At 60.6% G+C, this 40,873-nt stretch carries 37 protein-coding genes; 15 read left to right on the forward strand and 22 right to left on the reverse strand.

The genetic code is table 11. The features are described 5' to 3' along the window. The 8 genes from VJR29_00375 to VJR29_00410 form a co-directional block, all read right to left on the reverse strand. A partial coding sequence (locus VJR29_00375; protein HKY61848.1) for a sigma 54-interacting transcriptional regulator occupies window positions 1-1,091 on the reverse strand: 1,091 nt, incomplete at its 3' end. Window positions 1,092-1,100: 9 nt separating this feature from the next. Next, window positions 1,101-3,878, reverse strand: a complete 2,778-nt coding sequence (locus VJR29_00380; GenBank protein HKY61849.1) for a PEGA domain-containing protein — start codon at window positions 3,876-3,878, stop codon at window positions 1,101-1,103. 6 nt (window positions 3,879-3,884) lie between these two features. Then, window positions 3,885-4,463 carry a hypothetical protein gene (locus VJR29_00385; GenBank protein ID HKY61850.1) on the reverse strand — a complete coding sequence of 193 codons (579 nt, stop codon included), beginning with the start codon at window positions 4,461-4,463 and terminating at the stop codon, window positions 3,885-3,887. A gap of 60 nt (window positions 4,464-4,523) precedes the next feature. After that, on the reverse strand, window positions 4,524-4,790 hold the full coding sequence (locus VJR29_00390) for a zinc ribbon domain-containing protein (protein ID HKY61851.1): 267 nt from the start codon (window positions 4,788-4,790) through the stop codon (window positions 4,524-4,526). Window positions 4,791-4,862: 72 nt separating this feature from the next. Then, window positions 4,863-5,174 (reverse strand): DUF167 domain-containing protein, encoded by a 312-nt coding sequence (locus tag VJR29_00395; protein HKY61852.1) that lies wholly within the window; start codon window positions 5,172-5,174, stop codon window positions 4,863-4,865. Then, window positions 5,171-5,485, reverse strand: coding sequence for a YggT family protein (locus tag VJR29_00400; GenBank protein ID HKY61853.1), 315 nt, complete (start codon window positions 5,483-5,485; stop codon window positions 5,171-5,173). The genes VJR29_00395 and VJR29_00400 overlap by 4 nt, the downstream gene beginning before the upstream one ends. Beyond that, a complete protein-coding gene (gene proC, locus VJR29_00405; protein HKY61854.1) occupies window positions 5,473-6,315 on the reverse strand; it encodes a pyrroline-5-carboxylate reductase in 843 nt (280 codons plus the stop codon). The genes VJR29_00400 and proC overlap by 13 nt, the downstream gene beginning before the upstream one ends. Next, complete coding sequence (locus VJR29_00410) at window positions 6,312-7,010, reverse strand: YggS family pyridoxal phosphate-dependent enzyme (protein ID HKY61855.1); 699 nt, start codon at window positions 7,008-7,010, stop codon at window positions 6,312-6,314. Before VJR29_00410 ends, proC begins: the two co-directional genes overlap by 4 nt. 236 nt (window positions 7,011-7,246) lie before the next feature. On the opposite strand from VJR29_00410, the gene VJR29_00415 reads away from it, so the two are divergent. The 7 genes from VJR29_00415 to VJR29_00445 all read left to right on the forward strand — a co-directional run bounded on the left by VJR29_00415 (window position 7,247) and on the right by VJR29_00445 (window position 15,205). Beyond that, window positions 7,247-7,792 (forward strand): hypothetical protein, encoded by a 546-nt coding sequence (locus VJR29_00415; protein ID HKY61856.1) that lies wholly within the window; start codon window positions 7,247-7,249, stop codon window positions 7,790-7,792. A 1-nt stretch (window position 7,793) separates the two neighbouring features. Continuing rightward, the gene (locus VJR29_00420) at window positions 7,794-8,591 is read left to right on the forward strand and encodes an ABC transporter permease (GenBank protein HKY61857.1); all 798 of its coding nucleotides are present in this window, start codon (window positions 7,794-7,796) and stop codon (window positions 8,589-8,591) included. Between the two features lies 1 nt (window position 8,592). After that, on the forward strand, window positions 8,593-9,339 hold the full coding sequence (locus tag VJR29_00425) for an ABC transporter ATP-binding protein (GenBank protein ID HKY61858.1): 747 nt from the start codon (window positions 8,593-8,595) through the stop codon (window positions 9,337-9,339). Window positions 9,340-9,341: 2 nt separating this feature from the next. Next, a complete protein-coding gene (locus VJR29_00430; GenBank protein HKY61859.1) occupies window positions 9,342-10,247 on the forward strand; it encodes an MlaD family protein in 906 nt (301 codons plus the stop codon). 256 nt (window positions 10,248-10,503) lie between these two features. Then, window positions 10,504-12,576: a serine protein kinase gene (locus VJR29_00435; protein ID HKY61860.1), complete on the forward strand. Its 2,073-nt coding sequence runs from the start codon at window positions 10,504-10,506 to the stop codon at window positions 12,574-12,576. Between the two features lie 12 nt (window positions 12,577-12,588). Then, entirely contained in the window at window positions 12,589-13,698 is a 1,110-nt protein-coding gene (locus VJR29_00440; GenBank protein ID HKY61861.1) for a DUF444 family protein, read from the forward strand. Window positions 13,699-13,702: 4 nt separating this feature from the next. Then, entirely contained in the window at window positions 13,703-15,205 is a 1,503-nt protein-coding gene (locus tag VJR29_00445) for a SpoVR family protein (GenBank protein HKY61862.1), read from the forward strand. A gap of 86 nt (window positions 15,206-15,291) precedes the next feature. On the opposite strand, the gene VJR29_00450 is transcribed toward VJR29_00445, so the two are convergent. The 9 genes from VJR29_00450 to VJR29_00490 form a co-directional block, all read right to left on the reverse strand. Next, window positions 15,292-16,170 carry a phosphoribosylaminoimidazolesuccinocarboxamide synthase gene (locus tag VJR29_00450; GenBank protein HKY61863.1) on the reverse strand — a complete coding sequence of 293 codons (879 nt, stop codon included), beginning with the start codon at window positions 16,168-16,170 and terminating at the stop codon, window positions 15,292-15,294. A gap of 1 nt (window position 16,171) precedes the next feature. Next, window positions 16,172-16,381 carry a DNA-directed RNA polymerase subunit omega gene (gene rpoZ, locus VJR29_00455; GenBank protein HKY61864.1) on the reverse strand — a complete coding sequence of 70 codons (210 nt, stop codon included), beginning with the start codon at window positions 16,379-16,381 and terminating at the stop codon, window positions 16,172-16,174. 96 nt (window positions 16,382-16,477) lie between these two features. Beyond that, window positions 16,478-16,873 carry a hypothetical protein gene (locus VJR29_00460; GenBank protein HKY61865.1) on the reverse strand — a complete coding sequence of 132 codons (396 nt, stop codon included), beginning with the start codon at window positions 16,871-16,873 and terminating at the stop codon, window positions 16,478-16,480. Between the two features lie 52 nt (window positions 16,874-16,925). Beyond that, the gene (locus VJR29_00465) at window positions 16,926-17,753 is read right to left on the reverse strand and encodes a hypothetical protein (GenBank protein ID HKY61866.1); all 828 of its coding nucleotides are present in this window, start codon (window positions 17,751-17,753) and stop codon (window positions 16,926-16,928) included. 86 nt (window positions 17,754-17,839) lie between these two features. Next, window positions 17,840-18,001, reverse strand: coding sequence for a hypothetical protein (locus VJR29_00470; GenBank protein HKY61867.1), 162 nt, complete (start codon window positions 17,999-18,001; stop codon window positions 17,840-17,842). A gap of 232 nt (window positions 18,002-18,233) precedes the next feature. Beyond that, the gene (locus tag VJR29_00475) at window positions 18,234-20,879 is read right to left on the reverse strand and encodes a choice-of-anchor Q domain-containing protein (GenBank protein ID HKY61868.1); all 2,646 of its coding nucleotides are present in this window, start codon (window positions 20,877-20,879) and stop codon (window positions 18,234-18,236) included. A gap of 31 nt (window positions 20,880-20,910) precedes the next feature. Beyond that, window positions 20,911-22,998, reverse strand: a complete 2,088-nt coding sequence (locus VJR29_00480) for a choice-of-anchor Q domain-containing protein (protein HKY61869.1) — start codon at window positions 22,996-22,998, stop codon at window positions 20,911-20,913. Window positions 22,999-23,019: 21 nt separating this feature from the next. Further along, on the reverse strand, window positions 23,020-27,297 hold the full coding sequence (locus VJR29_00485; GenBank protein HKY61870.1) for a choice-of-anchor Q domain-containing protein: 4,278 nt from the start codon (window positions 27,295-27,297) through the stop codon (window positions 23,020-23,022). Window positions 27,298-27,546: 249 nt separating this feature from the next. After that, entirely contained in the window at window positions 27,547-28,395 is an 849-nt protein-coding gene (locus VJR29_00490; protein ID HKY61871.1) for a DMT family transporter, read from the reverse strand. A gap of 161 nt (window positions 28,396-28,556) precedes the next feature. Here VJR29_00490 and VJR29_00495 point away from each other — a divergent pair, with 161 nt between their 5' ends. Continuing rightward, window positions 28,557-28,985 carry a DUF2203 family protein gene (locus VJR29_00495; GenBank protein ID HKY61872.1) on the forward strand — a complete coding sequence of 143 codons (429 nt, stop codon included), beginning with the start codon at window positions 28,557-28,559 and terminating at the stop codon, window positions 28,983-28,985. Between the two features lie 180 nt (window positions 28,986-29,165). On the opposite strand, the gene coaE is transcribed toward VJR29_00495, so the two are convergent. Genes coaE through VJR29_00515 form a run of 4 tightly spaced genes read right to left on the reverse strand, consistent with a single transcriptional unit; the run spans window position 29,166 to window position 32,647 of the window. Further along, on the reverse strand, window positions 29,166-29,768 hold the full coding sequence (gene coaE / locus VJR29_00500; protein HKY61873.1) for a dephospho-CoA kinase: 603 nt from the start codon (window positions 29,766-29,768) through the stop codon (window positions 29,166-29,168). Continuing rightward, entirely contained in the window at window positions 29,765-30,256 is a 492-nt protein-coding gene (locus VJR29_00505) for a hypothetical protein (protein ID HKY61874.1), read from the reverse strand. The genes coaE and VJR29_00505 overlap by 4 nt, the downstream gene beginning before the upstream one ends. Further along, complete coding sequence (locus VJR29_00510) at window positions 30,210-31,607, reverse strand: HD domain-containing protein (protein HKY61875.1); 1,398 nt, start codon at window positions 31,605-31,607, stop codon at window positions 30,210-30,212. Before VJR29_00510 ends, VJR29_00505 begins: the two co-directional genes overlap by 47 nt. A gap of 20 nt (window positions 31,608-31,627) precedes the next feature. After that, window positions 31,628-32,647 (reverse strand): SurA N-terminal domain-containing protein, encoded by a 1,020-nt coding sequence (locus VJR29_00515; GenBank protein HKY61876.1) that lies wholly within the window; start codon window positions 32,645-32,647, stop codon window positions 31,628-31,630. Window positions 32,648-32,804: 157 nt separating this feature from the next. Between VJR29_00515 and VJR29_00520 the strand changes: the two genes are divergently transcribed. The 5 genes from VJR29_00520 to rodA all read left to right on the forward strand — a co-directional run bounded on the left by VJR29_00520 (window position 32,805) and on the right by rodA (window position 38,596). Then, window positions 32,805-33,845 (forward strand): rod shape-determining protein, encoded by a 1,041-nt coding sequence (locus VJR29_00520; GenBank protein HKY61877.1) that lies wholly within the window; start codon window positions 32,805-32,807, stop codon window positions 33,843-33,845. Window positions 33,846-33,991: 146 nt separating this feature from the next. Next, window positions 33,992-34,867 carry a rod shape-determining protein MreC gene (gene mreC / locus VJR29_00525; GenBank protein ID HKY61878.1) on the forward strand — a complete coding sequence of 292 codons (876 nt, stop codon included), beginning with the start codon at window positions 33,992-33,994 and terminating at the stop codon, window positions 34,865-34,867. A gap of 94 nt (window positions 34,868-34,961) precedes the next feature. Next, entirely contained in the window at window positions 34,962-35,537 is a 576-nt protein-coding gene (locus tag VJR29_00530; GenBank protein HKY61879.1) for a hypothetical protein, read from the forward strand. Between the two features lies 1 nt (window position 35,538). Then, window positions 35,539-37,383, forward strand: coding sequence for a penicillin-binding protein 2 (gene mrdA / locus VJR29_00535; protein ID HKY61880.1), 1,845 nt, complete (start codon window positions 35,539-35,541; stop codon window positions 37,381-37,383). A 109-nt stretch (window positions 37,384-37,492) separates the two neighbouring features. Beyond that, window positions 37,493-38,596 (forward strand): rod shape-determining protein RodA, encoded by a 1,104-nt coding sequence (rodA, locus tag VJR29_00540; GenBank protein ID HKY61881.1) that lies wholly within the window; start codon window positions 37,493-37,495, stop codon window positions 38,594-38,596. A 125-nt stretch (window positions 38,597-38,721) separates the two neighbouring features. On the opposite strand, the gene trxA is transcribed toward rodA, so the two are convergent. Next, window positions 38,722-39,051, reverse strand: coding sequence for a thioredoxin (trxA, locus tag VJR29_00545; protein HKY61882.1), 330 nt, complete (start codon window positions 39,049-39,051; stop codon window positions 38,722-38,724). 236 nt (window positions 39,052-39,287) lie between these two features. Between trxA and VJR29_00550 the strand changes: the two genes are divergently transcribed. Next, entirely contained in the window at window positions 39,288-40,085 is a 798-nt protein-coding gene (locus VJR29_00550; GenBank protein ID HKY61883.1) for an ABC transporter permease, read from the forward strand. A gap of 80 nt (window positions 40,086-40,165) precedes the next feature. Continuing rightward, a partial coding sequence (locus VJR29_00555; GenBank protein ID HKY61884.1) for a glycoside hydrolase family 3 N-terminal domain-containing protein occupies window positions 40,166-40,873 on the forward strand: 708 nt, incomplete at its 3' end.

Genomic DNA, 40,873 nt, shown 5'->3' on the forward strand with positions numbered 1-40,873 from the left:
ACGTTGGCCAGCTCGCGGACGTTGCCCGGCCATTGATAGCGCTGGAGCAGCTTCAAGGCGTCGTCCTCGACCCGGATGACCTTGAGCTTGCCGTCGGGCAAACGGTTGAAACGGCCGAGCTCCAGGAATTTCTTGATGATGAGCGGGATATCCTCGGCCCGCTCGCGGAGCGCCGGCAAGTGAACCTTGACGACCGAGAGGCGGTAATAGAGGTCCTCGCGGAAGCGGCCCTCGTCGACCTCTTTGCGCAGGTCGCGGTTGGTGGCGCAAACCACCCGGACGTCGAGATCGACCTTCTCGTTGCTGCCGACCCGCTTGACCTCACGCTGCTCCAGGGCCCGCAACAGCTTGGGTTGGAGGTCGAGGGTCAGCTCGCCGATTTCGTCGAGGAAGACGGTCCCGCCGTAGGCCGCCTCGAAGGCGCCCTTGCGCTGCTTGATCGCGCCGGTGAAGGCGCCTTTCTCGTGGCCGAAGAGCTCGGACTCGATCAGGGTCGGCGCCACCGCCGAGCAGTCGAAGACGATGAAAGGCTTGTCCTTGCGCTGGCTGGCGCTGTGGATGGCCTTGGCGACCAGCTCCTTGCCGGTGCCGGTTTCGCCCTCGATGATGACGGTGGCCAGACTGGGCGCGACCTTCTCCAATAGGGCGAAGATCTGGCGCATCTTCTTGCTCTTGCCGACCAGCTCGCCGAAGACCTGGAGGGGCGAGGGCTCGATCCGGACCTTTTCGTCGAAAGCGACGAACTCGATCTCGCTGTTGCCGATCTTGATCACGTCGCCGGGGCTCAAATAGGCTTCCTTGACCTTGAGGCCGTTGATGAAGGTGCCGTTGGTGCTGTTGGTGTCCTTCAGCAGGTAGGAGTCGGCGGTCATCTCGATCTCGATGTGATGGCGGCTCACGGTGTTGTCGAGCAGGGCGATGTCGTTGTCTTCCTTTTTGCCGATCCGGGTGACTTTGCGGTTGAGATCGAATTTTTTCTTCTCATCGGGCCCCGAGATGACCTTCAGCTGACATTTCCGCAGGGAAACGACGTCGCGGGTTTCTTCCATCTCCAACAATTGAGTTTGCGGCTCTGATTCCGAATTCGACATGAGAAAACCTTATAGCTTTTTGAGATTGGCCATGAAGGACTTGGTTCCTTCGGTGACGGTGAAGCTCGTCGACCAAGTCTGGTAGCCATCCTTCTTGACGGTGATCGTATGGGTCGTTGCCGGCCTTAAGCCCTTGATGCGGAGCGGGGTCGACTTTTGGGGTTGGCCGTTGAGTAAAACCATGGCTCCGGGCGGGTTGGAGTCGACCATGACGATGCCGGCGCCTTCGCCGGGCTTGCCCTCGGTGGTTCCACCGCCGAGGCTGATCGTTCCGAGATTGCGGGTCTCGCCCGGCCGAAGGGTGACGACCCGGGTGACGGTGGAAAGGCCGCTCTTGCTGATGGTGATTTCCAGCGGAGTGCCGGCCGCGACTTTCCAGCGTCCCGGTGAGCTGCCCTTGCGGACGCCGTTGATGAAGACGTCGGCCCCCTTGGGGTTGCTCGAAAGGGCGACGAAAGTTTCGCCGGCGGCCTCGGGCGGAGTCGTCTCCTTCTGCTGCTCTTTCTCCCTTTGCTCCTTCTCGCGCTGCTCTTTTTCGCGCTGAGCCTGGAGCTGCTTTTGGCGTTCGGCCTCCTGTTGCTTCAGCCGCTCGATCTCCTTCGGGTCCTTGGCCTGGTTCAGCTTCTCCTGGGCAAGCTGCTGCTCCTTGAGGCGCTGGGCTTCGAGCTGCTTTTGGCGCTCGGCTTCTTGGCGGGCCTTTTCCTGGGCGATCTGCTCGGGCGTCTTCTCGTCGACTTTGACCAGGCGCTCCTGGACCGAGGCGCCTTGCTTGTCGCTCAAATCGACCGATCGAACCAGGTCTTGGTAACCCTGGCGGGCCAAGCGCACGGTATAGCGCTTGCCGATCTCCTGCTCCGGCAGGGTGGCCGGGGTGACCAGGCCGGTATCGTTGCTGTCGAGGAAGATCTTGGCGCCCGGAGGAGTCGAGGCGACCCGGATCGGCGCCATGATGATCTCCTCGAGCTTCTTGTTAATTTCCATCGGCTCGATGGAATAGACCGTCACCCGCTCCTCGACCGGCCGGTGCTTGTCCAGCTCGAGCCGCAAGGAGACGGTCTGGGAAAGCGGCAGCTCCTCGAAGCTGGCCGGGCTCACCTTTCCGCTGTCCTTGCCGTCGATGAAAATCTTGGCGCCGGGCGGGGTGGTCACGACCTTGATCATGCCGACCGGAATGACCTCCAGGGTTGGGTTCAGCGTGACCGGATTGGGGTCGGCCAGGCTCAAGGTCTGGGTCCAATCCTTGAACTTGGCTTTCTTCAGGGTGACCTTTTGAGGCTCGCCGACCTTGAGGTCCTTGAGGGTCGCCGGCGTGACTTGACCGCTGTCCTTGTCATTGAGGAAAACCTGGGCGCCGGCCGGCGTGGAGCTGACCTGGAGGACGCCGGTGACCACCACCGGCGGCGGCTTGGGCTTGAACCAATCGGTGCCGAAGTAGGTGCCGAGGGCCGTGGCCAGGAGGAGGACGGCCGCGGCGGGGTAGGCCAGCCATTTCTTGCTGCCCTTGGTCTTGGGGGCGGCGGGAACGGCTGGGCTGGGGGCTGGCTTGGCCGCCGCCGGCTTGGGCGGGGCCACCGGAGCCGGCTTCGGCTCGGGCTTGGGCGTCGGAGTTTGGGGCTCCAAGCCCTGGTTGGTCCGAGTGATCTCGGGCACCCCGATCGCCGTTCCGGTGCCTTCGTCCTGGCCGGAGATGAAGGACTCGATGAAGGTCTGAGTCGGCTGCTTCTCGGGGAAGCCGCCGGTGACCTCGTCGTTGTCCCGGTGGACGAGGTTTTGCTGGGCCACCGCGTCGATCATCACCGAGCGGGTTTTGGAGTCGATGGCGACGTCGTCGCCCTTGATTTCGCCCGACTTGGTCTGGATCTCCTGGGCGAAGAGCTTGCGCATCAAGGTCGACAGCTTGCGGGGCGTGAAATCGATATAGGTCGAATAGAGGTACCGGGTCAGGTCGATCTGCATGTCGCCGGCGTTGTCGTAGCGGTCTTTGACCGAGTAGGCCAAGGCCTTGGCCAGGATTTTGCGAAGCCCGATCGGAATCGACTCCGGGAAGGAGTTTTCGTTCAAGCGGGTGGTGCGGATCTTCTTGAGGACCTCGAATTGGGTTTCGCCGGTGAAGAGCTTTTCGCCGGTCAGCAGCTCGTAAAGGATCAGGCCGGTGGAGAAGATGTCGGTCTTGCGGTCGATCGGCTTGCCCAGGGCCTGCTCCGGCGACATGTAGCTGATCTTGCCCTTGAGGATGCCGGCCATGGTGTGGCTGATGTTCATCGCGGCCTTGGCGATGCCGAAGTCGACGATCTTCACCTCGCCCTCGAAGCTCAGCAGGATGTTCTGGGGGCTGATGTCGCGGTGGACGATGTTGAGCGGCTTGCTCTCGTTGTCCTTCTTGGAATGGGCGTAATCCAAGCCCTTGCAGGTCTCGCTGAGGATGTAGACGACGATCTCTTCGGTGAACTTCTCGCTGATCTCCTTGGCCCGGTTCAGCACCTCCCGGAGGTTGATGCCGTTGATGAACTCCATCGAGATGAAGTAGTCGTCGCCGACCTTGCCCAGATCGTAGACCTGAACGATGTTGGTGTGGCTGAGCAAGACCGAGAGCTTGGCCTCGTCGACCAGCATGCTGATGAACTCTTTGTCGACGGCGCAGTGGGGCAGGATTCGCTTGATCGCGAGGATCTTCTCGAAGCCGTCGACGCCGAAGGTCTTGGCCTTATAGATCTCGGCCATGCCGCCGGTGGCGAGCTTCTCGATCAGGAAGTACTTGCCGAAGGGTTTTGGGTGGAACTCCGCCATTTTTGCCTACAAGGTGAATAAATATATCAACAGCAAAACCGCAAACGCCATCGCGCCCATGCCCAGATAATAGGCCCAGCTCAATCCGGCTGGAGCCACCTCGGGCAATTCCGGCGCGGACGATGCTTCGGTGGCCGGCGCCGGGGCCTCGTGGGCCGGGGCCTCATGCTTGGGCCGGGCGATGGTGAGGAAGGTGCCCTTCACCAGCTGGTCGGCCACGATTTCCTCGCCCGGCCGGCGGCTCAAGTAGCGCATGCCTTCCTGCCGGGTCAGCGCGATCTGGGCACCCTGGATCAAGGTGCCGTTGGAGAGGGCGATATCCACCTCCAACAAGGCCTTTTCGCGGTGAGTGCTGACGCCGCGAAAGGTGAATCCCTTGATCTGGGTCGAAGCGATTTGCTCGCTCTGAAACTTCTTCGGATCTTTAGAGAGGAGCTGGATGAAATCGGAAGTCTCTCCGAAACTATCCTTGGCCTCCTGTCCCGCCGCTCCGCCGTCGTCGCGCTTCTTGTCCTCCTTCGTTTCCTTGGTCGCCGCGATCTGCCAAGGATCTACATTCCGCGTCTTTTCGATACGGTCGACCACCGATGAGCCACCTTCATTCTTTCAGCGAGGAAACTTATGCGTCTTAAGGCGGGGCTGCGATCAAGACGATGTCTTGGCCGCCGCTGAGCTCTTGCCGGCCTTGCTTTCAACCGGCTTGGAATCGCTGGAGGCGCCTTCTTTTGGCTTGGCGCTCGAGTAGCCGTCTTTATACCAACCGCCGCCCTTGAGCGAAAATGAGGTTTGGGAGATGAGCCGAGTGACCGGACCTCCGCAAATCTTACATTTTTTCAAGGGCTTATCGCTGACCTTTTGCAACTCTTCGAAGTGACGCTGGCAGGCCGCGCACTGGTATTCATAGACCGGCATAAGTCCTCTACTGATTGCACCTTATTCAATTTTAGGGAGGCGAAGGTCAAAAAAGCAACTAAATTCTTAGGCTTAGGATTTATGGTGACTCCAGACCGCAGCGCTCGCCTCCGCCGCGCTGAGGCCTGAAATCTCCACCCATTTGCTACGACTTTTCTCCCCAAGCAAGATCTTTATATTTGCGCGCTGGATTTTGAAAAAATCCTGCAGAAAGCGGAGAAGCGCCGCGTTGGCTTTCCCGTCTTCGGCCGGCGCCTTGAGTTGAATTTTGAGATGACCTTCTTCCACTTTCACCAGTCGGTCGCGGCCGGCCTTGGGTTGGACTCGGACCGCCAGGCTGCAGCCTTTCGGGCTTTCCCGAAGCCAGGCCGGGAGGCTGGTCACGGTTGAACCATCAGGCGCTGGCCGTAGTGGAGGAGGGTGGCGACGGCGAAGTTCTCCAACAGAACGATGAGAAGCCAGGCGACGAGCGGCGTGAAGTCGATGCCGGTGCGGAATAGCGCCCGTGGCAGGAGGCGCCGCAGCGGCCGGAATACCGGCTCGGTCGATTGGCGAAGGAAGCGGACGATCGGATTGTGCGGATCGGCATTGACCCAGCTGATGATCACCGCGCCGAGGATGATGTATTGGTAAATCGTCAGCAGGATGGAGAGGACCTTGGCGACCGAGACCAAAAAAGAACCTAGCGGGAACATTCGTTCTGCTCCTTGATCTCGGTGGCTCGCCGGCTGGCTCGGGCCACCGCGCGGCTGACCTTTTCGGCGACCTTGGCGTCGGATAGGACTTTCAAGCCGGCCTCGGTGGTTCCGCCCTTGCTGACCACTTGGGCGATCAGCTCCTCGGGCGCCAAGCCGGTGCTCTGCAACAGCCCAACGGCCCCGCGCAGCGTTTGATAGGCGAGGCGCCGGGCTTCGCTCATTTTCAGGCCGGCTTGCCGGCCGCCCTCGGCCAAGGCGTCCGCCAAATAGTAGACAAAGGCCGGGCCGCTTCCGCTCAAACCGGTGACGGCGTCGAGCCGGGCTTCGTTTTTCACTTCAAGAGTTTCGCCCAGAGCATCGAGGATGCGAAGAGTTTCGCGCCGAGTCGCGGGCTTGACCTTGGGGTCGAAGTAGACGCCGGTCATGCCTTGCCCGATCAAAGCCGGCGTGTTGGGCATGAATCGAACCAGGCCGGGGCCGGCGCCCAGCCACCGGCGCAGGGTCTTGCATGAAATGCCGGCCAACATCGAGAGAACCACCGCGTCTTTCGGCAAGGCCGGCGCGATTTCGGTCAATACCTCTCGAGCCTGGAATGGCTTGATGCCGAGCCAGATCCAACGGCAGCCGGCGGCCAGCTCGAGGTTGTCGGCGGTGGTGGCGACTTTGAGCTCCCGTCCCAGCCGAGCCAGCTCCGCCTTCGATTTTCGGGAGACGAGGACGTCTTGCGGACGGGCCAAGCCCGATTTCAGCAAGCCCTTCAGCAGGGCCTGAGCCATCTTGCCGGCGCCGAGAAAGCCGTGTCGGTAATGCGAAGAGCTTTTCTTCATATCCGAGGTCCGAAGAGCCGGCTGCCGACGCGGATCAAGGTGGCACCTTCCTCCACGGCGACTTCATAGTCCTGGCTCATGCCCATCGATAATTCGACCAGGCCTGGGTCAAAGAATCCCGAAGCCCGGATTTCGTCAAGCAGCGATTTGAGCCGGCGAAAATAAGGCCGGGAGGCTTCGGGGTCCTCGGCCGGCGGCGGCATCGTCATGAGCCCGCGCCAGCGGAGGCCCGGCAAGGCGGCGTATGCCGGCAGCTCCCGCCGGAGTACATCGGCGCTCATTCCCGACTTGGTGGCTTCGCCGGCCAAGTTTAGCTCCCAGAGAAGGGCTTGGACTTTTCCGGCCTTGAGCGCGGCCTCCGAAAGTTTCCGGGCCAGCTTCAATGAGTCGACCGAGTGGATGAGATCGGCGCTGAGGGCCTCCCGGGCCTTGTTGCTCTGGAGGTGGCCGATGAAGTGCCAGCGAAGCCGGGAAGCGAGGGTCGGATCGGCATTTTCGAGCTCCCGCCGCTTGCCCAGCCACTCTTGGACATAGTTCTCGCCGAAGTCGCGGAGACCGAGCCGGGCCAGCTCCCGGATTTTGGCCGCCGATTGGGCCTTGGAAACTCCGACCAAGGTCACCGAATTCGGCGGGCGGCCGGCCCGGGCCAGGGCCGCAGCAACGCGATCCTGAACTTGGCGTAGGTTCCCTTCCATGGCGTCTCCTATATGTCATTCCGAGGAGCGAAGCGACGAGGAATCTTTGCGGGGTTTCTTGGTGTGACGATCTCCGCAAGGATCCCTCGCTTCGCTCGGGATGACGGGGCCTTCGGCCCGTCATTTTGTTGCCAAAGCGGGGCCCTTTGTGTAGCTTGCGCCGAAAGAGATGCAAGGGCCGGCTTAGCCGGCCCGCGCAGCAAATTCGCAGAATTTGCGAAGTGAGATAATCCCCCATGCCCATTTTCCGCAAAGCCGCGCCCTTATTGGCCCCACTCGTCTTTTTTTTCCTGATCGCCTGCTTCGGCGGGGTCAAGAAAACCGGCAAGGTGGTCGACTATAAGCCGGGGCGGGTCATCACCAAAAAGGGTTACTACCAGGTCGGCGAGCTGCCGGCGGATTGGTACCGGATCAAGCTCGGCTTGGCCGCGATCAACTTCCGCAACGACCGCCACGGATCGACCATCTCGACCGACTCCTACTGCGATCAGGCCTACGACGACGCTCCGCTGCCGGCCTTGGCCAGCCATCTCTACGCCGGCCTCCAGGACATCAAGATCCAAAGCCAGCAACCGTTGACCCTCGACCGGAGGGGCGCATTGCGGAGCTCGGTTCTCGCCAGCCTGGACGGGGTTCCGGTCCAAATCGAAAGCCTGGTCTTGAAGAAGGATTGGTGCCTCTTCGATTTTTACTTGGTCGGTCCGCCCGAGCGGGTGGCCGGAGCGATTCCCGACTTCGAGCGCTTCTACAACGGTTTCGTTTACGTGCCGGAGGAGGGCTGATATGCAGCTGGTTCTGCCATTTCGCGGTGCGCTCTTGTCCCGGACCGGCAAGGCCTTCCTCGAGCTCATGGACTACCTCGGCGGCCTGAGCGTTCTTTCCGGGAAGCTCATCAAGTCGGTGTTTCAGCGGGGCTTCCCCTTCAACGAGACGATCAAGCAGTTCGAGGAAGTCGGCATCAAGTCGGCGGCTTTGACCAACTTGATCGCCTTGTTCACCGGCTTGGTCCTGGCCGTCCAGTTCATCGTCGGTTTGGAGCGCTTCGGGTTGCAGCTCTACACCGGCCAAATCATCGGCATCGCCATCACCCGCGAGCTCGGGCCGGTCCTGACCTCCTTGATGATCGCGGCCCGAGTCGGCTCGGGCATCGCGGCCGAAATCGGCTCGATGAACGTCACCGAGCAGGTGCTGGCGGTGGAGGCGATGGGAGCCGATCCGGTGCAAAAATTGGTGATTCCCCGGGTGGTGGCTTGCACGCTCTGCGCGCCGATCCTCACCGTCGTCGCCGACTTCGTTGGGATCATCGGCGGCATGATCATCACCACCATGCAGACCGGCGTCGGCACCCGTTACTATCTCGACCAGATCACCACCACCGTCCAGATGATCGACTTCGGGAGCGGCATCGCCAAAACCTTCTTCTTCGGTTTCTTCATCGGTGTCATCGCCTGCTATCAGGGCTTGAACACCCGGGGCGGCACCGAGGGCGTCGGCCGGGCCACGACCCTTTCGGTGGTCTACAGCTCGATCGGGATCTTCATTTCGGACTTTTTTCTCACGAAGCTGTTTTTGCTCTTTTAAAATGGATCACGCCTTCATCCAATTTGAGCATGTCAAGAAGGCCTTCGATGAGAAGGTGATCTACAAGGATCTCACTCTCGACATCCAAAAGGGCGAGACCATCACGATCATCGGCGGGTCCGGCACCGGAAAGAGCGTCATGCTGAAGCTCTTGCTGGCGTTGATGCAGCCCGACGACGGGAAGATCCTCTTCGACGGCGAAGACGTCGTGCAGATGGGCCCCGAAGAGCTGAATCGGACTCGAAAGCGGGTCGGCATGCTTTTCCAGGGCGGGGCTCTCTTTGACTCGATGACGGTCTACGAGAACGTGGCATATCCGCTCTACGAGAATTTTAAGGATTACGACGAAGAGAAGATCGCCAAGATCGTGCAGGAGAAACTCGACGTGGTTGGATTGGGCGACACCGCCAAGATGATGCCGTCGGACCTGTCAGGCGGCATGAAGAAGCGGATCGCCTTGGCCCGGGCCATCGCCACCGACCCCGAGGTCATCCTCTACGACGAGCCCACGACCGGGTTGGATCCGACCAACACCAACCGGATCAACGAGCTCATCATTAGCCTGCAGAAGCGCTTCAAGGTGACCTCCCTGGTGGTGACTCACGACATGAACAGCGCTTTCAAGATCAGCGACCGTTTGGCCCTGCTTTACGACAAGAAGATCGAGTGGGTCGGCACCAAGGGCGAGGTCGACCACTCCGACAACGAGATCGTCAAAAAATTCATCGAAGGACAGATCGGGGAATAGCCATGAAAGTCAAAACCTCCCAGCAAATCCGGGTCGGCATCTTCGTTTTCATCGGCCTCATCCTCTCGATGGTGGTCATCTTCCTGCTCGGCGACGGCTGGGCCATTTTTCAGCGCCAGTACAACCTCTACAGCAGCTTCAAGGACATCAGCGGCCTCAAGCTCGACGCTCCGGTTTACTTGGCCGGCATTCAGGTCGGAAGGGTCGACAGCATCGCTTTTCCCGAGAACCTGAAAGACCAGCAGGTCACGATCAAGATGAAGATCCAACATCAGTTCCGCGACCGGATCCGCCAAAACAGCACCTCCCGCATCACCACCCAGGGTTTGCTGGGCGACAAGGCCATCTTCATCTCGATGGGCAGTCCGGAGTACCCCGAGATGAAGGACGGCGATACCCTCAACGCCAAGGAGGGTCTTTCGCTCGAGGCCATCTCCGACCGCGGAACCGAGCTGCTGGATAATGTGACCAAGCTCTCCAAGAACGTCGATGGGCTGGTCGAGGACATCCGAACCAACGAAGGCTTGGTCCATGCCTTGATCTACGACACCGAGGGTAAAGAGATCGTCCGCGATCTGGCCAAGCTCACTCAATCGGCCCAGAGCGTGGTCCGGGAGGTCCAGCAAGGCCGCGGCAGCATCCATGCCTTGATCTACGACCCGGTGGACAAAGACATCGGCAAGGCCTTCTCCCAGACCGCCGAGAACCTCAAAAACGTCTCCCGCGACTTCGCGGCGATCAGCGGAAAGATCGAGAAGGGCGAGGGCAGCGTCGGCGGCCTGATCAACGATCCCACCGTCTATTACGACCTGATGACCCTCCTGGGCAAAGCCAACCGAAACAAGATCCTGCGGACGGTCATCCGCGCCACCTTGGCGACGAACGAGAAGGACCTGATCGAAAAGTAGCGCCACGGCTATATCGCCGCAAATTAAAGCTCCTGCTCAAAAATTCACCCTTGCTTTTGAAAAATTCTTTTCCCCGCCGCCATGCCTGAAAACTATTGCATTGCGCGGCTTCCAGCCTTTGCTATAATTTGCTCAGGGAATACGCTGCGTTGTGTCACCCCTCAAGACGAGGACCATTTAGCTTTGAAAACTGCATAGAGGCGGCAGGCTCGTAAGAGTCAAAGCCGATTTCCGCACGGAAAGAAAGAGAGGACGCATGACGACGTCGGGATCGACCTTGATGGCAGAACTTCGGAATCTCCAAAACGTGCAGCTCTATCAAGATCTGAACTGGGAGGGGAGCTTCGAAGAATATTTGGAAATCGTCCGCCGGGATCCCAAAGTGGCCCGGTCGGCTTTCCAGCGCGTCTACGACATGATCGTCGCGCAGGGCACCGAGGAGTACAAGGAATACAAAAAGAAGATCGTCCGTTATAAGTTCTTCGAAGATCCCTTCGAGAACGGCAAGGACGGGATCTTCGGGTTGGATCTGCACCTGATGAAGCTGGTCCACCTCTTCAAGTCGGCGGCCAAGCGCTACGGCGCCGAGAAGCGGATCTTCCTCCTCCACGGGCCGGTCGGCTCCTCCAAGAGCACCATCGCCCGTCTCCTGAAAAAGGGAATCGAGCACTACAGCCGGACGCCCGAAGGCGCGCTTTACACCTTCAAATGGGTCAAACACCCCTCGGTCGACGCCAAGGAAGTCTTCGGCTCCTCCGAGGAGCTGCCTTGCCCGATGCACGAGGAGCCGCTGCGGCTGATCCCGCCGGAGCTGCGCAGCCGGATCACCGACGAGCTCAACAAGAAGCTGACCGACGGCTTCAAGATCGTCATCGAGGGCGATCTTTGCCCGAGCTGCCGCTATATTTTCAATGCCCTCGGCCATTACTACAAAGGCGATTGGGCCAAGGTCGTCGACAACCATATCCGAGTGAAGCGGCTGGTCTTGAGCGAGAAGGACCGGATCGGCATCGGCACTTTCCAGCCTAAGGACGAGAAGAACCAGGATTCGACCGAGCTGACCGGCGACATCAACTACCGCAAGATCGCCGAATACGGCAGCGAGTCCGATCCCCGGGCCTTCAACTTCGATGGCGAGTTCAACATCGCCAACCGCGGGGTGATCGAGTTCATCGAGGTTCTCAAGCTCGACGTGGCATTCCTCTACGACTTGCTCGGCGCCTCCCAGGAGCACCGGATCAAACCCAAGAAGTTCGCCCAGACCGACATCGACGAATTGATCCTCGGCCACACCAATGAGCCCGAGTACCGCAAGCTCCAGAACAACGAGTACATGGAGGCTCTCCGCGACCGCACGGTCAAGGTCGACATCCCCTACGTCACCCGGCTGGGCGAGGAAATGAAGATCTACGAGAAGGACTTCAATTCCGAAAAGATCCAGGGCAAGCACATCGCCCCCCACACCATCGAGATGGCCAGCATGTGGGCGGTTTTGACCCGGCTCGAGGAGCCGAAGAAGGCCAACCTCACCCTGCTTCAGAAGCTGAAGCTCTACGACGGCAAGACTTTGAGCGGCTTCACCGAGGACAACGTCAAAGAGCTTCGCAAAGAGTCGACCCGCGAGGGCCTCGACGGCATCAGCCCGCGCTATATCCAGGACAAGATCAGCAACGCCCTGGTCAAGGACGCCGAGGGCTGCGTCAACCCCTTCATGGTGCTCAACGAGCTCGAGAGCGGGCTGCGCCATCATTCGCTGATCCGCGACGAGGATCTGCGCAAGCGGATGATGGAGATGCTCTCGGTGGTGAAGGAAGAATATGAAGACATCGTGAAGAACGAAGTCCAGCGGGCGATCTCCAGCGACGAGGAGGCCATCGGCCGGCTTTGCGCCAACTACATCGACAACGTCAAGGCCTACACCCAGAAAGAGCGGGTCCGGAACAAATACACCGGCCAGGACGAGGAGCCCGATGAGCGGCTGATGCGCTCGATCGAGGAGAAGATCGACATCCCCGAGTCGCGGAAGGACGACTTCCGCCGGGAGATCATGAACTACATCGGCGCCTTGGCGGTCGAAGGCAAGAAGTTCGATTACAAGACCAACGAGCGGCTGCACAAGGCCTTGGAGCTCAAGCTTTTCGAGGACCAGAAGGACTCGATCAAGCTGACCTCGCTGGTCACCAGCGTCATCGACAAGGATACCCAGGAGAAGATCGACGTGGTCAAGTCGCGGCTGATCCATAACCACGGCTACTGCGATATCTGCGCCACCGACGTCTTGAACTACGTCGCCAGTATTTTCGCCAGAGGAGACATCAAGGGCCAGTAGCCCGAGAGGAACATGGTTCTCAAGATCGAACAGGACTACAACCGGTTCAAGCAGATCGTCCGCGGCAAGATCAAGCGGGAGCTGCGCAAATTCATCACCAACGGCGAGCTGATCGGCAAGCAGGGCAAGGATCTGATCAGCATTCCCTTGCCTCAAATCGACATTCCCCACTTCACCTTCGGCAGCCGCCAAAAGGGCGGGGTCGGCCAGGGCGAGGGCGCGGTCGGCGATCCGCTGGGTGCCGATCCCGACGAGGGCGGCGATCCCAAGGCCGGCAACGCCCCGGGCGACCATATCCTGGAGGTCGACATCACCCTCGAGGAGCTGGCCGAGATCATGGGCGAGGAGCTGGAGCTTCCCCGGATCGAGCCCAAGGGCAAGTCGAGCATCGTCAGCCAGCGGACCAAGTATTCCTCGCTGCGGCGGAGCGGTCCCGATTCCTTGGTCCACCGCAAGCGGACCTACAAAGAGGCCCTCAAGCGCCAGATCCTGGCCGGGACCTACAAGTCGGAGAAGCCGGTGCTGCTGCCGATCCGCGAGGACCGGCGTTATCGCTCCTGGAAGGAGGAGCGCAAGCCGGAGTTCAACGCGGTCGTGATCTACATGATGGACGTCAGCGGATCGATGGGCTCGGAGCAGAAGGAGATCGTCCGGATCGAGTCCTTCTGGATCGATACCTGGCTGCGATCCCAGTACGACGGCCTCGAGACCCGCTACATCATCCACGACGCGGTGGCCCGCGAGGTCGATCAAGAGACCTTCTATCATACCCGGGAATCCGGCGGCACGATCATCTCTTCGGCCTACAAGCTTTGCCTCAAGATGATCGAGGAAGAGTACGACCCCGCCCAGTGGAACCTTTACGCCTTCCATTTCAGCGACGGCGACAACTGGTCGAGCAACGACACCCAGGAATGCCTCAAGCTGCTCAGCGAGCAGATGCTGCCCAACCTCAACCTGTTTTGTTACGGCCAGGTCGAGAGCGAATACGGCAGCGGCCAATTCCTTCGCGATTTGACCGAGCGCTACGACGGCAAGGAGGAGAGAGTCGTCGCTTCGCGGATCGAGGGCAAGGAAAAGATCTTCGAATCGATCAAGACTTTCTTGGGAAAGGGGAAATAGCCGGATGACGACCGAGCTGGGGCCCGAACTGGAGGCGATCCGCCAAGAAATCGAGGGCTACGCCCAGGAATACGGGCTCGACTATTTCCCGGTGATCTTCGAAGTCCTGGACTGGAACCAGATCAACATGGTCGCGGCCTATGGCGGATTCCCCAACCGCTACCCCCACTGGCGCTTCGGAATGGAGTACGAGCAGCTCTCCAAGTCCTATTCCTACGGGCTCTCCAAGATTTACGAGATGGTCATCAACAACAACCCGTCCTACGCTTATTTGCTGCACTCCAATTCGCTGGTCGACCAGAAGCTGGTGATGGCCCACGTTTACGGCCACTCCGACTTTTTCAAGCAGAACGTTTACTTCGCCCACACCAACCGCAAGATGATGGACGAGATGGCCAACCACAAGACCCGGATCAAGAAGTTCATCGACAAGCACGGGATGGAGGAAGTCGAGAACTTCATCGACGTCTGCCTTAGCCTGGAGAATTTGATCGACACCCATGGCCCGGCGATCCGGCGCCGCCGCGACGGCAGCGAAGTCGCTGCGGATGAGGACGCCGACCCCCGCTCGGCCGTTCCGCGGCTGAAGAGCAAGGACTACATGGACAAGTACATCAACCCCAAGGACTTCCTCGAGGAGCAGGGGCGGAAGGTCGAGGAAGAGCGGCGCCAGAAGAAGAATTTTCCGGAGCATCCCGAGCAGGACGTGCTCCTGTTCTTGATCGAGCACGCCCCGATGGAACGCTGGCAGCGCGACGTCCTGGAGATCATCCGGGAGGAAGCCTATTACTTCGTTCCCCAGATGCAGACCAAGATCATGAACGAAGGCTGGGCCTCTTATTGGCATTCGACGATCATGACCCAGAAAGCCCTCAAGGCCGACGAATTCATCGATTACGCCGACCATCATTCCGGGACCTTGGCTTCACGGCCCGGCAGCCTCAATCCCTACAAGATCGGGATCGAGCTTTACCGCGACATCGAGGACCGCTGGAATAAGGGCAAGTTCGGCAAGGATTACGAGGACTGCGACGACATGGTCGAGAAGAAGCGCTGGAACCGCAACCTCGGCTTGGGCAAGCAGAAGATTTTCGAGGTCCGGAAGATCTACTCCGACCTCAATTTCATCGACACCTTCCTGACCGAGGACTTTTGCCGGGAGCACCGGCTCTTCACCTTCGCCTTCAACAATTCCAAGCAGAACTACGAGATCGCCAGCCGGGAGTTCAAGCAGATCAAGGATAAGCTGCTTTCGGCCCTGACCAATCGCGGGCAACCCTTCATCCGGGTCACCAACGCCAACTATCAGAATCGCGGCGAGCTTTATCTGGTGCATCAGCACGACGGCGTCGATCTGCGCCCCGATTACTCCGAGGAGACGCTGAAGAACTTGCACAATATCTGGAAGCGGCCGGTCGCCCTGGAAACCAAGATCGACGGCAACGAGAAGATTCTCTACTACGACGGCAAGGCCTATCAGGAAATGGCCAAGACGGCCCAGATGTGAAAACCGTCATCCTGAGCGAAGCGAAGGATCTGTGACTGGCTTGGTGGGTATGAGATCCTTCGCTTCGCTCAGGATGACAATGGCCGCTACTTTGTAAGCTTATCCAAGGCTTCTTGGTACTTCTCGGCGGTTTTGCGGACGATGTCCTCGGGCAGGGCCGGCGGGTTCGACTTCTTATCCCATTTGATCGAGGTCAGGTAGTCCCGGACGAACTGCTTGTCGTAACTCGGCGGGTTGGACCCGGTCTTGTATTGATCGGCCGGCCAGAAACGCGAGGAATCCGGGGTCAGGACCTCGTCGATCAAGATCAGCTTGCCATCGTAGAGGCCCAGCTCGATCTTAGTGTCGGCGATGATGATCCCCCGGCTTGCGGCGTATTCGGCGGCGATCGAGTAAATCTTGAGGCAGATGTCCCGGGCCTCGGCGGCGATCTTCTCGCCGACGGTTTTCACCATCTCTTCATAGGAAATGTTCTCGTCGTGCTGGCCCTTGGGGGCCTTGGTCGAAGGCGTGAAGATCGGCTTCTCCAGCTTTTGAGCTTGAACCAAGCCCTTGGGCAGCTCGATGCCGCAAACCGTGCCGCGCTCGGTGTATTCTTGATAGCCGGTTCCCACCAGGTAGCCGCGAACGATCAGCTCGACCGGCAGCGGCTTGGCCTTCTTGACGATGACGCTGCGGCCCTCGAGCTGGCGAAGCTCGTCGGGATCCTGGGTCACCGAGCTCAAAGGGCGGTCGAGGCTGTGATTGGCCACCAAACCTTCGGTTTTCTTCAGCCAAAAATTGGAAAGCTGGGTTAGAATGACGCCCTTGCGGGGAATCGGCGTGGGCAGAATGTGATCGAAGGCCGAGATTCGGTCGCTGGCGACCAGCAAGAGCGCATCGCCCAAGTCGTAGATATCGCGGACCTTGCCGCGGAAAAGGAGGGGAACGCTTTTGAGACGGGACTCGAGCAGGGCCTCGGCCATCTTAGTCAACCTTTTCGGGAAGGGATTGGCGAATGGCCCGGACCCGGCTTTCGGCGATCTCACGGAGGGCGGTGACGACGTCCTTGTTCTTGCTCACGACGAGGCGGGCGCTGCCCTTAGCCAGCTGGCGAACCCGGCGCGAGGCCAAGTGCACGAGCGCAAAGCGGTTTTCGATCTTTTCCAGACAGTCTTCGACGGTGACGCGTGCCATAAAAATCCTTGTATTTCAAGGTGTTGCAACTAGAGCCGGTGTTTATGGCTTATTTTTACGGGGATTTCAAGAAGGATATGGGGCCTGGATCGGGACTTAATGGGTCGGCTTGTTCAGCTTTTCGAGGCGTTCCAGCCGAAAGTCGATGCCTTTGAGCTGGTGATTGGTGAAGACGTATTCTTGCCGCAGGTCTTCGAACTTTTTATAAAGATCGTCGAAACGGCCGAGGGTTTCGTGCCTAAACTCGTCGAATTCGCCCCGCAACCCACCCAATTCGCCCTCGATTTTGATAAATCGGGGTTCCACCAGTCCTCGGTAAAAATCTATCAAAAGCTCTCGAGTTTCGAGGCGCATTTCCTTGCCGAAAGCCGAAAACGCTTCTTTTAGCTCGACCTTCAGCTCGGCTTTCAAATCGGCTTTCAGCTCGGCTAACTCTTTTTTAAAGACGCCTCGAGTCAGGAACTCATCGTCCGGGTTTTTCTTCCTAGGCATGGCAACCTCGCGCTTAAGCTGTTTCGATTTTCCGAATATTTCAAGGTTTAAATTATCTTCCGAAGGAACGAACCACCGCCATCGTCGTCTCGTGCTCCTTGGAGAGGAAGGCATTGGCCAGCTCGACCGCGGATTGCTTGTTTTGGGCTACGTCCCGGATGAAGGTTTGCAGCACCGCGATGTCGTCGTTGGCTTGGGAAACGTCGTTTTGCAGGATTTGGAGCTTCTTGGCGCCTTCGGCCGAGTCGGTCTTTTGGCTCTGAATGTCTTGGGTGAGCTTGCGCTTCCGGTCTTGAATCTCTTGGACTTTCGTCATCAAAATTTGAGTCATCTGATTCGCCATCCGGGATTCGACGTGAGCGAACATCATCATGGCGAGCGAGATATTCCCGGAGCGAATGGCCAGCATCATCAAATGAACGAGGCGGTTGAGCTTGGCATCTTGGGAGAGAGTTTCGGCTTGAGCCAACCGAGCCGAGCCGGCGCTTAAATTTTGCAAGGTGCTACGGCAAATTTCCTTTTCCCAATCGATGGGCTCCAAGGTGAGGGGATTCTGCTCGGGGAAGCTCAAGCCCCCCCGGCCTTCGATGCCGATCTCCTGGAAAAAGCGGGCGACGTCCTCGCGCGAATCCTGAGACACTTCGAGCCGGCTCTTGAGCTTAAACACCGGAAGCTCGACCGGCTCGGGGTCGAGGAGGGTGTCGCCGCGACCGGCGGAGAGGATGCAGCCGCCATTTTGGAGGTTGTTCAAGAGTGCCGATTGGGGAGAGGCCGGGCCGAAGCCGCAGGCCGAAGTCTTCATGCGCGGCGCCGTGCTCGCGGCTCCTCCTTGCCAATTTTCGATTTGTTTCTCGATCAAGATTTTCATCGAGGTCAACATGGTTCCTCCTTCAAAAAGCCCCGGCCGGCAAAGGCCGGGGCCCCGTGTTTTTCTCGCGTCACGCGACGGAGAGGTGAATGTCGGTTTTAAACTCGGATCATGAGCTGGTAATTTTTTTGGACTTGGCGAACTTGGCGATCGAGACCCAGGTAGCGGCCCTGCTCGACGCTTTGGACCATTCGCGACTTGAGCTGACGGATTTTTTCTTCGATTCGCTTTTTCTCTTCGTGAAGAGCTTCGGGCTTCATGGAGGCCTCCTGATCGGCTGATGGCGGGAGGCGATGCAGGGCGGGTGCCGAAGTGGGTCGATTTCGGGATACCTTATAAGTAATTGAAATTATTGTAATTTATTAGATAGCTTCGGAGAGCGCCAGGGGGCGGCGCGGCCGGATTTCCTTCCCGGTGTCCGAATTTAAGACTGGGTAAAAAAAAGCCGCTTCCCAAAGGAAGCGGCTTCCCGGAGTGCCCCTCAGGAATTTCTTAATTCCAACGCCGGCGAATGGCGAAGCCCGCCGCCGTCAGTATTCCAAAAATTGCCCAACTTTGAATAAATCCCGGCTGGGTCGATGGGCCGAGCCGGCACCCGCCGTCGCCGCCGCCACCGGTGTCGTCGCTTAAAATCTCGACCGACACCGTGGAGCTGTTGTTGTCGGAATTTCCGTCGAAGGCACCGAGGACGGTGGCCGTATTGTCGGCGATTCCGTCATTGATCGCTTCGACCGTCAGGTTCACGGTGACGCTCTCGCCGGCGGCGATGGTGCCGAGTGCGCAAGTGACGGTTCCCACGATGTCGGCGCAGCCGGCATCGGCATCCCGGAAGGCGACCTCACTGGGCAGAACGTCGGTGATGGTGGCCACGCTGCCGTCGGGACCATGATTGGTCACGGTCAGCGTGTAAATGAAGCTGTCGCCGACGATGACGATCTCGTCGCTGGCGGTCTTTTCGATGGAAATATCGGCCGATTGAGCCGCGGCCATTGAAGGAAATCCAAGGGCGCAGAAACCGGCGATGAGAAGTCGAGAGAAGCTAATCGGCCGTTTTCGAAGCCAGAGAATCGAGCTTAAGCCGATGGCGAAAATTCCCCAGGCCGGAGCAGCGCTCTTCGAGGCCGATCGACCGATCCGGCAGCCGCCGCCATCGGTGTCGTTGCTCAAGACATTGATTGTCACGCTGGAGCTGTCGTTCGAAGGATCGGTGTCGACGTCAGCGCCGGACACCGTGGCCGTGTTCTCGACGGTGCCATCGTTGTTGGCCTCGACGACGACGCTGGCCGCGGCGCTGGCGCCGGGATCGAGGTCGCCCAGGTCGCAGGTCACGATGCCGCCGCTTTCGGCGCAGCCGGCGTCGACCGAGATCAAAGTCACCTCGGAGGGCAGAGTGTCGCTCACCACCGCCGGGCTAATGCCGGGGCCGTTATTGGTCACCGTCAGGGTATAGGTGATCTCGTCGCCGACCACGTAGATCTCGTCATCGGCCGTTTTGACGATGGCAAGATCGGTAACGATGGCTTCGACTGACCCGATGTCGCAGGCCGAGCCGGAGGGCCGGAGGAAGCCGCGCTGATCGGTCGTCAAGACGGCGCCGCTGCCGTCGAGGCAGCCGCCGGGGTTGCCGCCGTCGATCGCCGGGCTGCCGGCCAGCAAGTTATGAGTCTGGGTCGGGCCGCCGTTGTCAGCCAAAGGCCCGATCAGCGGATCGCCGACGATGTCGTCGGGGTTGTTGCCGATCGGGAAGCCGTCGGGCTCGCAATCGGCGTTGTTGGGGCTGCCGAAAATATTATAGCCGTCGCTGGTGATGTTGATGCCGGAGCAATCGTCGGAGCTGCCGCTCGAACTGTTGGCGGTGAAGATGCTGTTGCGGAGCAAAACCGGATTGCCGAAGACTCCGCCGCCGAGGCCGGCCGCGCTGTTATCGGCGACGGTGACGTTATTCAGCGAAAAACCGAATTCCGAGCGAAGAATCATCAGGCCGCCGCCGTCGACGCCGGCTTCATTGCCGCTGAAAGTGCTGTTGGTGATTTCCTTCAGCGTTCCGCCGCTTCCCTGATGGTACAAGCCGCCACCGTTTCCGGCGCTATTTCCGTTAAAGGCGCTGCCGAGGATTTGCAGCCCACTGCCGTTGTTGATGAAGGCCCCGCCGCCGTTGGCGGGAGCTTGGTTGCCCGAGAAAGTGCTGTTGACGATTTTGAAGAACCCTCCGCCGCTGCCTCTGATCCCTCCACCGTCGCCGGTGGAGGCAACGTTTTCGCTGATCACGCTGTCCAACAGCTCGAAGGCGATTCCGCCGGCGCCATTGGAAACGTAGATCGCGCCGCCGGTTTCGGCCTGGTTGCCCATCGCTTGAATATTGGAGAAGGAGACTCCGTTGGGAGCTCCGTGACGAATCGCGCCGGCCTGGCCGTTGACGGCTCGATTATTGGTCAAGATCACGTTTTTGACCAGGTCCAGGGGGCTGATGTTGGCGCCGTGCGAGAGAGCGATGGCTCCAGCGTTGGAGCCGGTGCTCTCGTTGTTGTCGTAAAGGCCGCCATCGATGACGACCGTGGGGTTGGTGCCGTCGATGATGACGGCTCCGCCGTCTCCCGCCGCTTTGTTGCCGATGAAGTCGCAATTCAGGATATTGACGGGATCGGCGTCGACGGTGGCCCCGGTGTCGGAGAAAAGGGCTCCGCCATCGCCGGGTGAATTGCCGCCTTCCAAGGTCAGGCCCTGGAGAGTCATGCTGACGTCGGGGCCGGTTACCTGAAGAATGCGCTCGTTCAAGCCGGCCGCGGCTAGAATCTTGGTGTTGGCCGGACCCTGGCCTTGAATCGCGATTCCGTAAGGTGAGCCTTCGCTGAAATCGAGGTCGCCGCTTTCCGGGTTTCCGGCTTCGGGGATGCTCAAGGTGTAAGTCCCGGTGCCGAGCTCGATGACGTCGGCTCCGGGATTGGCGTTGGCGGACAGAGCGGCTTCGCGGAGCGAGCAACGGGTGGGGTTGCTGCCGGCGCCGGTGCAGCCGTTGGGCGCGGCCACCGGCGTGGGGTCGTCGAAGACGTTGGGGGTGAAGGTGATCGCGTGGAGCGGTGGGCTTGCTAGGCAGGCGGTCCCAACCAACACACTCACACTCAGCAAGGTGCTTTTCATGGTTCTCCTCGGTTTTTCTTCAGCGTTGATCCTAATTCAATCGCCTTCGGCCCAGCGAGCCGGCCGCCAATAGCCCGATTCCCAAAAGCCCCCAACCCAGCGGAGCCCCGCGGCTTGGGGATTGGCCGATCCGGCAGCCGCCGCCGTCGGTGTCGTTTCTGATGACGTTGACCGTCACGCTGGAGCTGTCGTTGGAGGGGTCGGTGTCGACGTCGGCACCGCTGACGGTGGCGGTATTCTCGACCGTGCCGTCGCTGTTCGCTTCGACGACGATGTTGACCGCCGCGCTTTCGCCTGGATCGAGGCTGCCCAGGTCGCAGGTCACGGCGCCGCCGCTTTCGGAACAACCGGCGTCGGCCGAGACAAAGCTGACCTCGCCGGGCAGGATGTCGGACGCGATCGCCGGGCTGATGCTGGGCCCATTGTTGATCACCGTCAGGGTGTAGGTGATCTCGTCGCCGACAACATAGACTTCGTCGTCGGAGGTCTTGACGATCGCCAGATCGGTCAAGGCGGCTTCGACCGCGCCGATGTCGCATTCGGGTCCGGAGGGCCGCACGAAACCCCGCTGATCGGTGGTCAAAGTGGCTCCATCGGTGCCGAGGCAGCCTGCGGGATTCCCGCCGTCGAGAGCCGGGCTATCGGCCTCCAGCATATGGGTCTGGGTGGGCCCGCCGTTGTCCGCCAATTCCTTCAGGCCCGGATCGTTGACGCCGGTCTGGTCATTGGAAAGGGTTGTGACCGCGCAGTCGCCGATTTCGCCGAAGAGGTTGTAGTTGCCCGAGGTGAAGGTGAGGCCCGAACCGACCGGGACGCCGTCGCAATCGGAAAAGGCTCCGTTAAAGGTGTTTCCGGCGAGAACCGAATTGGCGATCGTTACCGTCAGTCCGACGTCGCTGGAAAGGATTCCGCCGGTCGCAGCTTGGGCGGTGTTGGAGAAAATGGTCGCGTTGCGGAAGTTAAAGATAGCACCGCTCTCACCGGAAACGGCGCCGCCGCCTCCGGTCGCGGAGTTTCCGGAGATCGTGCTGTTATTTAGAGCGACGATAGGGCTGAACATGGCGAAGAAGCCGCCGCCTTCACCGCCGGATGTGTTTCCCGAGACGGTGGAATCGTCGAGCTGCAACTCAAGGCTGCTGCCGGTCCATATTCCGCCGCCGTCGCCGCTGGCTTGGTTATTCGAGATCGTCAATTGGCTGTACACGTTGACCTCGCCGGCGCTTCCCTGGTGGGTATAAATCCCGCCGCCCTGGCCGGCCCGGTTATCAACCACCCGGCCTTGGGCGAAGTCGAGCTCCGCGCCGCCTCGGGTGAAGATACCGCCGCCCTCGGCTGCCGCTTCGTTGTCGAATATCTCAATGTTGCTCATCGTCACGTTGGCCCCGTTGACATAAAAGATACCTCCGCCGGCGGAAGCCGATTGGTTGCCGCTGACCGTTCCGTTCGTCCAAGAAAGGGTCGATGACTCTCCGACCCTCAAAGCCCCGCCGCCGTCCTGGACGCTGACCGTTGTGGCCTCATTGCCCGAGAAGGTGATGTCGGAGAATGTGGCAGTGGAGGAGTTTTTCACTTCGACCGCACCACCCTGGGCCGCTCGGTTGTTCTCAAAGCGGCAATCGGCCAGATTCAGCTCGATTCCGCCGACAACGGGCATGCCGATCGCTCCGCCATTTTCGGTTCCGGCGTTGCCGTTGCGGAGGGTCATTCCCTCGACCGAAAGAGACATCGAGCTGACGGCATAGGTGAAGATGCGCTCATTGATCAAAGCGGCGTCGATGACGGTCTTGTCCGAACCCAGGCCTACCACCGTGACTTCGCTGCCTCCTTGGGTAAAGTCCAGATCACCGTCTTCGGCGGTGTCGTCGTCGCCGGTCTGGGCCAATTGATAGGTTCCTTCCGAAAGGACGATCTCGTCGGTATCGGCATTGGCGTTGGCCGATAGCACCGCCTCGCGCAGCGAGCAGCGGGTGGGATTGCTCCCCTGGCCGGTGCAGCCGTTCGGCGCGGCGACGGGCACCGGGTCGTCGAAGACGTTAACGGTGAAGGTGGTGGCGCCGGCCGGACTAATGCCGAGCAGGGCCGTTGCGCCCAACAGAGCGCCAACAATACTCGATTTCATAGAGCCTCCTTTGGGTGTCCGCTAGGCCATCCGCCGGCGAAGCGCGATGGCCGCCAATAATCCGATTCCAAAAATTCCCCAGCCGAAGGGCGATCCGCTTCTCGCCGACTGGCCGATCCGGCAGCCGCCGCCATCGGTGTCGTTGCTCAGGACGTTCACCGTGACGCTGGAGCTGTCGTTGCTCGGGTCGGTGTCGACGTCGGCGCCGGCGACGGTGGCGGTGTTCTCGACCGTGCCGTCGCTGTTGGCCGTGACGATGATGTTCAACGCCGCGCTCTCGCCCGGATCAAGGCTGCCCAAATCGCAGGTCACGGTGCCGCCGCTTTCGGAGCAGCCGGCGTCGATCGAGACCAGACTGACCTGGGAGGGCAAGGTGTCGGTGATAATGGCCGGGCTGATACCGGGGCCGTTATTGGTCACCGTCAGAGTGTAGGTGATCTCGTCGCCGACGATATAGATCTCGTCATCGGCGGTCTTGACGATCGCGAGGTCAGTCACCGCCGCTTCGACGGCGCCGATGTCGCATTCGGGACCTGAGGGCCGCACGAAACCGCGTTGGTCGATCGTCAAAACGGCTCCGCTGCCGTCTTGGCAGCCGGCGGGATTGCCGCCGTCGATGGCGGGGCTGCCGGCCAGCAAATTATGAGTCAGGGTGGGCCCTCCATTGTCTTGCAGCGGCCCGATCAACGGATCGCCGACGATGTCCTCGGGGTTGTTGCCAACCGGAAAGCCGTCGGGCTCGCAATTGGCGTTGGAAGAGCTGCCGAAGATATTGAAACCTTGGCTATTGAAGAAAGTTCCGCCGCAGTCGTCGCTGTTGGCGGAAGAGGTGTTGGCGCTGAAGATCGAATTGCGAAGGATATGGGTGCCGCCACCCGCGGCAAAGACACCGGCGCCATCGTCCGAGCTGTTTCCGGCGACGGTGACGTTGTTTATGGAGAGTCCAGGGTGCTGGACGAAGATGCCGCCGCCCGCGGCCGAAGCCTCGTTTCCGCTCACGGTGGTATTGGTGATTTCGCCGGCTTCGCCACCGGCGCCGCTGTGGTAAATGCCCCCACCATTGCCGTTATTGGTGGAATTGCCGCTGACCGTGACGGCGGTGACTTTGAACCCACCGCCATTGGAAATGTAGACTCCGGCTCCATCGCCCGAGGCAGTCAGCTGGTTGCTCTCAAAGGTCGAGCTCGAGATGTCGACGTCGAGGACGGAGGAGATGTAGGCGCCGCCGCCCAGAGCGCCGCTGCCATTGCTGGTGTTTCCGGAAAAGACGGAATTTTCGACCGTCACGTTTCCGAAAACGCTCAAAACCGCTCCGCCGCCGTTGTCGCCGGATTGATTGTCCCGAATCGAGGCTTCGCTCAAAATGGCGGCTTCGTCTCCGCCATTGCTGACGTAAATTCCGCCACCTTGACCGTTGAGTGCTTTGTTGCCGACGGCTTCGACGTTGGCGAGCTCGATACCATCGGGCGCCGATTGATAGAGGCCCCCGCCATTACCATTGAGCGATTCATTGTTTCGCAGGACAAGGTTTTGGACAAAGGTGGCCGGATCGCTGTTTCCGCCGTTGAGATAGAGGCCGCCGCCGTTGTCATCGCTGGAATTGCCTTCGAAGAGGGCGCCATCAATGTTGATCAAGGGTTTCGAGCCCGAAAGATAAGCTCCGCCACCGCCTGACACCGAGTGGTTATTGAGGAAGTGACAATCGGTGACGGTCACCGGATCGTTGGTCCCGACGTTATTGCCGGTCGAGAAATAGACGGCGCCGCCGATGCCCGGGCTATCGCCGTTTTGGAAGGTGATTCCGGTCAAGGTCAGGGAACCTTCGCCGCCGGTCATTTCCAGGATCCTTTCCTCGAGATCGGGACCGGCGTTGATGATGGTTTTCCCGGAGCCGGCGCCCTGGAGGGTGATCAAGGACGGGCTCGCGATGAAATCGAGATCGCCGGATTCGGGATTGCCCGCTTCGGTGATCGTCAGGTTATAGGTGCCTTCGCCTAGGACGATGGTATTGGCCTCGGTCGATGCGTTGGCCGACAAGGAAGCTTCGCGCAGCGAGCAGCGGGTGGGATTGCTTCCCTGACCGGTGCAGCCGTTCGGCGCCGCCACCGGCACCGGATCGTCGAAGACGTTGGGGGTGAAAGTGGCCGCGCCGAGCGGGGTTGCGCCGAGCAGGGCCGTTGCGCCCAACAGGGCACCGAGTAGCGGCGCCATCCGCCGGCGAAGCAAGATGACGGTTAATAATGCGATTCCAAAAATTCCCCAGCCCAAGGGGGATCCGCTTCTCGGCGACTGGCCGATCCGGCAGCCGCCGCCGTCGGTGTCGTTGCTCAGGACATTGACCGTGACGCTGGAGCTGTCGTTGCTCGGGTCGGTGTCGATGTCGGCGCCGGCGACGGTGGCCGTGTTCTCGACGGTGCCGTCGTTATTTGCCTCGACGACGATGTTCACCGCCGCGCTCGCCCCGGGATCGAGGGTGCCGAGATCGCAGGTCACGGTGCCGCCGCTCTCGGAGCAGCCGGCGTCGGCCGAGACAAAGCTGACTTCGGCGGGCAAAGCATCCGTGACCGCGGCCGGGCTGATGCCGGGACCGTTATTGGTCACCGTCAGGGTATAAGTGATCTCGTCGCCGACGACGTAGATCTCGTCATCGGCGGTCTTGGCGATCGCGAGGTCGGTGACCGCCGCTTCGACGGCGCCGATGTCGCATTCGGGGCCGGAGGGTTTTGCGAAACCGCGCTGGTCGGTGGTCAGGAAAGCGCCCTCGCCGTCGATGCAGCCACCGGGATTTCCGCCGTCAATGGCGGGGCTGCCGGCCAAAAGGTTGTGGGTTTGAGTGGGACCGCCATTGTCGGCCAAAGGCCCGATCATTGGGTCGCCGACGATATCGGTGGCGTTGAAGCCGACGCTCTGGCCATCGGGTTCGCAGTCGCCGTTGTTGGGGCTGCCAAAAATATTGTAGCCGTCGCTGTCGAAAACGCCGGCGCAGTCGTCGGTTTGGCCGGCGGAATCATTGCCCGACAATATGGTGTTGCGGAGGATGCAAGGCTCATTGCTGCACCAGGCGCCGCCGCCCACTCCGGCCGCGGTGTTGTCGGCGATCGTGACGTTATTATAGGAAATGCTGAACGTGTGGTCGGTGAAAACGCCGCCGCCGCCGGTGCCGTTGGCGGTGTTTCCGCTGAAGGTGGTGTTGGTGAACTCGTGAACGGTTCCGCTGCCGCCGGTGTAGTAGAGGCCGCCGCCGACGTCGGAAGCGGTGTTCCCGCTGAAGGTGCTGCCGAGAATCTGGATGCCGCCGCCGTTGGAGATGTTGGCACCGCCGCCGACCGTGCCACCACCTTGGGCCTCGTTGTTCGAAAACGTCGTGTTGACGATTTGAACGAAACCGCCGGTGCTGACGGTCAATCCGCCGCCGTCTCCATTGGTGACGGTGTTATCGCTGATCACGCTGTCGCGAAGCTCCAAACCGATGGGGAATCCGCCGTTGCCCACGAAAATTCCACCGGAAAAGACCGAGGCCTGATTCCCGGTGACTTGGACGTTGGAGACCGAGAGGCCTTTGGAGGAGCTCATCAAGATGCCGCCGGCTTGGCCGGACAGCGCTTGGTTGCCGGTAATAACCAAGTTTTTGATCGAATCGAGCTCGGTGGCGCTCCCGCCGTGAGAAAGATAGAGCGCTCCGCCATCGGCGTCGGTGGTGTTGTTCTGATAAGTGCCGCCGTCGATATTAATGGTGGGATTCCCGCTGGTTTGATAGACGGCTCCGCCGCTGGCGTCGGCATGATTGTTGATAAAATTACAGTTCAGAATATTGAAGGTGTCGGGATCGCTGGCGCCGATCGAATAACGAAGGGCTCCGCCCTCGCTCGCGGCGTTGCCTCCCTCGAAGGTGATTCCCTGAAGGGTCAGGTCGACCGAGGTTCCGACCACTTCCATGATCCGGTCGTTCAAGGCCGGCGCCGCCAGAATTTTCGTTTTATCGGGTCCCTGGCCTTGGACGGTGATGGAATAGTTAGTGCCGACGAAATCGAGGTCGCCGCTGCTGGGGTTGCCGGCATCGGGAATCGTCAATTCATAGGTGCCTTCGCTTAAGGCGATGGTGTTGGTCCCATCGCTGGCGGTGGCGGCCAAGACGGCTTCGCGCAAGGAGCACCGTCCGCCGCTGTTGCAGCCGTTGGGTGCGGCGACCGGCGTCGGGTCGTCGAAGACGTTGGGAGTGAAAGTGGCCGCGTGAAGCGACAGGGGAGCGCCGAGCGCCAGTCCGATGATGGTGAAGTAGTGAATGGTCCGCGATTGCATTCTGACCTCCATGAATGGGTCGTTTCGTCATTTGAATTTTTTGCGTTGAGCTACAGTTCAGCGAATCGATGCGATTGCCCGATGGACTTTCCCTTGAATGGCTGGGATTGTGGATATCGGATGCCCCGGAAGAACTTGCCCCTCGCTTTGCTCTTTTGGGAGTGCAATTGGAATTGTAGTCGATGAGCCGAGGCTGGCAAGCGGGAAAACGGAACAAAATGGTGTCCGGTTGGTTACTTTGCCAATGACTTAGCGCGTCATCTCTTCCCGCCGGCTCTTGAAGAAGAGGAGGGCGATCCCGCCGAGCACGGTCAAGCCGGCGCCCATTCCCCCAACCCAATCCAGCGAATCGCCGAAAAACCAGATCCCGAAAAGAAAGCTGAATAGCACCCCGGCGTAGGAGAAAGGAGCCACCCAGCTCGCGCTGTCGTTTTTATAGGCATAGGTCATGAAAAGCTGTCCCAGGCTGCCGAAGAGCCCGCTGCCGATCAGAAGCAAAGTTTGGCCCGGATTTGGCATGACCCAAGTATGGAGCATCGGCGGAAGCGAGAGCAGGGCCGCGACCACCATGAAATAGAAGGCCATGGTCCAGAAGGAGTCGGTCTGATGGAGCTGGCGGATCGCCACGTAAGCCCCAGCCGCGAAAACCGCGCCGCCCAGCCCCGCGAGCCCGGCCGCATTGAAGAGGTTGCCGCTGGGCCGAAGCACCAGGAGGATTCCGACGAAGGAAAGCAGGACCAGCAGCATCAAGAGGCTCGGGATCCTCTCGTCGAGGAAATACCAGGAGAGCAGGACCACGAAGATCGGCGAGCTTTGATTGAGGAGGGCGGCGTCGCCGAGCGGAATTTGGGCAAGAGCGTAAAAATTGAGCGTCATGGCGGCGAAACCGGCGAGCGCCCGGATCAGAAGGAGTCTTTGATTTTTTCCCCGGAGCGGAATTCCCCGGACCAGCATGACCCCGCCGAGGATCAATGCCGAAACCCCGGCTCGAAAAAAAGTGATTTCGAAAAGCGGGATGTCGCGGCCCAAGGCTTTGATGAAGGCGCCCATCACCGCGAAGAAGAGCGCCGAAAGCAACATGGACAGAGGGCCCTGCATAAAGGAAGCCGGAGCTAACATAAAAATTTCATCCGGTCTTCTGTGGATAAGTTTTCTAGATCCGGGGCCCAAAATTAGCGTTTTCCTGACACGTCGCGCCTTGTCTTCTCGGGCCGCGACGTTTAAAAATTAAATGAGCTAGGGTTATGAAGGATGTTCCCATGGCCAAAAAATTGTTCAGCATCGATGAAGTCAACGAGCTGATCCCTCAGCTTGAGCATCATTTCCAAAATCTCCTCTTGCACAAGAAGGAGATGTCCAAAGCCGCGGTCCGCCTTCGCCGGATGGGCCTGGAGCCGAACCTGCTTGAGAGCGAGCCGCCGAGCTCGGCCGACCCCGAATTGATCGAGCTCCATCGGGGCCTTCGCGAGCATTACGAGGCCTTCAAGCAGAGCTTGCTCTCGATCGAACGGACCGGCGGCGAGATCAAGGACCTCGAATTGGGCCGGGTCGAGTTTCCGGCCGTCGAAAACGGCTCCGAGATTCGCCTCACTTGGCAGCTGGGCGTGACCGAAGTCGCGCATCGCGACGCCGCCGAGGAGGTCACCCCCACTTTTTTCGAATTCCATAAAATCAGGAAGGCCGGGTAGGGGCGGGCCGAGCCGCGCCGTGTCATCCTGAGCGAAGCGAAGGACCTGCGACCTGCCCAAGAACCTATGGATACCAAAGCGCCTTCGTCTCCTCGGAATTCCATTCGATGACACGAAGCGGCTTGGGTCCTTGAAAGAGCCTTGGCAGGTCGCAGATCCTTCGCTTCGCTCAGGATGACCTTATTCCCCCCCTTTAACCAACCTCTTGAACAGCCTCTTCACCTGAGCCCGGGTCTTGGCCAAGCTGCCCGAATTGTCGATCACCCAATCAGCCCGGCGGTTCTTTTCCTTTTCCGGGAATTGACTGGCGACCCGCTTCTTGGCCTCGGCCAGATCCAAGGCTTCGCGCTCGACCAACCTTTGGAGCTGCTTTTGGCCACCGCTCGAGACCGTGATCATGGCGGGAAAGGCCCGATGGTAACCGGTTTCGACGTGCAGGGCGGCTTCGACCAAGACCAGCGGCGCCCGGCGGCGCAGGGCTTTCTGGATTTCGACGCCGATCAGCCGGCGGGTTTCGGGGTGGATCCGTCCCTCGAGCCAGGATTTTTCCTTGGCCGAGGAGAAGAGGATGCGGGCGAGGCGCTTTCGGTCGATTCCGCCCGAAGGCCGGAGGATTGAGCGGCCGTAACGGCGCCGCAGCTCGCGGTAGAGAGGCGAGCCCTTGGCGTAGACCCGGTGGGCAACCTTGTCGGCATCGATCACCGCCGCCCCCAGGTCGCGAAACATCGCGGCCACGGTGCTCTTGCCGCTGGCGATGCCGCCGGTGAGGGCGTAAATTTTCATGAAGGTTCCGGGGCCGGCGCATCCCCGATCGGGGGCTCGTCGCTCTTCAAGGCCATCGACTTGATCGAGAGCATGAAATGGATCAGCGGCAGGCCGGCTTTTTCGCCATAGGCCAGGATGGAATCGATGATTTGGCTTTCCATCTCCTCGTCGGCCGCGGCCATCAAGGTTTGAATCAGGCGGGAGACCTCGCGGTACTCAGCCGAGAAGGTCTCGTGAACCAGCCGCATTCGAGGGTTGAGCAGCTCCTGGCGGCGCATGGTCCAGGACATCGAATCGGCGAAGTCTTCCTCATGCCATTCCTCTTCCTTGATCCGATTCTGGGTTTCGATCAGCTTGTCGTAGATCTCGACCCGGGCCGGATCGAAGCCCTCGCTCTTGCGGTATTCGGCGACGGCTTCCTTAAACTTGCCCTTGCCGGCGAGCTTGTCGCCCTTCGACTCATGCTTCTTGGCTTTTTTGGGATCGCTCTTGCTCGCTTCGCTCATGGAAGTTCTCCAAAACCCATTCGATGAGGAATTCTCGCGTATTCTTCGCCGGATCGTCCAGCACAACTTCGACCATCCGGCGCAGGATTTGGCCGAGCAAAGGGCCTTCCGGATAGCCCAGCCGCATCAGATCGTGACCGGTCAGCGCCAAATCCTTGGGGCCGAAGGGCGGTTTCTTCTCGAGCTCCTCCTGGATCCGGCGCTTGAGCCGGAGGATGCCCTTGAGCTGGTTGGGATAGGCTCCGCCCTTCTTATCGGCGATGCGCAGGTCGACCAGCTTGAAGATCAGGTCCTTGCCGATCTTATGGATGAAGCGGCGAATCGCCCGCTCGGTATAGAAGCTCTTGGTCTCGAACATGTGGTGGTGAACCATGCTGAGCACGTTGTCGGGGTTGATGCCCAGCATGTTGGCCCGGTACTTCTTGAGCCATTTCCGGGTCAGCTTGGTCGAGACGATCTGGTGGCCATAGAAAGTGGTCCGCTGCGTCGCCTCGTTGAAGCCTACGGTGTAAGGCTTGCCGACGTCGTGGAAGAGCGAGGCGAACATCACCTCGAGATCGCCCATGTGGTCGAGGTCGGCGCAGGTCCGGGACGCGTCGAGGACCTTCATGGTGTGCTCGAAAACGTCGCCGCTCTTCTTGGCCGGCTGGGCCACGCCGATGGTCTTCTGGAGCTCGGGGAAGACGTGCTGCAACAGGCCGGTGTCGCGCATCAGATAGAAACCCAGCGAGGGTTGCTCGGCCCGGAAAAGCTTGCCGATCTCCTCGATGATCCGCTCCGGCGAGACGGTGTCGATGAGGGCGGCATGGGCCTTCATTGCCGCCAATGTCTCCGCTTCCACTTCCAGCTTGAAGCGGGCCGCGAACTGAACCGCCCGCATCAGGCGCAGCGGGTCCTCGACGAAGGCCTCGGCGAAGACCTGGCGCAGAATACCCCGCTGGAGGTCGGCCCGGCCGCCGAAAGGGTCGAGGATCTCGCCGGTGCTCAGCTCCCGGGCCATGGCATTGATGGTGAAGTCGCGGCGCTGGAGGTCGACCTCGACCGGCAGCTTCTCGTCGAAACGGACCTCGAAATCACGGTGGCCGGCGCCGGTCGACTTTTCGGTGCGGGGGAGCGCGATGTCGTAGCAGCGTTCCTCGCCCCGCGGCTTGAACTTCAAGACGCCGAAGGATTTGCCGACTTCGTGGAGCTGGCCTTCGGAACGAAGCAGGGACTTGAGTCGCTCGAAGGGCAGGCCGGTCACCAGCAGGTCGAGGTCTTTCTCGGGCCGGCTCAGGAGGGCGTCGCGGAGGGTTCCGCCGACCTCATAGACCTTCCCGCCGGCCCCATGAATTTGGTCGACGAAGGACATCTCTCATTGCCTAACATGGACTAACGCTTAGTTAAATAGGTCTGAATTTTAGCCTTGCGGGTGAGTTGGTCGAGGAAACCGCCCATCAGCTGGCTCTTTTGTCCCATCTCGAGCTGCTGGGCCGCTGTCTGGCGGGCGGTGGCATCCACCGGCCGGTCGCTGCGCTCGAGGAGCTGAAAGGCGAGAAGGTTGCTTCCGACCTGGATCGGCTGCTCGCAGACCTCGCCGGGTTTCAGCGCCAGCAGACATTGGAGGATGACCAGCGAGTCCTCGCGGCCGAAGCCGGCTTGGAGCTGAACTAGGTTTTGGGCTTCGGTCTCGGTTTCCTTGAGCGAGCGCGGCGCCAAGAGGGCTTCGACCGGCTTGTTCTCCTTGCGGGCGGCGATCCAATCGAGGGCCAGCTTGCGGGCCTCGGCGGTCGGCAAGGCTCCCGGCCCTTGGACCGGAAGGCTGAGCTGGCGAAGCTTGAGGAGGGTGTTCTGCACCTTCAGCTGGGACTCGACTTCGGCTTGGGCGACCACCGCCGAATTTTCGACGACCTTGCGCAGCTTCTCGGCGAGCAAATCCTGGCGGAAGTCGTACTCGAAGTTGGAGCCGAAAGTCTTCTCGTAGAAAGGCAAAAATTGATTGAGATAGAAATCGCGATTGAAGCGGCCGTCCTTTTGGAAGGTGGGATTCAGGCGGATCTCCTGGCCCAGCTCCTGGTCCGGAACCCGGAGGCCCATCTTGTGGGCGGCTTGAGCCATCAGCGAATTCTGAATCAGCCGTTGCAGGACCTGGCTCTCGATCATTTGCCGCATGTCGGGCCCGACCGGGTTGCCTTGGTTGAACTGCTGGATCATCTCGGTTTGATTTTCCACTCCCTGGAAAAACTTGGCGGCCGGGATGTTTTCGCCGTTGACCTTGGCGATCAGAGCGCCGCCGACTTGGTTCGAATTGTCGATCGTGCTGTAGCCGTAGAAGAGGATGAAGCTCAGCGCGATGACGCCGAGCAGGGTTTTGGAAAAAACCGACGAAAGATTCCGCATTTGTTCTAACATCGCGCGCTTATTAAAGTTCCGCCGACCAAATTGCAACAGCTTAAAGAATCTAAAGGCCACTTTCCCGTTTGACTTGAGAAGGGGGGCTTGGTAGCCGAAGAGACCTCCAGGTTCCCTTTTTTGGAAGGCAACACAGCTTAAAAGGGCGAAATTCCCAATGATTCTAGACCCAATTCTCGGCTTGTTCTCGAACGACCTCGCGATCGATCTCGGGACGGCCAACACTTTAGTCTACGTGAAGGGCAAGGGCGTGGTTTGCGCCGAGCCTTCGGTCGTGGCGGTGCAAAAAGACGGGCGAGGAATGCGCAAGGTTTTGGCGGTGGGGCGGGAGGCGAAGGACATGCTCGGCCGGACCCCCGGCAACATCGAGGCGATCCGGCCCATGAAGGAAGGCGTCATCGCCGACTTCGAGATCACCGAGGCCATGCTTCGCTACTTCATCCGCAAGGTTCACAACCGCCGGACCCTGGTCCGTCCCCGCATCATCATTTGCGTCCCCTTCGGCATCACCGAGGTCGAGCGCCGGGCGGTCCGGGAGTCGGCCGAATGCGCCGGCGCCCGCGAGGTCTACCTGATCGACGAGCCGATGGCGGCGGCGATCGGCGCCGGATTGCCCATCACCGAGCCCTCCGGCAACATGATCGTCGACATCGGCGGCGGCACCACCGAGGTGGCGGTGATCAGCTTGGCCGGGATCGTCTATTCCAAATCGATCCGGGTAGCCGGCGACAAGATGGACGAGTCGATCATCCAATATTTGAAGCGAAAATATAATTTGCTGATCGGAGAGCGGACCGCCGAGCAGATCAAGATCGACATCGGCAGCGCCTATCCCAACGGCGAGATCAAGACGATGGAGATCAAGGGCCGGGACCTGGTTGCCGGCGTGCCCCGGGTCATGGAGGTCAACTCCGAGGAGATCCGCGAGGCCATCGCCGAGCCGGTTCACGCCATCGTCGAGGCGGTGAAGGTCGCCTTGGAGCGGACCCCACCGGAGCTGGCCGCCGACATCGTCGACAAGGGGATCGTCCTTTCGGGCGGTGGGGCCTTGCTCTCGCATATCGATGTGCTATTGCGCGAAGAAACCGGCTTGCCGGTCACGATCGCGGAAGACCCGCTTTCGGCGGTGGTCTTCGGCACCGGCAAGGCCCTCGACCAGCTCGATCAGCTCAAGGGCATCACGGTCAATTCGTACTAGTTTCTTCTTCCAGGTCTTCTCCCCCTCCTTTGTAAGGAGGGGGCAGGGGGAGGTAGAGCGTCGGCAATAAATACCAAGCGGGTGTCTTTGCCGACGCTCTACCCCTCCCTAACCCCCCCCTTACAAAGGGGAGGGAAAGAGAGGCCATGTCTTCCGCCCGACGAAAAATTTCCTGGCTCTTCGCCGGCTTTGCCTTGGCCGGGACTTTGTTCTTTCTCGCCCGCAGTGGGCGCCAAACCGCCGCGCCGCGCTGGGACCAGCGCTTGGCCATCGCCATCGTCGGGCCGGTTTCGGAAGGGACCGCTTCGGTTTCGCGCCGGGTTTCGGCATTTGTCCATCATTGGACCGAGCTCCGGGGCGCCCAGCGCGAGAACCTTGCCTTGCGGGCCGAGAGCGAGCGGCTGGAGGCCGAGGTCCTGAAACTCCGCGAGGAAAACCAGCAGCTCCGATCCCGCGACCGGCTCTTCGCCGAGAGCGGGGTCGAAACCTCCCAAGGCAAGGTGGCTCGGGTGCTGGGGCAGGACCCTTCGCCGCTTCGCCGCAGTCTTACCATCGACGCCGGCCGCGAGGACGGCATCGAGCCCGATCAGATTGTGATCGCCAAGGGCGGGATCGTGGGCCGGGTGCTCCAGGCCGGTCCGCGCCGCAGTCAAGTCCTCCTCATCACCGATTTGGACAGCGCGGTCGACGTCGTGGCCGCCCGAACTCGGGCCCGTGGGATCTTGGTCGGCCTGCGCCGCGACATGGGATTGAAGCGCGAGCGTTGGCTGACCCAGGCCGAGTATGTTTCGGGTTCCGAGGAAATCCTCGCCGGCGACTTGCTGCTGAGCTCCGGCCAGGATGGGGTTTTTCCCCAAGGTTATCCGGTAGGAGTCGTCGAGAAGGTGGAGAAGGACGCCTCGGGCTTGTTTTGGAAGGCCGAGGTCCAGCCCTATGCCGAGCTTCAGAAGCTGGAAGAGGTTTTGGTTTTGACCGCGAACACGATTCCCCCCTTTGAAAAAGGGGGGCCAGGGGGGATTTGACGGGGTTGGCAGATGACACGAGGTTTTTTGTTTTTGCCACGGCTTTAAATCCCCCCAAGCCCCCCTTTTTCAAAGGGGGGTTTAAGAGAGAGCGATGAGAGATTTTTTTAAATATCTGGTGTTGGGTCTGCTCGGCCTGAGTCTGAGCCTGGCCTTGCCGCAAATTCCGGTGAATTGGGCGGCCCTCGTCTTGACCCAAACTTATCTCGCCGGCGTCCGGCGCTTTTCGCCCTGGATGGTCTTGCTCCTCTTGGCTTGGGCCTATTCGGCTTTCTCCTTGAGCTCGGCCCTGGTCTTTGCCGTGCCTTGGGCCCTGGCTTGGTTGATCGGCCTCGGCTTGCGAAGGTCCTTTCATTGGGAAGGCCCCGAGGAGAGGGCCTTGGTTCTGGCCTTGCTCAGCGTTCTTCCGATCACCGCCGGCGCCTGGCTCGCCCTGGGCCCCCGCGGCCCCTGGCTGTTGGATTGGCGGGATTGGTTCGCGGGATTGACGACCTTCGGAGTCGGCTTCTTCGGGGCGCCGCTGCTTTCCTTGCTGGGGCTCCGACTCCGGCGACGGCTTTCGGCTTTTTTGCCAAGGCGGAGCCAAGTCGATTTGAGCCGCGCCGATTGGCTCTCGGGGCGGGACTCGCGCTTAAGCCGCAAACCCTTCGGTCTCGAAAAGGGGATTTGAGATGGAGGTCGATCGCCGCCGTCTCGGCCTTTTTGCTTTGCTGGTCCTGCTCTTCTTCGGCCTCGCGCTCTACCGCCTCATCGACCTCCAGATCCTCAACGGCGAGAAATTCCTCCGCTTCAGCCGTATGAACACGCTGCGCGAAATTCCGCTGCCGGCGCCGCGAGGCAAGATCCTCGATCGTCAAGGCCGGGTCCTGGCCGACAACCGGCCGAGCTTCACCCTTCGCCTCAACTTGGCCCAGGTGAAAGACCTGAAGGTCACCCAGCGCTCACTGGCTTATCTACTTCAAAGCGACGAGGCGTCCTTGAGCCAAAAACTCAACGTCAAGCGCGGCGCCTCGCTCCTGGCCCCGGTGACGGTGGCCCAGGACCTCAGCCGCGACGAGGTGGCGCGGATTCGGGCGCGGATGACCCGCGTCCGGGCCGGCGCCGAGCCCGACCTGGACTTGAACGGCGTCGAGCTGGTGGTTCAATTCGAGCGAGTCTATCCCTACCGCGACAAGGCCGGGCACGTCCTGGGTTACGTCCGCGAGGCCGGCGAGAAGGAATTGGCCGAGTGGGAGAAACGGGAGCCCGGCCGGGTCAACCCTGGCGACGACGTCGGCGTCGCCGGCGTCGAAAAAGCTTTCGATGCCGAGCTTCGCGGCTACGACGGCTCCCGGCGGACCTTGGTCGATGCGCTGGGCCGCGAGGCCGATTTGGGAGAGATGGGGATGGAAGGATTGCTCGGCGAGACCCCGGCCCGCGCCGGTGAAACGCTGCGCTTGAGCCTCGATGCCCGCTTGATGGAAGTCGGCGCCGAGGCCTTCCAAGGGAAAGTCGGAACGCTGGTCGCCCTCGATCCGCGGAGCGGCGAGGTCCTGGCCTGGGTGAGCCGGCCGTCCTACGATCCCGAAACCCTGACCGGGACCATTCCGGCGGCTTTATGGAAGGAGCTGCGGGACAATCCCGACAACGTCATGCTCAACCGCCCGATTCAGGGGGCCTATCCGCCGGGCTCGACCTACAAGATCGTCACCGCCGTCGCCGGCTTGGCCGAGAACGAGACCGACTTCAAGACGACGGTGAACTGCCCGGGCTACTATTCCTTCGGCGGCCGCAATTGGGGCTGCTGGAACAAGAAAGGTCACGGCCGGGTGGATTTGCGGCGGGCTTTGATTTCTTCCTGCGACGTCTTTTTCTACAAGCTGGGCGAGAAGCTGGGACCCGACCGCTTGGCTCACTACGCCAAGCTGCTCGGCCTCGGCCAAAAGACCGGGATTTTGAGCGACACCGAGCGCGAAGGGCTTATCCCGACCCGGGAGTGGAAGGAAAAAAACCGAAAGGAAAAATGGGTGCCCAGCGACAGCCTCGGCATCGCCATCGGCCAGGGCTTCGACTTGGTCACGCCTCTGCAGAACGCGCTGATGATGGCGCGCTTCGCCGCCGGTGGCAGGGAGCTCCGGCCCCGCCTTTTGGCCGAAACCGGGACACCGCGGGTCCCGGCCTTGCCTTGGGGCATCTCGGAGGAGGAGTTTGCCAAGCTTCGCGAGGCCCTGGTGGCGGTGGTCGAAGAGGGCGGGGGGACCGGCGGCAAGGCTAGGGTTCCGGGGATCAAGGTCGCCGGCAAGACCGGCACCGCTCAGGTGGTCGGCTATGAAAGCCTGGCTAAGGGAATCGCCAAGGGCAAGACCGGCGACCACGCCTGGTTCGTCGCCTTCGCTCCGGCCGAGAATCCGGAGATCGCGGTCGCGGTCTTGGTCGAGCACGGCGGTCACGGCGGGTCGGCGGCGGCGCCGATCGCTCAGAAAGTGATGGCCGAATATTTTAAGGAACGTGCAAGCAAGCCACCCCCTCCTTTGTAAGGAGGGGGCAGGGGGGAGGTAGAGCCTTGGCGTCATGCAATGATTGAGCATGATATCGACGCTCTACCCCTCCCTGGCCCTCCCCTTACAAAGGGGAGGGAAAGGAGAAATGGTCTCGAAGCCCCGAAAGCTCTTTTATCTCTTTCCCTGGCCTTTAATGGCCCTGGTTCTGCTGCTGCTCGGCGCCGGCTTGGTCAACCTCTACAGCGCCTCGACCGCCGCCGATGGGAGCCTGGCGCCTTATTTTCATTCTCAGCTGATTTGGGTCGGGATCGGCTTGGCTCTCTTGGCACTGACTCAGACCTTCAATTATCGCCGCCTGTTGGCGGTGGCCCCGCCCTTTTATCTCTTCACCTTGGTTCTGCTGGTCCTGGTGGTGCTGATCGGCAAGAGCTCCGGCGGCCAGAAGAACTGGCTGGCGCTGGGGCCGTTTCGCTTTCAGCCGAGCGAGCTGGCCAAGCTTTCGCTCATCCTGCTGCTGGCGAAATATTTCCAAGCCCCGGCGCCGGCCAAGCGTTTCCTGAGCTATTGGCTCAAGCCGATGGGCTTGGTGCTCTTGCCGATGGCCTTGATTTTGGCCGAGCGCGATCTGGGCTCGGCGCTCTTCTTCGGTTTGATCGGCCTGACCTTTCTTTTTCTGGCGGGGCTGCCGGCGCGTTACCTGGTCTATGGCCTGATTTTGGCCTCACTGTGCAGCGTCGGGGCTTACCGATATTTCCTGAGCGGCTATCAGAAGAGCCGGATCCAAACTTTCTTGAACCCGGAAAGCGATCCCCGCGGAAAAGGCTATCACCTCATCCAGTCGAAGATCGCGGTCGGATCGGGACAATGGCTGGGCAAGGGCTTCCTGAAAGGGGATTTGAACAAGTTCCGATTCCTGCCCGAGCGCCACACCGATTTCGTCTTCCCGGTCTTGGCCGAGGAGTGGGGCTTCGCCGGCGGGGCCGCGGCCCTCGGCGGCTTGAGCGTCTTGCTGCTCTTGCTGCTCCAGGGCGCGGGCAAGCTCCAGGACCGCTTCGGCGCTTACTTGGTGGTCGGGGTCGCCGCCCTGCTTTTTTGGCAGACAGTGATCAACCTCGGCGGCGTGCTCGGACTGATGCCGCTGGCCGGCGTGACGTTGCCGTTCTTCAGCTACGGCGGATCGGCCCTGCTGACGTCCTTGCTCGGCCTGGGGCTGGCGGCGAATGCGTTGACGCGGAGGTATATGTTTTGAATTCCCTCCCCTTTGTAAGGGGGGGGTTAGGGAGGGGTAGAGCGCTCGCGTCATGCAAAAATTTTGCAGGACGCACGCGTTCTACCTCCCCTGACCCCCTCCTTACAAAGGAGGGGGAAGAAAACTTACAGCGACTTTTGGATGAACTGGTCCAGCGTCGGCTTCGGCACCGAGCCGACCAATTGGTCGACGACCTTGCCGCCTTTGACCAGCAGCAAAGTGGGGATGCCGCGCACGCCGTACTGGGCGGGTGTGTCGGGATTTTCGTCCACGTTCATCTTGAAGACCTTGAGCTTGCCTTGGGTTTCGTCGGCGACTTGGTCGACGAGCGGACCCAAAGCCCGGCAAGGACCGCACCATTCGGCCCAGAAATCGACCAAGGCGGGCAGGTCGGAACCCAGGACCTCGCTCTGGAAATTGGCGTCGGTGGCGATCTTGACGTTGGGGCTAGCCATGGAAAATCTCCTTCTTCATCGTTCAGGCTCTCAAGATAAATCATTATAGCCTCGGCAAAGTCAAACGATGTATGAAGGTTAAGGAGATTCGCATTCAGAACATATTTTTGAACGGGTCCTGTCCGGTCTGCACCCCCACCGTCCTCGCTTCGCTCCGGGCGGCGGGGGGCCCCCGCCCGGCCACCCATTCAAAAATATGTTCTGAATGCGAATGATTATTTGGGATTGGATGAAGGATGAATTTTAAGCTGCTCTTCGGCGGTAGCCTGGTTCTGTTCATGGTGCTCTTGGCCTTGCTCGCGCCGATCCTGCCGATGCCTTCGCCCGATGTCTCGGACATGGCCGGCGAGCTGAAGGGGCCCTCGGTCCAGCACCTGCTGGGTCAGGACGAAGAGGGGCGCGATGTGCTCTCCCGGGTCATCTATGGAGCCCGGCTTTCGCTCTTGATTTCCTTCCTCACCGTCGCGATCTCGCTTTCGATCGGCACCTTGGTCGGCTTGATCGCCGGTTACTTCGGTGGCCGGCTCGACGAGGCTTTCGTCTTTCTAAGCGATCTGTTCATGGCCTTCCCCTCGATCCTCTTGATCATCGCCTTGGCCTCCTTCATGCCGCCGAGCATCTTCAACATCATCCTGGTGCTTTCGGTGGTCGGTTGGGTTTCCTATGCCCGGATCGTCCGCGGCCAAGTCCTGGCCCTGCGCCGAGTGGAGTACGTCCAAGCCGCCGAGACCTTGGGCTTCGGCAGTCCCCGGATCCTCGTTCGCCACATCTTCCCCAATGTCTTGGGTCCGGTGATCGTCAATGCCACCTTGAGCATCGCCGGTGTGATCATCGCCGAGACCACCCTGTCGTTTTTGGGCATCGGCGTGCCGCCGGGCACCCCTTCCTGGGGCGCGATGCTCGACGCCGGCGTGGCCTACCTTTTGGTCGCGCCCCATCTCTCGGTCGTGCCCGGCATCGCGATCATGCTGACGGTCTTGGGTTTCAACTTTTTGGGCGACGCGCTCCGCGATCGCTACGACGTGAGAAATTGACGCAAACCCCCCTTTGAAAAAGGGGGGTTGGGGGGATTTAGAAATGCAACGAATTCATCTCCCGACATGAAAGATTGACAATGCCTCTAACCAAATTGAAAAAAACCGTGGGATCGCTGCTGGTGGTCGGATTCGAGGGCCACCGGGTCACCGATTCGCTGGAGAACTTTCTCCAGCAGTGGGACCTTGGCGGGGTCATCCTCTTCAAGCGCAACATCGAGTCCTTCGAGCAGGTGCGGGAGCTGAACCGCACGATCGACGTTTTGGCCAAGGCCGCGCCGATCGTCTCGGTCGATCATGAAGGCGGCCGGGTCTTTCGCCTCCCCGAGCCTTTCACCGCTTTTCCGCCGATGCGGCTGGTCGGCGAGGCCTGCCTCCGCGACGGCAGCGGGGCCGCGGCTGAGGAGGTCGGCCGGATCTTCGCCCGGGAGCTGCGGGCCGCCGGCTTCAACGTCGATTACGCCCCGGTCCTTGACGTCGACAGCAATCCCCTAAATCCGATCATCGGCGACCGTGCCTTTTCCAGCGACCCCGAGGCGGCGTCCGAAGCGGCCTTGTCCTTTTGGCGGGGGCTCGAAGCCGAGGGAGTCCGAGGTTGCGGCAAACATTTTCCCGGCCATGGCGACACTCGGGAGGATTCTCATCTCACCTTGCCGGTGATCGACAAGCCAGAAAAGGAAATGGTGCTCTGCGAATGGGTTCCCTTCGTCAAGGCGATCCGAGCCGGGATCCCGCTCCTGATGACCGCCCATGTCCTTTTCCCGGCCCTGGACAAGGACTGGCCGGCC

Source organism: bacterium, from assembly GCA_035281585.1.
In the GTDB taxonomy this organism is placed as follows: domain Bacteria; phylum UBA10199; class UBA10199; order DSSB01; family DSSB01; genus DATEDP01.

What these genes read in the sequence shown, in the direction of transcription:
- VJR29_00380 (HKY61849.1), bottom strand. Translation starts at nt 3,878, where the DNA reads ATGGCGGAGTTCCACCCAAAACCCTTCGGCAAGTACTTCCTGATCGAG.
- VJR29_00390 (HKY61851.1), bottom strand. Translation starts at nt 4,790, where the DNA reads ATGCCGGTCTATGAATACCAGTGCGCGGCCTGCCAGCGTCACTTCGAA.
- VJR29_00400 (HKY61853.1), bottom strand. Translation starts at nt 5,485, where the DNA reads ATGTTCCCGCTAGGTTCTTTTTTGGTCTCGGTCGCCAAGGTCCTCTCC.
- proC (HKY61854.1), bottom strand. Translation starts at nt 6,315, where the DNA reads ATGAAGAAAAGCTCTTCGCATTACCGACACGGCTTTCTCGGCGCCGGC.
- VJR29_00410 (HKY61855.1), bottom strand. Translation starts at nt 7,010, where the DNA reads ATGGAAGGGAACCTACGCCAAGTTCAGGATCGCGTTGCTGCGGCCCTG.
- VJR29_00415 (HKY61856.1), top strand. Translation starts at nt 7,247, where the DNA reads ATGCCCATTTTCCGCAAAGCCGCGCCCTTATTGGCCCCACTCGTCTTT.
- VJR29_00420 (HKY61857.1), top strand. Translation starts at nt 7,794, where the DNA reads ATGCAGCTGGTTCTGCCATTTCGCGGTGCGCTCTTGTCCCGGACCGGC.
- VJR29_00425 (HKY61858.1), top strand. Translation starts at nt 8,593, where the DNA reads ATGGATCACGCCTTCATCCAATTTGAGCATGTCAAGAAGGCCTTCGAT.
- VJR29_00430 (HKY61859.1), top strand. Translation starts at nt 9,342, where the DNA reads ATGAAAGTCAAAACCTCCCAGCAAATCCGGGTCGGCATCTTCGTTTTC.
- VJR29_00435 (HKY61860.1), top strand. Translation starts at nt 10,504, where the DNA reads ATGACGACGTCGGGATCGACCTTGATGGCAGAACTTCGGAATCTCCAA.
- VJR29_00440 (HKY61861.1), top strand. Translation starts at nt 12,589, where the DNA reads ATGGTTCTCAAGATCGAACAGGACTACAACCGGTTCAAGCAGATCGTC.
- VJR29_00445 (HKY61862.1), top strand. Translation starts at nt 13,703, where the DNA reads ATGACGACCGAGCTGGGGCCCGAACTGGAGGCGATCCGCCAAGAAATC.
- VJR29_00450 (HKY61863.1), bottom strand. Translation starts at nt 16,170, where the DNA reads ATGGCCGAGGCCCTGCTCGAGTCCCGTCTCAAAAGCGTTCCCCTCCTT.
- rpoZ (HKY61864.1), bottom strand. Translation starts at nt 16,381, where the DNA reads ATGGCACGCGTCACCGTCGAAGACTGTCTGGAAAAGATCGAAAACCGC.
- VJR29_00460 (HKY61865.1), bottom strand. Translation starts at nt 16,873, where the DNA reads ATGCCTAGGAAGAAAAACCCGGACGATGAGTTCCTGACTCGAGGCGTC.
- VJR29_00465 (HKY61866.1), bottom strand. Translation starts at nt 17,753, where the DNA reads ATGTTGACCTCGATGAAAATCTTGATCGAGAAACAAATCGAAAATTGG.
- VJR29_00470 (HKY61867.1), bottom strand. Translation starts at nt 18,001, where the DNA reads ATGAAGCCCGAAGCTCTTCACGAAGAGAAAAAGCGAATCGAAGAAAAA.
- VJR29_00475 (HKY61868.1), bottom strand. Translation starts at nt 20,879, where the DNA reads ATGAAAAGCACCTTGCTGAGTGTGAGTGTGTTGGTTGGGACCGCCTGC.
- VJR29_00480 (HKY61869.1), bottom strand. Translation starts at nt 22,998, where the DNA reads ATGAAATCGAGTATTGTTGGCGCTCTGTTGGGCGCAACGGCCCTGCTC.
- VJR29_00485 (HKY61870.1), bottom strand. Translation starts at nt 27,297, where the DNA reads ATGCAATCGCGGACCATTCACTACTTCACCATCATCGGACTGGCGCTC.
- VJR29_00490 (HKY61871.1), bottom strand. Translation starts at nt 28,395, where the DNA reads ATGCAGGGCCCTCTGTCCATGTTGCTTTCGGCGCTCTTCTTCGCGGTG.
- VJR29_00495 (HKY61872.1), top strand. Translation starts at nt 28,557, where the DNA reads ATGGCCAAAAAATTGTTCAGCATCGATGAAGTCAACGAGCTGATCCCT.
- coaE (HKY61873.1), bottom strand. Translation starts at nt 29,768, where the DNA reads ATGAAAATTTACGCCCTCACCGGCGGCATCGCCAGCGGCAAGAGCACC.
- VJR29_00505 (HKY61874.1), bottom strand. Translation starts at nt 30,256, where the DNA reads ATGAGCGAAGCGAGCAAGAGCGATCCCAAAAAAGCCAAGAAGCATGAG.
- VJR29_00510 (HKY61875.1), bottom strand. Translation starts at nt 31,607, where the DNA reads ATGTCCTTCGTCGACCAAATTCATGGGGCCGGCGGGAAGGTCTATGAG.
- VJR29_00515 (HKY61876.1), bottom strand. Translation starts at nt 32,647, where the DNA reads ATGTTAGAACAAATGCGGAATCTTTCGTCGGTTTTTTCCAAAACCCTG.
- VJR29_00520 (HKY61877.1), top strand. Translation starts at nt 32,805, where the DNA reads ATGATTCTAGACCCAATTCTCGGCTTGTTCTCGAACGACCTCGCGATC.
- mreC (HKY61878.1), top strand. Translation starts at nt 33,992, where the DNA reads ATGTCTTCCGCCCGACGAAAAATTTCCTGGCTCTTCGCCGGCTTTGCC.
- VJR29_00530 (HKY61879.1), top strand. Translation starts at nt 34,962, where the DNA reads ATGAGAGATTTTTTTAAATATCTGGTGTTGGGTCTGCTCGGCCTGAGT.
- mrdA (HKY61880.1), top strand. Translation starts at nt 35,539, where the DNA reads ATGGAGGTCGATCGCCGCCGTCTCGGCCTTTTTGCTTTGCTGGTCCTG.
- rodA (HKY61881.1), top strand. Translation starts at nt 37,493, where the DNA reads ATGGTCTCGAAGCCCCGAAAGCTCTTTTATCTCTTTCCCTGGCCTTTA.
- trxA (HKY61882.1), bottom strand. Translation starts at nt 39,051, where the DNA reads ATGGCTAGCCCCAACGTCAAGATCGCCACCGACGCCAATTTCCAGAGC.
- VJR29_00550 (HKY61883.1), top strand. Translation starts at nt 39,288, where the DNA reads ATGAATTTTAAGCTGCTCTTCGGCGGTAGCCTGGTTCTGTTCATGGTG.